This is a genomic window from Phenylobacterium sp. (genome assembly GCF_030645195.1).
Lineage (GTDB): Bacteria > Pseudomonadota > Alphaproteobacteria > Caulobacterales > Caulobacteraceae > Phenylobacterium.
This window is the reverse complement of record NZ_JAUSLW010000166.1, coordinates 1-54,744: the sequence shown is the minus strand read 5'-3', so window position 1 is coordinate 54,744 and position 54,744 is coordinate 1. Positions and strand designations below refer to the sequence as shown.

Sequence of the window (54,744 nt, the reverse complement as noted above, 5' to 3'; positions counted from 1 at the left end):
ATGGCCTCCAGGTGGCCGAGCGGCTGGCCGTTGACCGTGCCGTTGGCGATCACGCTGGCCAGGTCGTTGCGGGGATTGATCCGCCGGTCCTCGGTGATGGCGTTGAAATAGAGCATGAAGTCCATCACCACCGACTGGATGGTGTCGACGCCTTCGTCGGTGGTCTGAGCTGTGTCGCCCGTCCGGTTCAGCTCGGGGTCGGCGCTGCCGAACAGTTCCTGGGTCAGCTTCAGCATCCGCGGCTCGTCGGATTCCGGCACGCCGATCACCTCCATGATCACGTGCAGCGGATAGAGGAAGGCCACGTCGCGGGCGAAATCGCACTGGCTGCCGTGCGCCGCCATGCGGTCGACGAAGCCCCGGGCGATCTCGCGAATCCGCGCCTCCAGGGGGCGCAGGCTCTGCGGCACGAAGGAGCCCTGGGTCAGGCGCCGGTAGGCCATGTGGTCGGGGTTGTCCATCTGCACCAGGGAGCGGACCAGGTGCGGGCTGCCCCCCATCATCTCGCGGACCTTCTTGTCGGCGTCGATGGTGGTCAGGACGGTGGATCGGTCGCCATTGTGGAACAGCTCGTTCTGGCGCTCGACCTCCAGGATGTCGGCATGGCGCGTCACCACCCAGAAGGGATCGAACCCCTCGGGCTGGGCCTGCTCCAGGGGCGCCTCCTTGCGCAGCCAGGCGAAGGCGTCGTCCACCCGCTTGCCGTCCGCATAGGCGCGGGGGTCGATAATGGTCTGGGCGATGTCGGAGGGGATGGTCATGCGCGTTTCCGGCCTTGCTTGTCTTGGAGCGGCCACGATCAAGCGCGGCCCACTTGTTAGTTGTCCAACAACTTTCTAGAATTCGCAACATGGTCACGACATTGACGAAGGTCAAAACGCGTCGGAGTCAGGCGCAGCGGCGCGACGAATCCGAACGCCGGCTGCTGGCCGCCGCCGCCGAGCTGGTGGTGGAGCGCGGCATGGGCGCGGCCACCTTCGAGAACATCGGCGCCCGCGCCGGCTACAGCCGCGGCCTGGTCACCCAGAGGTTCGGCTCCAAACGAGGCCTGATCGAGGCCCTGATCGCCGATCTGCAAGGCCGCCTGGGGGGCCTGCTGGAGGACCGGCGCGTCGACGAGCTGAACGGCCTGGAGGCGGTGCTGGCCTATGTCGACGTCTTCCTGGCCGCCCTGGACCGCGACGGCGAACTTCGGGCCTATTTCGTGGTCCTGGCCGCCGCCGTGGCCGATGTCTCGGAGCTGCGCGCGCCCTTCGCCGCCGCTCACAAGCAGGTGGAGCAGGCCCTGGAGTCCTTCTTCCTGCGCGGCCAGGCCGAAGGCGCGGTGCGGGCCGGCATCGACGCCGACGCCGCGGCCCTGATCACCGGCGCCCTGCTGTTTGGCCTGTCCATGCAACTGCTGCTGGACCCCCTGATGGACCTGGCCCCGATCCGCGAGACCAGCCTGATGACCCTGCGCCTCAGCTTCGCGGCCTGATCCCGCTCGCCCGCGCCAGACGAGCCGCCGCTCGCCCCTGACGGGCTTGTGATTGAGCAGGCGACCCGGTCACCGCTAGGTTGCCCCGATGGATCGTCGCTGTTTTCTCGTCCTGCTCCTGGCCGGTTGCGCCGACCCGTCGGCCAATCTGGTGCCGACGGTCAGCCCCCTGCCGCCCGCCCCCACGCCGCAGCAGCCGGCGCCGGTGGCCCCGCCTACCCAATCGGGCGACATGACCTTCGACGAATGGGCCCGCGACTTCTACATGCGCGCGGTGAAGGCCGGCCTGCCGCCGGCCCTGCTGGACCGCGAGCTGGCGGGCCTGACGCCGGATCCGCGGGTCAACAGCCTCGACACCCGCCAGCCGGAATTCGCCAAGCCCTTCGGCGACTACATCAAGGGCGTGGTCAGCGAGGACCGGGTGGCCATCGCCGCCCGCCGCAAGCCCGCGCTGGCCCAAACCCTGGACGAGATCGAGACGCGCTACGGCGTGCCCGGCGACATCCTGATGGCCATCTGGGCCATGGAGACCGGGTTCGGGGCGGTGATGGGGGACTTCGACGTCGTCCGCTCCATGGCCACCCTGGCCGCCCAGGGCCGCCGCCGGACCTTCGCCGAGGATCAGTTGATGGCCGCCCTGCGGATCATCGGTTCGGGCGAGTTCCCCCGCGAGCGCCTGCGCGGCTCCTGGGCCGGCGCCATGGGCCAGACCCAGTTCATCCCCACCAGCTTCCTGGCCACCGCCGTGGACGGTGACGGCGACGGCCGCCGCGACGTCTGGGGCTCGGCCCCCGACGCCCTGGCCTCGGCCGCCAACCTGCTGGCCAGGGGCGGCTGGCAGCGCGGCCAGGGCTGGGCCCGCGAGGTGATCCTGCCCTCAGGCTTCGACTACAGCCTCACCGAGGGCCCGCGCGAGACGCCGGACTGGTGGGCCCAGCTCGGCGTGCGCCGCGCCGATGGCCTGCCCTGGACCACGGCCGACCTCACCGCCAAGGCCATGCTGATCGCGCCGACCGGCGCCCAGGGGCCCTGCTTCCTGCTGTTCCCGAACCACTTCGTGATCCGCAAGTACAACAACGCCACCACCTATGCGCTCGGGGTGGGCCTGCTGGCCGACCGCTTCGGCGGCATGGGGCCCCTGGTGAAGGCCTGGCCCTATGAGAGTGCGCTGTCGCTCGGCGACCGCATCGTCACCCAGCGGGCGCTGGCCCAACTCGGCTTCGATCCCGGCCAGCCCGACGGCGTGGTGGGGGTCAACACGCGCACGGCCCTGCGCAACTGGCAGAAGTCCCGCGGCCTGACAGCCGACGGCTACCTGTCCCTGGACATGGTCAGCCGCCTGAAGGCCGAGGCCAACATCCTCTAGGGGCTGAGCTTCAGAGCGAGCCCTCGTCGCTCTTCTCCAGGGTGGCCATGGCCGAGTCGGCCTGGGTCGCCGGCTTGGGGTCGGCGTTGGCCAGCTGGCTGTTGCGGAAGGCGTAGACCAGCATGGCCAGCATCATGACCATGTTGAGCACGAAGGGCGCGGCGTGGACCTTCTCGTAGAGCAGCACGAACAGCGGGGCCAGGACCACGTTCACCCCGTTCACCGCGGCGATGGCGCCGGCGGCGCGGGCCTGTTCGTGCATGCCCACGGCGAGGGACGAGCCGGCCGTGAACCCCGGCCGCGCCAGGCCGAACCCCAGGCTTGAGATGGCGTAGCCCGCCACCACGGCGGCATAGGTCGGCTGGAAGGCGACGATCAGATTGCCCAGGGCCGCCACCCCCACGCCCCAACGCAGGAGCTGGCGCGGGGTCATCTCGAACATGCGAATGATGCCCCATTGGGCCAGCAGCCCCGCCACCGCCCCGAACATCATGGCGATGGCGATGAACCCCTGCGCCTGCATGGGCGACATGCCGAGCTTGTCGATGATCAGGAAACCCAGGGTCTGGCCCTGGGCGGTCTGGCAGACCGCGACGACGAAGCCGTAGATCAGGAAGGGCGTCAGGCGCGGGTCGCGCCACATCGGCGTCTCCTTGCCCGCCGCGTCGGCCTTGGCGTCCATGGTCGGCGCCATCTTCACCGGCTGGACCGGCATGTGGCTGCTCTCCGGCAGCAGCTTCCAGACCACCACCAGCATGGAGAGCGCGATCAGCGAGAAGATCATCATCGGCCCGGCCAGACCGATGCCGAGGAAGGGGATGATGAACAGCGGCGCCAGGAAGGGCCCGATCACCGTCCCCAGGCCGAAGGCGCCGGCCAGGCTGGACATGGCTGTGGTGCGCTCCTCCACCGGGGTGTGCTCGGCCACATAGGCCTGGGTGGCGGGATTGGAGGCCGCGCCGAACAGCCCGAACAGGGCCCGCGCCAGCAGGAAGAAACCGAAGATCACCATGGGCGTCGCCAGGTGATGCAGGCCCGCGCCGACCACCACGGCGCAGGCGGCCATGGAGACGGCGAAGCCGGTCAGGCCCACCAGCATCAGCGGCTTGCGACCGTATCGGTCCGACGCACGCGCCCAATAGGGAGAGGAACCCGCCCACAGCAGGGCCGAAAGCGAGAAGACCCCGGCCACCAGATAGTCGGGAATGCCGATGGATCGGCCGATGGCCGGCAGCACCGAGATCATCCCGGTATTGCCCATGGCCGTCACCAGGGAGACCCCGAATATGATCGCGAACGATGACTTGGGCAGGCTCACGGGGGTCGGCGCTGACTGGAGCATGGTTGGCTGTTAAGCCGCGCCGACGGAGCGCGAAACCCCATAAATCCTCACCGGGCATTAAGCATTAACAGGGATGCTCCGGCCTATCGCGCCCTAGGACTCGCCTCGCATGTTTCAGATCATCGGCATCGTGCTGCTCTTCGGCCTGGTGTTCGGCAGCTACATCATGTCCGGCGGCAACATGGGCGTCATCCTGCACGCCGCGCCCCACGAGATGATGGCCATCGGCGGCGCGGGCGTCGCCAGCTTCCTCATCTCCAACTCCATGACGGTGGTGAAGGGCTCGGGCTCGGGCCTGGCCAAGGTGTTCAAGGGCCCCAAGTGGAAGGCCTCGGACTATCGCGACCTGTTGTCCCTGCTCTTCCTGCTGACCAAGACCATGAAGTCCAAGGGCGTCATCGCCCTGGAGAGCCACATCGAGAACCCCAAGGACTCCTCGATCTTCTCGCGCTTCCCGAGGGTGACCAAGGACCACTTCGCCGTCGACTTCATCTGCGACACCCTGCGGATGATGACCATGAACCTCGAGGACCCGCACCAGGTCGAGGACGCCATGGAAAAGCAGCTGGAGAAGCACCACCACGAATCCCTGGCGCCCGCCGGCGCCCTGCAGAGCCTGGCCGACGCCCTCCCGGCGCTGGGCATCGTCGCCGCCGTGCTCGGCGTCATCAAGACCATGGGCGCCATCACCGAGCCCCCGGAGATCCTGGGCGAGATGATCGGCGGCGCCCTGGTGGGCACCTTCCTGGGCGTGTTCCTGGCCTATGGCCTGGTGGGTCCCTTCGCGACCCGCCTGAAAGAGATCGTCGAGGAGGAAGCCTCCTACTACCGCATCATCCAGTCGGTCCTGGTGGCCCACCTGCACGGCAACGCCGCCCAGATCTCAGTGGAGATCGGCCGCGGCAGCGTCCCCTCAGGCGCCCAGCCCAGCTTCCTGGAACTGGAAGAGGCCCTGTCGGCGATTCCGAACGAGGCCTAACGTCTGGGGTCGGCCAGCGGGCTGACCCGGTTGACGTGGCCCATCTTGCGGCCCGGCTTGGCGTCGCGCTTGCCGTAGAGGTGCAGCCGGGTCTCCGGCTCGCCGGCCAGCTTGGCCCAGGCCTCGACCTCGTCCCCCAGCAGGTTCAGCATCTCCACCCGGGCGATCGCCGCCGTGGGGCCCAGCGGCCAGCCGGCGACGGCGCGGATGTGCTGCTCGAACTGGTCGACCTCGCAGCCGTCCATGGTCCAATGGCCGGTGTTGTGCACCCGCGGGGCGATCTCGTTGACCAGCAGCCGGCCGTCGGGAAGCTCGAACAGTTCGATCCCGATGACCCCCACATAGTCCAGGCCGGTGAGGACCTGGGCGGCGATCCGCTCGGCCTGCTCGGCCAAGGCCGGGGTGATGGCGGCCGGCGCGACGGAGCGGCGCAGGACGCCGTTCTCGTGGTGGTTCTCGGCCAGGGGATAGATGGCCAGCTCCCCGTCGCGGCCGCGGGCGGCGATCACCGACAGCTCGCGCACGAAGTCGGCGGGCGCCTCCAGGATCACCGGCCGGCCGCCCAGGGCCTCGAAGGCCGCCGCGGCGTCGGCGACGTGCTCGACCCAGCGCTGGCCCTTTCCGTCATACCCCTCGCGGCGGGTCTTCATCAGCACCGGCGCGCCGAGCTGGGCGACGGCGGCGCTGGCGGTCTCGTCACTGTCGGCCTGGGCGAAGGCCACGGTGGCCACCCCGATGGAATTGAGGAAGGTCTTCTCCTCCACCCGGTCCTGGGCCACGGCCAGGGCCCGGCCGTTGGGCGCCACCGCCACCCCCTGGGCGATCAGGTGGGACACCGCCGAGGCGGGCACGTTCTCGAACTCGTAGGTCACCAAGCCAGCCACCGCGGCCAGGGCCTCCAGGGCGCGAGGGTCGTCATAGGGGCCGCGGATGGCGTGGGCGGCGACCCGGCCGGCGGGCGAATCAGGCTCCGGCTCCAGGATGGCCACGTCGAAGCCCAGCCGGGCCGCGGCCAGGGCCAGCATCCGGCCCAGCTGCCCCCCGCCGAGGATCCCGATCATCGCGCCGGGCGCCAGGGGAAGATCCGACATGGAGACTAGTCCTCGACGCTTTCGGAGACGGCCTGGGAATGGCGGGCCCGGTGATCGGCCAGGCGCTGGGCCAGGGCCGAATCGGACAGGGCCAGGATCTGGGCGGCCATCAGGCCGGCGTTGCGGGCGCCCGCCTCGCCGATGGCCATGGTGCCCACCGCGATGCCGGCCGGCATTTGGACAATGGATAGCAGGCTGTCGAGGCCGCTGAGCGACTTGGACTGCACCGGCACGCCCAGCACCGGCAGCTCGGTCATGGAGGCGGTCATGCCCGGCAGGTGGGCCGCGCCCCCGGCCCCGGCGATGATCACCTTGAACCCGGCGGCCTTGGCCCCCTTGGCGAAGGCGTACATGCGGTCAGGCGTACGGTGGGCGGAGATCACCTTGGCCTCATAGGCCACCCCAAGGGCGTTGAGGCTCTCGGCCGCGCCCTTCAATGTCGGCCAGTCGGAACGGCTGCCCATGATGATGGCGACGGGCGCTGACGTGGCGCTCATGAAGGCGTGCCCCTGCGACGAGAAGGCGCGGAGTATAGGCGCCGCCTTTGCGCCCGCAACCAAGGACGTTTAGGATTCTTAACGTCGACAAGGCGTCGACGATTCGTGTTCGCCGAAAGCCCGCATATAGCCGCATGAAGGTCACTGGCGCCCGCAACGAACCCTTTTCGGCCATCCGCAAGCGCGCCTTGGCCCAGGCGGGGGCCTATGTCACCGCCGGAACGGCCGCGCCGGCCGATCGGACCGCCTTCCTGGGCCTGAGCGAGGCCGATCTGACCCCGGCGGTCCAGGGCGCGGTGAAGACCCTTCTCACCGAAATCGACGATCTTCGCGGCGAAGTGGCCCGCCTGAAGGCCAAGCTTTCCGAGGCCGAGACCCTCGCCGACCGCGACCCTTTGACGCCCCTGCTGAACCGCCGGGCCTTCATCCGCGAGCTTGGCCGCATCCGCACTTTCGCCCAGCGCTACGGTTCGCCCGCCAGCGTGGTCTATTTCGACCTGGACGGCTTCAAGGGGGTCAATGACCGCTTCGGCCACGCCGCCGGGGACGCGGCCCTGCAGGCGGTGGCCGAGCGTCTGGCGGCCAATGTCCGCGACAGCGACATCATCGGCCGCATGGGCGGCGACGAGTTCGGAGTGATCCTGGTCCAGGCCGACGAGGCCACGGCGCGGGCCAAGGCCGAGTCCCTCGCCCAGGCCATCGAGGCCTCCCCCATCCAGTTCGGCGACTGGTCGGCGCCCCTGCACATCTCCTACGGGGTGCGGGAGATCACGCCCGACACCGAGCCCGAGGCCCTGGTGGCCGAGGCCGACGCAGCCATGTTCGCCGCCAAGCGCCTGCGCGACCGCGAGCGGGCGGCCCAGCCGCCCCTCGCCGACCCAGGTCCGGAAAGCTAGGCGATAATGTCCGGGGTGAGCTGATCCTTCAGCCGCTCGATCTCGTCCTTCAGCAGCAGCTTCTTCCGCTTCAGACGGCTGATCACCATCATGTCGGGCAGGGGCGCCAGCATCAGGGCCTGGATCGCGGCGTCGAGGTCGGAGTGGTCGAGGCTGATGGCGGCCAGGCGGGCGCGGACGCCGGCGTCCTCCGCCTCCTCGGTTTCATCATCGTTCATACGCACGCCCCGAACCTGTGGCCTCGATGATGCGCATCGCCGCGCGCGCCGTAAAGCGCTCCAGAGCGTGACGGGCTGAAGCCGATACCGGTTCAGGCGCCCGTCACGCTCTAAACTGAAGACGACGAGCCTGTTTATCTAGCCGAGCGCGGCCGCGAGCGCCGCCAGGGCGTCGTCCGGCGCGGACTTGCCCCAGGCCGCCGAGGCCGCCTGCAGGGAGGCCAGGGCCCCACGGCCGCCGCTGGAGCCGCCCGCCAGTTCCTCAAGGGTCTCCATCAACACCCGCTCGGCCCGCAGTTCGCAGGCCTTCACGTCCTCGCGCAGCGCCTCGCGCGCGCCGTCGTCCACCGGCGGCTGGGGCGCCTTGAGCGTCCGGCGCACCTCGCGGATGGGAACCAGCACCGTGGCGTCCCAGGCCTTGGCCGCCGCCACGCCCTTGGCCAGGGCCTCGACGTCGGGCCCCTCGGCCCAGACCGCCCAGAGCAGCAGGGAGGTGTTCTGACCGTGGCTGTCCTGCAGGGTGAGGCAGGCCTCCGGCACACCCTCCAGCCCGTAGGCCTCAAGCGCCCATTCCCAAATCGCCATCAGTCTTCTCCCCGCAACGGACCGACATCCTGGCCCCAACGCTTCACTGGCCGCCAGGCCAGGCCGAACAGATCCAGCGCCCGGCCCACCGACTGGTCGACCATCTCCTCCAGGCTGGCGGGCCTGGCGTAGAAGGCCGGTAGCGGCGGGGCGATCACCGCCCCCATCTCCGCCAGCTTCACCATCGTGCGCAGATGGCCCAGGTGCAGGGGCGTCTCGCGCACCATCAGCACCAGGGGCCGGCGTTCCTTGAGGGTCACGTCGGCGGCCCGGGTCAGCAGGGAGGAGGTCACGCCTGTGGCCACCTCGCTCATGGTGCGCACCGAGCAGGGGGCGACGATCATGCCCAGCGTCGGATAGGAGCCCGAGGCGACGGAGGCGCCCACGTCGCCCACCTTGTGGACCACGTCGGCGCGGGCCTGGACGTCGGCCAGGGACAGGTCGGTTTCCTGGGCGATGGTGAGCGCCGCGGCCTTCGACAGGATCAGGTGGCTCTCCACGCCGAGCTCACGGCAGGCGTCCAGGGCCCGCAGGCCATAGGCCACCCCGCTGGCGCCCGAGACGCCCACAATCAGGCGCGCGCGATCCGTATTGGTCATTTCACCGGGTCTCCGCGCCTGATTTCAAGGCGCCCAAGCCGTCCGCCCACGCGCAAACATATGTGATCTGACAGACGAGAACAGCGGGTGTTCAGTGTTGGCATCGTTCCAACACAAGGAGACGACCCACCATGGCCGTTGAAGCCCGCATCCGTGAACTTGGATCCCGCCACCATTCTCTCGATCAGGCGATTCAGGACGAGCTCAACCGACCGGTCTCCGACGACACGCGACTGAAGGAACTCAAGCGAAAGAAGCTCAAGCTGAAGGAAGAAATGGAAGCCCTGCGCGCCAAGACGACGCACTAAGCCTTCCAGAGTTGGAGCGTGACGGGCGGCGGAACCGGTATCCACTTCCGCCTGACGCGCTCTAGAGGGGGACGCCCCTGAGCGGCGCGCGGTGCACCCGCTCAGGGCTCCGTCCGCCTAGGTCCCCGATCAATCTTCCGCGTCGTCGTCGTCGTAATGGGTGTCTTCGGCGACGTCTTCATGGGCCGCCTCCAGTTGGGCCGCCCCCGTGACCGAGGCCGGCTCCAGGGTCGCGCCGTCCGGCTCGACGATGCCGCGACGGGCGTCGTCCTTGGCCTTCTTATCGGCCGCCTTGCGAACCACCGCGTCCAGTTCGAGCTGGGTCGAGAGGCCCAGTGTCACCGGGTCCACCGGCTTGATGTTGGCGGCGTTCCAGTGCTGGCGGTTGCGCACCTGGTCGATGGTGGCCTTGGTGGTCCCCAGCAGGCGGGCGATCTGGCTGTCGGCCACCTCGGGGTGGTTGCGGATGAACCAGGCGATGGCGTCCGGGCGATCCTGGCGACGCGACACCGGGGTGTAGCGCGGGGCCTTCTTCACCGGTTTCAGCAGTTCGGCGTGGCGGCTCTTCTGGGCGACCATGCGATACTTGTCGCTGGCCTGGGCGGCGTCGAGCTGTTCGCGGGACAGCTGGCCATTGGCGATCGGGTCGGCGCCGCGAATGTCGCGCGCCACCTCGCCGTCGGCGATGCCCTTCACTTCCAGCGGGTGGAGGCCGCAGAAATCGGCGATCTGTTCGAAGGTGAGCGAGGTGTTGTCGACCAGCCAGACGGCGGTCGCCTTCGGCATCAGAATGTCGGTCATGACGGACTCCGAAAATGACGGCGCCCGGCCTTTCGGCCGGGCGGTGCATAAGTAGCCGGCGTCATATAGGCCCGTTCCGCGCCCAAGAAAACGACAATCGCGAGCTTGGGTGGCGGTGAGATCTTTCAAGATCGGGAAGTCTGGGAGGCGCGCGTTCCAGAGATGCTTGGCCAAGCCGGCATGATCATGGAGGCGCGCCGCCAATCCTCGGCGACGACGCGGCCGAGGGCTCAAATCCCGTCCCTGGGGAATTTAACCTCCCCACTCGTTCTGGCGGTGGAGGACGTCTTGGCCTCCCGCCCTCCGCTCGGCTCTAGAGAGGAACACACCCGGCCTTGTCCGCCTCGCTTTTGGCAGAAGATTCAAAGGGTTGATATTCGCTCAGGCCTCTGGGACACACACCTCGCCCGCGCAATGGACAAATATTGAGCCAAAAAATTAAGACACATTAACTATAAAAACCCCAAATCGGGTCGAAAAAGTACGCTTTCAGAAAGATTTCGGGGGCATAAAACGACATCTACCTGAGACGATCTGTCGCAAACCTTTCAACCAAGGCGCCGCGCCGCTAAGCCCCCCCGGGCGCGCCGAAAACAACCGATGAACGCTATCCGCAAACTGCTCTTGCAGCACCGGGCCGAAGTACAGGAACAGATGTTGGCCGCGCGCGCCAAGGCCGCCGCGCCCTTCGAGGAGGAGTTGCGCGCGGTCAATATCGCGCTGGCCGCCCTCGACGGCGCGCCGCTGCTGGCCGAGGAGGACGCCCCCGTCCCGGCGCCCAAGACCGAGCGGGCGCGCAAGACCGGCCTGCCCCGCGGCCGGATCAAGCGCAGCCTGAACGACATGGTCCTGGCGGCCCTGCGCGCCCACGACGAGGGCGCCGACACCGGCGAGATCATGGAGTCCCTGGAGCGGCGCTGGAACCGCAGCTTCCAGGAATCCCGCGTGGTCGAGGAACTGCGGAGCCTGGCCGAGAGCGGCGCCGTGGCCCTAGAGCGAGGCCACTGGCGGCTTCGCGCCCAGCCCGACGCCTGGACCGGCGAAAGCGCCGCCCAGGGCGTCGCCGCCTAGACCCTGACCGTTTCAGATGGACTCTTCTGAAACGGATAAACAGGCTCGGTCTTTGTATGTTTAGAGCGTGACGGGCGCCTGAACCGGCATCCACTTCAGGCTGTCACGCTCTAGCTCAGCGGCGTACGCCCCACGATGCGCAGGCCATAGCCCCCCGAACCCGGCAGGACGGTGGAGGAATTGGACAGCAGGGTCATGTCGCGCACCCCGAGATCCAGCAGGATCTGGGCGCCCACGCCATAGTCGCGCAGCACATTGGCCCCATGATCGGTCCCGGGCTCGGCGCCGTAGCGCTCCGACAGCCACGCCGGATTGGAGTCGCGGATGAACACCGCCACGCCGGCCCCGTCATAGTCGGCGATGGTCTGCAGGGCGCGGGGCACATAGTCCCGACGCGCCTCCGTGTGGCCCAGCATGTCGGCGGCGAAGTCCACGCGGTGCATGCGCACCAGGGTCGGCCTGTCCGGGTCGATCTTGCCCTTGGTCAGGACCACGTGCTCGGTGCCGTCCAGGATGTTGCGGTAGATCACCATCCGGAAGCGGCCGCCAAAGGCTGAGTCGAAGGGCGTCTCCAGAACCCGCTCCACCTGACGCTCGGTGCGCCGGCGATAGGCGATCAGGTCGGCGATGGTGCCGATCTTCAGGCCGTGCAGTTGAGCAAAGCCCACAAGATCGGGCAAACGCGCCATCGACCCGTCGTCCTTCATGATCTCGCAGATCACCCCGGCCGGGTTCAGGCCCGCCATGCGGGAGATGTCCACGGCCGCCTCGGTGTGACCGGCGCGGACCAGCACCCCGCCGTCGCGGGCCACCAGCGGGAAGACGTGGCCTGGCGACACGATGTCGTCGACGCCCTTGGTGGGATCGATGGCGACGGCCACGGTATGGGCGCGGTCATGGGCCGAGATGCCGGTGGTGACCCCCTCGCCAGCCTCGATGGAGACCGTGAAGGCGGTGCCCATGCCCTCGCGGTTCTCCGCCGCCATGGGGGGCAGGCGCAGCTGGCGGGCGCGTTCGGCGGTGATGGACAGGCAGATCAGGCCCCGCGCGTGCTTGGCCATGAAGTTGATCTGGTCGGGCGTGGCGAATTGGGCCGGGATGATGACGTCGCCCTCGTTCTCCCGGTCCTCGGCGTCCACCAGGATGTAGGGGCGGCCGTTGCGGGCGTCCTCGATGATGTCCTCGATCGGCGAGATCGCCGACTCGTGGGCTTGTTCGCCGCCGCCACCGTTGTCGGAGGCGGAGGATCCAGGTTGGACGAGATAGGGGCGTTTCATCGGGCGGCTCTCAGCTTGGCGAACTCCAGGACCTGATTTCCCACCATGGCGAGTTGCCAGGCGTCCTTCGGGTCCACACAGGCTCCTTCGGCGTCGAAGGAACCGGCGTTCGCGTTCAGGGCCGCGCCGAACGGCGTCGGCCAGCCCCTCAGGGCATGTATGATCGATCGCAGCGTGGTCAATGTCGTCCCGGCGGCCTGCCAGCCGTCGGCGGTGATGATGCAGCCCACGGCGCGGTCGGTGAAGTAGGGCCGGGCGTCATCGCGCAGGCCCTCCAGGGTGTCCAGGGCGTTCTTGATCACCCCGGAGATCGAGCCGTGATAGCCGGGGCTGGCCACGATCACCCCGTCGGCGACGCGAACCGCCTCGGTGAGCACCCTCTGTTCGTCCGTGGGGCCGCCCGGCTGGGGATTGTAGATCGGCAGGCTGGCCAAGAACTCCCCGCCCAGCAGGCGCGTCTCGCCCCCCGCCGCCTCCACCGCCCGCAGCGCCACGGCTAGCGCCTTCTCGGTGGAGGATCCGGTGCGGACGGTGCCGCCGATCCCGACGATCAGCGGCTTTCGCGCCAATGAACTCATGCCTACTCCTCGAACACCTTCTTCAGCTCGGTCTTGAGAATCTTGCCGTTGGCGTTGCGGGGCAGGGTTTCGGGCCAGAAGGCGACCTTGACCGGGACCTTGAACGCCGCCAGCCGTTCGCGCACCCAGGCCTGGAGGTCGGCTTGGGTCGCCGCGCCCCCGGGCTTCAGATGCACCACGGCCGCCGGTTCCTCACCGAGCGTCTTGTGCGGAACGCCGACCAGGGCCGCGTCCATGACGTCGGGATGGTCATACAAAACATTCTCGACTTCGACACAGAAGATGTTTTCACCGCCCCGGATCAGCATGTCCTTGGCCCGGTCGACGATGAACAGGAAGCCCTCCTCGTCCACCCGCGCCAGGTCGCCCGTGCGCAGCCAGCCGTCGACGAAGGTCTCGGCCGTGGCCTGCGGCTTGTTCCAGTAGAGCTTCACCACCTGCGGACCCTTGACCCAGAGCTCCCCCACCGCGCCGGGGGCCAGGATGCTCACTCCGTCGGCCGGGTCGCGAATCTGCATCTCGCCCACCGGGGCGGCGGGCCCGGCGGAGTCGGGGCGGGCCTCATAGTCCCTGCCCAGGTGGCTGGTGAAGGTGGCGGTGGTCTCGGTCATGCCCCAGCCGTTGCCGGGCTGGGAGGCCGGGAAGACCTCGACGATCTTGCGCACCAGTTCCGGCGCAGAGGGCGCCCCGCCGTAGGAGACCGCCACCAGGGACGACAGGTCGTACTTGGCCCGCGCCGGGTGCTCGATCAGCTGCCAGGCGATGGTGGGGACCCCGCCGGTGGAGCTGACCCGCTCGCGCTCGATCAGCCGCATGGCCGCCTCTGGCTCCCAGCGGCGCATCATCACGATCTTGCCGCCGGCGTTCATGCTGGGGCTGAGATTCGCCGACAGGCCCGTGGCGTGGAACATCGGCACCACCAGCAGCGTGCAGCGCTGGGGCAGCTTGTGGGGATCGCTCTCGGGCAGGGGCTGGCCGGCGCGCAGGAAGTTGCGCGAGGCCGAGATGCCGCTGGCCATGATGTTCGACGTCATGTTGCGGTGGGAGCCCAGCGCCCCCTTCGGCTTCCCGGTGGTGCCGGAGGTGTAGAGGATGGTGGCGTCGTCCTCGGGCCCGATCTCCACCTCCGGCAGCGGGCTGTCGGCGAGGGCCTGCCAGTCGTTGGGCTTGCCGATGACGTCCTCCAGCCGCTTGACCCGCCCGTCGCCGCGGGCCTCGTGCAGGCGGCTGACATAGACCCGCTCCAGGTCCGGCAGGGCCTTCAGATGGTCGGCCAGGCGCTCCAGCCGCTCGTCGTCGACGAAGGCCACCTTGGTCCCGGAATCGGCCAGGCCGTACTCCAGCTCGGCGCCCGTCCACCAGGCGTTCAGGGGGGTGACGATGGCGCCCACGAGGATCCCGGCCCAGAAGGTGACGGGCCATTCGGGCAGGTTGCGCATGATCACCGCCACCCGGTCGCCCTTCTTCACCCCGTCGGCCTGCAGCCGGTGGGCCAGGGTCAGGGTGGCGCGGGCGAAGGCCTCATAGCTCACCCGTTCATCGTCGTTGATCAGGAACTCCCGCTCGGGGAAGCCGCGGCCGTTGAGGAAGACGTCGCGCAGTGTCGGTGGGGCGTTCTTCCAGACCCGGGTCTCCACCCCGCGGATCGTCTTCTCCTCCATCTCGAACCGCTGGCCGGGCGCCGTCAGCCGCGCATGGGCCTGGCTGATGCTCATCACCGGCCACGTCGGGGCCGCGGAGCTCGCCTGGGAGGGGGTCTGGACGTCGGTCATGCAAATCTCGTCGAAATATGGAGACGCTGGAAATGTCGGGGCATGCAAAGGGCGGCTCCCGCAAAGGAGCCGCCCCCACATTGTCGCGCCTTTCCGGAACCGGAAAGGGCCTGGATCGAAGTCGGCTTAAGCCTTCTCGGTCTCCCGGGCGCCGCGCAGCTTCTCGTAGTCCTTCTTTAGGTCCGACAGCTCGTCGGCGTACTTCTCGTGGGCTTCCTCGCGCAGGCGCGGGATGTGGTACTTGGGGAACAGGTCGTTGTCGGGCTGGTAGTCCTTCATGACCTGCTTGGCCAAGGTCACCTTGTGCACCTCGGTGGGACCGTCGGCGATGCCCATGACCAGCGAGCTGGTGACCATGTGCATGAAGGGCATCTCGTTGGAGACCCCGAGCGCGCCGTGCAGGTGGGCGGCCTTGGTGGCGATGTCGTTATAGACCTTGGGCATCATGACCTTGATGGCCGCGATGTCCTTGCGCACCAGGTTGTAGTCCTTGTGCTTGTCGATCAGCCAGGCGGTGCGCAGCACCAGCAGGCGGAAGGACTCGAGCGCGATCCAGCTGTCGGCGATGTCGGCCTGCACCATCTGCAGATCGGCCAGCTTGCCGTCGCGGGTATTCCGCGAGGCCGCGCGCTGGCACATTAGGTCCAGGGCGTGCTTGCAGGAGCCGACCGTGCGCATGGCGTGGTGGACCCGGCCGCCGCCCAGGCGGACCTGGGCGATGACGAAGGCCGCGCCGCGGTCCCCCAGCAGGGCGTCATAGGGCACCCGCACATTGTTGTAGCGGACATAGCCCTCGGTCCCGCCGCCGATCTCGCCGCCGCCGCCGACCGCCACGTTGCGGATGATCTCCACGCCAGGCGTGTCGGTGGGCACCAGGAAGATCGAGGTGCGGCGGTAGGGGTCCTTGGCGTCCGGATCGGTGATCGCATAGAGCACCAGAACCTTGGAATAGCGGGCGTTGGTGGAGAACCACTTCTCACCGTTGATCACCCACTCATTGCCGTCGAGAACCGCGCGGGTCTTGAAGGTGAGCGGGTCGGAGCCGCCGGTGGGCTCGGACATCGAGAAGGCCGAGCGGATGTCGCCGTTGAGCAGCGGCCAGAGATACTGCTCCTTCTGCTTCTCGGTGCCGTAGTGGGCGATGATCTCGGCGTTGCCGGTGTCGGGCGCCTGGCAGCCGAAGACGGTGGGAGCCAGGCCGTTGCGGCCGAGCTTCTCGTTCATCAGGCCGAGCTTCAGCTGGCCAAAGCCCTGGCCGCCCAGTTCGGGACCCAGGTGGCAGGCCCACAGGCCCTGATCCTTCACCTTCTGTTGCAGCGGCTTGATGAACTTCTCGCGGCCGAGCGGACCATGGACGGCCATGCCCAGATGGCTCAAGGGCTCGACCTCCTCGCGCATGAAGTCCTCGATCCAGTCCAGCTTCTTCTGGAACTCCGGGTCGGTCTCAAAATCCCAAGCCATCTATGGCCTCCCATGTCGCCGCGGGTTGCGGCCAATTTTTCCTAAAACCGGTATGGCGTAGAGCGACGCCGACGTAAAATTCCGCGACCGGACAGGCCCTTAGGCCGCCGGTCATGTCGGCATTATCAAACGCCTGTTCGAGTTACGCAACGGCGCCTGTTGCGCATTTCCGGGAAATTCTTCGCCCCGCCCTCCTGGCCGGACGCCGGGCGGCCGAACTTGCTGTTGAAACCGACCGCCGGCTCCGGGCACGGTGGGCGGGCCCACCCTCACCAAGGATCCGCCCCATGACCCGGCCCGAGAAATTCGGCTTCTCCAGCGAGCGCCTCGGCAAGCTCGATCGCTTCCTGGCCGGCCGCTATGTCGAGCCGGGCCGCATCCCCTGCGCCCAGGTCCAGATCGTCCGCCGCGGCGAGCTGGTCCACGAGACCCTGCTGGGCCAGGCCGACCTGGAGCGCGGCAGGGCCGTCGCCACCGACACCCTCTTCCGCATCTATTCCATGACCAAGCCCATCACGAGCCTGGCCTTCATGATGCTGGTGGAGGAGGGGCTGGTGGCCCTGGACGATCCGGTGACCCGCTTCATCCCGGAGTGGAAGCACCTCGGGGTCTTCGCCGCCGGGACCGGTCCGTACATGACCACGCCGCCGTCCCGGCCGATGCAGATGATCGACCTGCTGCGCCACACCTCGGGCCTGACCTACGGCTTCCAGAACCGAGGCAATGTCGACGCCGCCTACCGCAAGCTCCAGATCGGCGGCCCCACCGGCCTGAACATGGACGGCTTCGTCGGCGAGTTGGCCAAGCTGCCCCTGGAGTTCTCACCGGGCGAGGCCTGGAACTACTCGGTCTCCACCGACGTCCTGGGGGTGCTGGTGGAGCGGATCTCCGGCATGCCGTTCCAGAGCTTCCTGCAGGGCCGCATCTTCGATCCGCTGAAGATGATCGACACCGGCTTCCAGGTCCGTGAGGATCAGCGTCCCCGCTTCGCCGCCTGCTACAACGCCACGCCCTCCGGCGGCCTCACCCTGCAGGACGATCCGGAGACCAGCCCCTACCTGCAGGCGCCCGACTTCCACTCCGGAGGCGGCGGCCTGGTCTCGACGGCCAAGGACTACATGGCCTTCTGCAAGATGCTGGCGAACGGCGGGGCGCTGGACGGCCAGAGGCTGATCGCCCCCAAGACCCTGAAACTGATGGCCTCGAACCACCTGCCCGGCGGCCAGGACCTGACGGACCTCTCGCGGTCCCTATTCTCGGAGGCCACCAACGCCGGGGTGGGCTTCGGCCTCGGCTTCGCCGTCACCTTCGACCCGGTGAAGGCCATGCTGACCTCCAGTCCGGGCGAGTACTATTGGGGCGGGGCGGCCTCGACCGCCTTCTGGGTCGATCCGGTGGAGGATATCCAGGTGGTGTTCATGACCCAGGTCCTGCCGTCCTCCACCTATCCTATTCGGCGGGAGCTTCGGACCTTGGTCTATTCGGCCCTGGTGGAGCCGTAACTTCCGGCTGGCCGGCCTCGGCCACCACCTCGGCGGCCTCGCTCTCCTCCAGGCCGCCGGGAGGGCTCATGCCGGTGTCCGGCGCGTCCCCGTGCGGGGTGAACTTCATCAGGCGGGCCTTGCGCCACGGGCCCCAGCGGAACCAGGCCGCGGCCAGGATGCAGGAGACGACGCTGCCGAGCGGGAAGCTCCACCAGATGGCGTCGGCGCCGATATAGGGCATCAGCAGCTTGGCGAAGGGCACCCGCACCACCCACAGCGAGATGATCATCGCAAACAGCGGCGGCCAGACCGAGCCGGTGGCCCGCACGATCCCCGACAGGATGAAGGACACCCCGAACGGGATGAAGCCCCACAGCGCATAGGCGTTGATGTGCATGGCGATGGCGTGGGACGGGCTGCCGGCCGGCAGGAAGAGATGCAGGATGATCGGCTCGACCAGATAGATCGCCGCCACGGGCCCCGCGCTGAGCAGGGCGGCGTAGAGCGAGCCGATCCCGGCGATCTTGTCGACCCGGTCCATCCGGCCCGCGCCGACGTTCTGGGCGGCCATCGAGGAGACCGCCGCGCCCAGCGCCATGGCCGGCATCTGCACATAGGTCCAGAGCTGGGTCGCCGCGCCATAGGCCGCCGCGGTGTGGGAGCCGTAGGTGTTGACCATGCTGATCATCAGCACCGCCGCCCCGGAGATCACCAGCATCTGGAAGGCCATGGGCATGCCCTTGACCGCGATGGTCTTGAGAATCTCCCACTCCGGTTTGAGCAGCCTCCACTCGTCGCGGCGCAGCACCAGGATCGACTTGGTCCGGTAGAGATAGACCAGCATGGCGGCGAGCGTGATGGTCTGGCTGGTGAGGGTGGCCATGGCTGAGCCGGCGATACCCATGCGCGGGGCGGGGCCGAAGCCGGTGATCAGCAGGGGGTTGAGGATGACGTCCATCCCCACCGCGAACAGCGAGAAGTAGAAGGGGGTCTTGGAATCCCCCGTCCCCCGCTGCGCCATCATGACGAAGGAGAAGAAGTACATGAACGGCATGGCCAGGAAGATCACCCGCAGATAGGTGATGGCGTCCCCCACGGCGTCCGGCGGCGTGCCCATGGCGCGCAGGATGGTGGGCGTCAGCAGCCAGCCCCCCGCCCCCACCGAGACCGAAAGGGCGATGAAGAAGGTGGTGGCGGTGCCGATCACCCGCTTGACCATGGCCCGGTCGCCCGCCCCGATCGACTGGCCGATCAGCAGGTTGGCCGACATGCTGACCCCGAAGGCGGCGCCCAGCATCAGGAACAGGATGATGTTGGCGTTGGAGGTGGCCGTCAGCGCCGCCTCCCCCAGGACGTGGCTCACCCAGATGGCGTTGGCCGAGCCGTTCAGGGACTGCAGGATGTTGGAGCCCATCACCGGCAGGGCGAACATGATCAGGGTCTTGCCGATAGGACCGGTGGTCAGGTCCTGGCCGCCGCCGGGTCCGAAGCGTCTGCCGCCTGGGGGAGGACCTGCGCCGCGCCCGCCGGTGGAGGCCCCAACAGGCCCGTCGCTTGAACTTGAAACCACAGCCATCCCCAAGGCGCGACAGGCGCCGCCCGCCTGCGACTGGTCCCCGAAAATGCGGGGGCGCGGCGACATCCCCGAAAATGCGAGGGGCGAGTAGGCAGACTGTAGGCGCCCCGTCCCATCGCCTCAAGCACGGCCCTTGCGAAAAAGCGTCACGCATCGCGCGATTTGAGCCGAAGGCGATCTCCTGTTAGAGGCACGTCCTGCGGGAATTGACGTGGCAAGACCGCCGCCATCGCTTACGAAAGACTCCATGAAAATCCTTGTTACGGGCGGCGCCGGGTTCATCGGGTCGGCGGTCGTGAGACGGGCCGTGGCGGACGGCCATGAGGTGGTGAACCTCGACGTCCTGGCCTACTCGGCCAATCTGGAGAATGTCGCCGAGGTCTCGGCCTCGCCGCTCTACGCCTTCGAGCAGGCCGACATCTGCGACGCCGCCGCCGTCCAGGCCATCTTCGCCAGGCGCCAGCCCGACGCGGTGATGCACCTGGCCGCCGAGAGCCACAACGACCGGGCCATCGACGGTCCCCTGGACTTCGTGCGCACCAATGTCCTGGGCACCGCGGTCCTGCTGGAGGCCGCGCGGGCCTACTGGAACAGCCTGGAGCCCGAGAGGAAGGCGACCTTCCGCTTCCACCACGTCTCCACCGACGAGGTGTTCGGAGCACTGGGCGAGGACGGAGCCTTCACCGAGGACACCCCCTACGATCCCAACTCGCCCTATTCGGCCAGCAAGGCCGGCGCCGACCATCTGGTGCGGGCCTGGAACCGGACCTTCGGCCTGCCGGTGGTGATCACCAACTGCGCCAACAACTACGGCCCCTTCCAGTTTCCCGAGAAGCTGATCCCCACCGTCGTGCTGCGCGCCATGGAGGGCAAGACCATCCCCGTCTATGGGGACGGCCGCCAGGTGCGCGACTGGCTGCACGTGGACGACCACGCCGACGCCCTGCTGACCGTCCTGCAGAAGGGCCGGCTGGGGGAGACCTATTGCGTGGGCGGCGACTCCAACCTGCGCAATATCGAGGTCATCAAGATCCTCTGCGCCCACCTGGACAAGCTGGCGCCGGCCAATGTGCCGCACGCCGAGCGGATCACCTTCGTGGCCGACCGTCCGGGTCACGACTTCCGCTACTCCATCGACGCCAGCAAGCTGGCCAACGAGCTGGGCTGGGCGCCCAAGACCGATCTGGCCGCCGGCCTGGAGGACACCGTCCGCTGGTACGTCGAGAATCGCGCCTGGTGGGAGGCCATCCGCGAGCGCGGCTTCCAGTCCGAGCGCCTGGGCCTCGCCCCGGCATGACCACGACGATCCTGCAGTTCGGCGCCACCGGGCAGCTCGCCCGGGAGATGATGCTCCGTTCAAGCGGCGGGGTGGCGATCAGGGCGCTGTCCCGCGCTGAGGTGGATGTCACCGACGCCGAGGCCGTGGCCCGCGCCATCGGCGAGGCGCCGGACGTCGACCTGGTGTTCAACGCCACGGCCTATGCGGCCGTCGACAAGGCGCAGAGCGAGCCGGACCTGGCCCATGCGGTGAACGCGCGGGCTCCCGAGGCCATGGCCCGGGCCTGCCAGGCCCGCGGCGTGCCCCTGATCCACATCTCCACCGACATGGTGTTCGACGGCGAGAAGGCCGGCGCCTATGTCGAGACCGACGCCACCAACCCCCTGCACGTCTACGGCGCCTCCAAGCTGGCCGGCGAGCGGGCGGTGCTGGAAAACTGCGACCGCGCCCTGGTGGCCCGGGTCTCCTGGCTGTTCTCGGCCTTCGGGCAGAACTTCCTGCAGATGATGCTGAAGCTGGGCGCCACCCAGCCCCTGCTGAGGGTGGTGGACGACCAGCGCGCCTGCCCCACCGCCAGCGGCGACGTGGCGGGCTTCATGCTCAGCCAGGCCCAACGCCTGTCGCGCCTGCCCGCCGACGCCCCCGAATGGGGGCTGCTGCACCTGGTCAATGACGGGGTCGCCACACGCTACCAGATGGCTCAGGCGATCTTCGAACTGGCCTGGCCCGACCGCGCCGCGCCCGGCATGCAACCGGTGCCCACCAGCGCCTTTCCGACGCCGGCCCGCCGCGCGCTCAATTGCGAACTGGACACGGCGAAGCTTCGCGGCGTCTTTGGTCTGACGCTGCGCCCGTGGCGCGAGGCGCTGGAGGACACCATCGAAGACCTGAACCTGGCCGCGGTGAACGCATGAGGCGCGGCATCATCCTGGCCGGCGGCTCGGGCACGCGCCTGCACCCCCTGACGCTCGCGGTCTCCAAGCAACTGCTGCCGGTCTACGACAAGCCAATGATCTATTATCCGCTGTCGGTCCTGCTGCTGGCCGGGGTGCGCGAGATCCTGATCATCACCACGCCGGAGGACCAGTCGGGCTTCAAGCGTCTGCTGGGGGACGGCTCGCAACTGGGGGTGCGGTTCGAATACATCGTCCAGCCGACGCCCGGCGGCCTGGCCGAGGCCTATATCCTGGGCGAGGACTTCGTGGGCGGCGAGCCCAGCGTGATGATCCTGGGCGACAACATCTTCTTCGGCCAGAACTTCAGCCAGATGCTGCGCTCGGCCGACGCCCGGACCCGCGGCGCCACGGTGTTCGGCTACACGGTGCAGGACCCGGAGCGCTACGGCGTGGTGGAGCTGGGCGCCGACGGCCGGGCCTTGGGCATCGAGGAGAAACCTGCCCATCCGAAGTCCAACTACGCGGTCACCGGCCTCTATTTCTATGACAGCCGCGCCTCGACCTTCGCCAAGACCCTGGAGCGCTCAGCCCGCGGGGAGCTGGAGATCACCGCCCTGAACCAGATCTACCTGGAGGAAGGCGACCTGCACGTCGAGCTGCTGGGCCGCGGCTTCGCCTGGGAGGACGCCGGCACCCACGACAGCCTGATCCAGGCGGGCGAACTGATCCGCACCTTCGAGCAACGGCAGGGGCTGCGGATCGGCTGCATCGAGGAGATCGCCTTCCGCCAAGGCTGGATCGACAACGCCCAGCTCGCCGAGCTGGGCCGCATCCAGGCCAAGAGCGAGTACGGCCGCTACCTGCGCGAGCTGGCCGAACGACCGCGGGGCTCCGAGGAACCGGCGGAATAGCTAGAGCGTGACAGCCTGAAGTGGATACCGGTTCAGGCGCCCGTCACGCTCCAAACATTAAGACGACGAGCCTGTTCATCCGTTTCGGATGAGTCCATCTGAAACGGACAGGCTCTAGGCCAGCCGGCTGCGGGCGCGGCCGTAGGCCAGGTAGACCGCCACACCGACGACGTTCCAGACGGCGAAGAAGATCATCGTCTTGGCCGACAGGCTGGTGAACAGATAGACGCAGCCCAGCACCCCGGCGGGGCCGATCACCCAGACCAGCGGCGTCTTGAAGGCGCGCGGCAGGTCGGGGGCCGAGCGCCGCAGGGCCAGGACCGCGAGGGTGGTGGCGATGAAGGCCGCGAGCGTCCCGGCATTGGCCAGGGCGGCGATCTCCGACAGGGGCATGGCGCCGGCGATCACTGCGGCGATCACTCCGGTCAGGATGGTGACGCGGCTGGGCACCCCGCGCGGAGTGACGGCCGCCAGCCAGCAGGGCAGCAGGCCGTCCCTGGCCATGGCGAAGAAGACCCGGCTCTGGCCAAACATGAAGACCATGATCACCGTCGGCATGGCGATCACCGCGGCGCCGGCCACCCAGGCGGCGGCCTGCGGCTGGCCCAGCTGCTTCAGCACGAAGGCGAGCGGGGCGGGATCCTTGGAGAAGACATCGTAGGGCGAGGCGCCCAGCGCGCAGGCGGCCACCACCATGTAGATCAGGGTGCAGATCAGCATCGAGCCGACGATGCCGATGGTCAGGTCGCGGCTGGGGTTCTTGGCCTCCTCCGCCGCCGTGGAGATGGCGTCGAAGCCATAGAAGGCGAAGAAGATGATCGCCGCGGCGCCCATCATCCCGTACTTGGCGCCGTCCGCCTCGTGGGCCCCGAAGCCGAAGGGGGCGAAGGGGGTGAAGTGGCTGGCGTCGAAGTGGGGCAGGGTCAGGGCCACGAAGCCGGCCAGGGCCACGAGCTTCACGCAGACCAGGATGAAATTCACCGTGGCGCTCTCGCGGGTGCCCACCAGCAGCATGCCGGTGACGGCCAACGCGATGAAGACCGCCGGCAGGTTGACCAGGCCGCCCGCCTCGGGTCCGGCCAGCAGGGCCTTGGGCACGGCCCAGTGGGCCTGTTCGATGAGGCCGGAGGCATAGCCCGACCAGCCCACCGACACCGCGCTGCAGACCAGGGTGTATTCGAGGATCAGGCTCCAGCCGATCACCCAGGCCACCAGCTCGCCCAGGGTGGCGTAGGTATAGGAATAGGCGCTGCCCGCGTGGGGCATCAGGCTGGCCATCTCGGCGTAGCAGAGGGCCGCGCAGGCGCAGACCGCGCCGGCCACGGCGAAGGACAGGATCACCGCCGGCCCCGCAAGGCCCGCCGCCACGCCGGTCAGGGTGTAGATCCCGGTGCCGATGATGGCGCCGATGCCCAGAGCCATCAGGTGGGGCCAGCTCAGGGTGGCCTTCAGCCGGTGCTCGCCCTCGGCGTGGACGTGCGGCTCGATCGCCTTGCGGCGTGTGATGAAGCTCATGAGCCGTCCCCCCTCGCGTCAGCAGCGGGGCGAGCATGGGGCGCCCCGGCGGCGGGCCGCAAGGGCTTGGCAGGGACCCGCCCCGGCGCCAGCTTGGCGCCTCGCTCGAAGGATGCCCCCCATGCGCCACGCCCTGTTCGCCCTGGTGGTCCTGCTGTTCGCGGGGCCGGCATTGGCCGATGACCGGCCGCTGGAGGCCCTGGTGGCCGACTACGAGGCCTATGCGCTGGCCGACGATCCCATCACCGCCGGCGGTCAGGGGGATCGCGCGGCCCTGTCGCGCCTGCCCGACGTGACCCCGGCCGCCGACGCGGCCCGGGCCAAGGCGCTGAAGGCCTTCCAGGCGCGGCTGGCGGGCATCGACGCCGCCGGCCTCTCGACCGAGGCGCGGCTGAATCGCGCCTTCCTGGCCTGGACCCTGGACCGGCAGCTGCAGGGTCTCGCCTTCGACGAGGCCCGCATGCCGTTCAATTCGGACGGCGGATTCCACCAGACCCTGGGCTATCTGGCGGCCACCACGCCGATCCGCTCAGGGGCCGACGCCAGGGCCTGGCTCGACCGGCTGAACGCCATTCCGGCCTACTACGCCGCGAGCATCGCCAACGCCCGGCGCGGGGTGAAGACCGGCTTCACCCAGCCGCGCGGGACCAATGACCAGGTCCTGGCCCGCGCCCGGGAGATGGTCGCCGCCCCGGTGGAGGGCGACGTCCTGCTGACCCCGTTCCGCGACCTGCCGCCGGCGATCCCCGCCGCCGAGCAGGCGGCCCTCCGGGCCCAGGCTCTGGCGGTGGTGCGCGACAAGGTCCGCCCCGCCCAGCGCGACTTCGTCGCCTTCCTAGAAAAAGAATACCTGCCCGCCAGCCGCAAATCCCTGGCGGCCCGCAGCCTGCCCGACGGGGAACGCTACTACCGCTGGCTGGCAGCCGACCACACCACGACCAAGATGACCCCCGACGAGATCCACGCAGCGGGACTGGCGGAGGTGGCGCGGATCCGGGCGGAGATGGGCGGGGTGATCGCGGAGACCGGCTTCAAGGGGGACTTCAAGGCCTTCCTGGCCATGCTGCGGTCCGATCCGCGGTTCTACGCTGCGTCGCGGGAGGACCTGCTGGAGAAGGCCTCGCGGATCGCCAAGCGAATCGACGACAAGCTGCCGGGCTGGTTCGCCACCCTGCCGCGCCTGACCTATGGCGTGCGGCCGGTGCCCGAGGACATCGAGGCCAACTACACCACCGGCCGCTACTTCACCGGCAGCCCGGCCCAGGGCAGGGCCGGCGGCTACATGGTCAACACCGCCAAGCTCGACCAGCGGCCGCTCTACGAGCTGCCGGCGCTCACCCTGCATGAGGCGGTCCCCGGCCATCACCTGCAGATCGCGCTGGGCCAGGAACTCCAGGGCACGCCCACCTTCCGGCGCGAGGCCGGCGTCACCGCCTTCACCGAGGGCTGGGGCCTCTATGCCGAGAAGCTGGGCGGGGAGATGGGAATCTATCGCGACCCCTATGAGCGGTTCGGCCGCCTGTCCTACGAGATGTGGCGCGCCTGCCGCCTGGTGGCCGACACCGGTCTCCACTGGAAGGGCTGGAGCCTGGACGAGGCCCGGGCCTGCTTCACCGACAACACCGCCCTGTCGCCGCTCAATATCGAGGTGGAGCTGGCCCGCTACGTGTCCTGGCCAGGACAGGCCCTGGCTTACAAGGTCGGGGAGATGAAGATCGTCCAGCTACGGGCCAAGGCCCAGGCCGCGCTGGGCGACCGCTTCGACATCCGCCGCTTCCACGACGCGGTCCTGCTGGCCGGCCCCCTGCCCCTGGATCTGCTGGAAACCCGAATCGACGGCTGGATCGCGGCGGAGCGGGCGCGATGAAACCATTTCTCGCGCTCCAACGTTCGATAGGCGACATTAGGTCGCCGGGACATTCACGATGAATCGGCGCACGACTTACGAAGCTTAGCTGCACCCCCCGAACCAAGCAGCAGCGGAGGAAACATCGATGGCGACTGCCTTCCCCGGCCACGCGTCCCGGCGTCCCAGTCTCTACAGGCTGGCCCTGGTGGCAGGCTTCCTCGGCCTGAACGCCGTCTTCTGGTATCTGGCCGTGAAAGCCATCGCCTTCGTGGGTCTGCTCGCGACCCTCTGAGCCTCTGGCCTAGAGCGTTTCCCGCCTGACTTGGATCAAGTCAGGCGATCAGGAAGAGCGACCAAGTCAGGACTCTAGAGCCCCGTTTCGATTCACTCGAAGCGGGAACAGTTCTAGTCGGGCCAGAGTTCCTGAACATCACCCTTGCGGTTCAACACGCGCACGGCCCGCTTGACCACCGTCAGCAGGCGCTCTTTGCGCGCCGGCTCGTCATAGGTCATGGCGCCCTTGGCGAGGCCCTCCAGCAGGAAGCGGCCAAGGTCGCGGCTGGTCTGGAAGCGGGGGTCCTCGCCGGCCTGGGCCAGGGCCAGGAACCGGTCGCCCACCTGGGCCCGGTCGAAAGCGCTCTGGGCGGCGGCCAGGCGCACCCGCAGCATGGGATCGGTGCGCGCGGCGGTCTCCAACTCGGCGAAGGCCACGAAGGGCGCCTCGTGCAGCAGGGCCCAATAGGCGTCGATGGCGTGTTCCGAGGCGTCGACGCCGGGGGCGGAAGGCGCAGAGGCGGCCTGCTCGAACAGCCGGGCCCGCTCCACCTCGATATAGGCCACGGCGGCCTCCACCAGTTCTTCGCGACTGGCGAAGTGATAGAGCATCGCGCCCCGAGTCAGGTTCGCGGCGTCCGCGATCATGGCGTTGGTGGCGGCGTGATAGCCGACCTCGGCGAACAGCCGCATGGCGGCGTCCAGGATGCGTGCGCGGGTACGCCGAGACTTCGGCGTCTCCTTCGCAGGATAGGTACGGGCGTCCATCGGGACCTGATTGGGGAGACCTGGGGAGGGTCGGCCTGACCAATCCCTTACCCTCAAAGGCCTCGCTTCGAAAGAGGCGCGATCGGTTTCATGAGAGTGACATGCAATCAGCCTAACCGGCAGGCGTTGGCTGCTCACCAGGGGGTCCTCGATGGCCGATTTCGGAATCCGGCGTTATCGCACCGTGTTCATTTCCGACGTCCATCTAGGGACCAGGGGATGCCAGGCCGAGCTGCTGCTCGACTTCATCCGGCACATCGAGTGCGATAACCTCTATCTGGTGGGGGACATCATCGACGGCTGGAAGCTCCGCACGGGCTGGCACTGGCCTCAGAGCCACAACGACGTGGTGCAGAAGATCCTGCGCCTGGCCCGCAAGGGGGTGAACGTCACCTATGTGCCAGGCAACCATGACGACCGGGTCCGGGAGTTCACCGGGGTCCATTTCGGTGGGGTGGTGGTGGCCCGCGACGCCATCCACGAAACCGCCGACGGCAAGCGCTTCCTGGTGACCCACGGGGACGAGTTCGACGGGGTGGTGCAGCACGCCCGCTGGCTAGCCATCCTGGGGGACTATTCCTACCGGGCCCTGCTGTCGGCCAACACCCTGTTCAATCGCGCCCGGCGGCGCCTCGGCTTCGGCTACTGGAGCCTGTCGGCCTATCTGAAGACCCGGGTGAAGAACGCCCTGCAGTTCGTGGAGAACTTCGAGGCCGCCGTGGCCGACGAGGCTCGCCGGCGCGGGGTGGACGGCGTGATCTGCGGCCACATCCACAAGGCCGAGATGCGCGACATCGACGGGATCGTCTATATCAATGACGGCGACTGGGTGGAGAGCTGTTCGGCCCTGGTCGAACACCCGGACGGACGGCTGGAAATCCTGGAGTGGGCGAAGATCCGGTCCTGGTCGGCCATCACGCGCACCGTCGATACGGTCGATGAAGCGATCCTCGAACCCGTTGCGGCGTAACACGGTTCTTGACAGTGAAGCCCGGCTGATGACAGTGCGACTGTCATGACGATGCCCCCAACTCGCTATGTCTCCAATTTGCGCGATCGCCAGAAGGCCGAGACTCACGACCAGATCCTGCGGGCGGTGGCCACGCGCCTGGAGTCCGGCGGACTGGAGGAGCTGAGCTTCGCCGAGATCGCCGCCGAGGCCAAGGTGGGCGAGCGCACCGTCTATCGCCACTTCCCCACCCGCGAAGCCCTGATGGGCGCCTTCTGGGCTTGGCTGCAGACCCAGGCGCTGACCCCGCCCCGGCCCTCGCGGGCCCGGGTGCGCGACGCCATCACCGCCCCGCGCGACAGCCTCAAGCCCATGCGCATCATGGTGGTGACCGACGCCTGGGAGCCGCAGGTGAACGGGGTGGTCCGCACGCTTACCCGGGTCATCAAGGAGATGCGGGAGATGGGCCATACGGTCGAGGTGATCAGCCCCGACCAGTTCAAGACCTTCCCCCTGCCCACCTATGCCGAGATCAAGGTGGCCGTCGGCACCTACGAACCGGTGCAGGAACGCTTCAAGGCCTTCGAGCCCGAGGCCATCCACATCGCCACCGAGGGGCCCCTGGGCCTGGCGGCGCGGCGTATCTGCGTGGAGTGGAAGCTGCCCTTCACCACCAGCTACCACACCCGTTTCCCGGAATATGTCTCGGCCCGCCTGCCGCTGCCCCTGGCCGCCGGCTACGCCTACATGAAGTGGTTCCACAAGCCGTCGGGCCGGCTGATGGTGGCCACGCCGACCATGCGCGACGAGCTGGAGCACCACGGCTTCCGCAATATCACCGCCTGGTCCCGCGGGGTCGACACCGAGGCCTTCCATCCGCGCGCGCCCGGGGAGCCCGACGTCTATGAGGGTCTGGCGCGGCCGATCTTCCTGTCGGTGGGCCGGGTGGCGGTGGAGAAGAACATCGAGGCCTTCCTGGGCCTGGACCTGCCCGGAACCAAGGTCGTGGTGGGCGACGGTCCCCAGACCGAGGAGCTGAAGGCCAAGTACCCGGAGGTGGTGTTCCGCGGCTTCAAGATGGGCGAGGAGTTGGCGGCCCACTTCGCCTGCGCCGACGTCTTCGTCTTCCCCTCGCTCACCGACACCTTCGGCCTAGTGATCCTGGAGGCCATGGCCACGGGCACGCCGGTGGCGGCCTATCCGGCGCCGGGCCCCATCGACATCATCCCGGGCAGCGACGCCGGAGTCCTGGCCGGCAGCGCCACCGAGGGCCTGCGCGAGGCCTGCCTGGAGGCGTTGAAGCTGGACCGCAGGAAGGTGCGCGCCTTCGCCGAGGGTTTCTCCTGGCGCGCCTGCGCCGAGGACTTCGTGCGCAACCTGCAGCCCTATCCCGAGCCGGAGAAGACGCGGTTCTGGCGGCGCCTGCGCCGCCTGGCCCGGGTGCGCCGCCGGCGACCGGAACCGGCCTAGGGCTTCCCGGCCGCCACCCGGCGCACCGCCGCACCGGCTTCGTACCAGCCCTTGCTGGCGTTCACGATAGCCACCACCGAGAGCATGACCGGCACCTCGATCAGCACCCCCACCACCGTGGCCAGGGCCGCGCCGGAGGTGAAGCCGAACAGGCTGATGGCCGCGGCCACCGCCAGCTCGAAGAAGTTGCTGGCGCCGATCAGGGCCGAGGGACCGGCCACGCTGTGGACCTCCCCTGTGGCCCGATTGAGCAGATAGGCCAGGCCGGAGTTGAAATAGACCTGGATGGTGATCGGGACCGCCAGCATGGCGATGATGGCGGGCTGGGCGATGATCTGCTCCCCCTGGAAGCCGAACAGCAGCACCAGGGTGGCCAGCAGGGCGGTGAGCGACACCGGCCCGACACGATCGAGCACCCGTTTGAGGCCGGCCTCGCCCCCTCGCCGCAGCAGGGCGGCGCGCAACGCCTGGGCCAGGATCACCGGCACGACGATATAGAGACCCACCGACAGCAGCAGGGTCTCCCAGGGCACGGCGATGGCCGAGAGGCCCAGCAGCAGGCCCACGATAGGGGCGAAGGCCACCACCATGATGGCGTCGTTCAGCGCCACCTGGCTGAGGGTGAAGTTGGGCTCGCCGCGGGTGAGGTTGCTCCAGACGAAGACCATGGCCGTGCACGGAGCGGCCGCCAGGATGATCAGACCGGCGATGTAGGAATTGATTTCGCTCGCCGGCAGGTAGGGGCGGAACAGGTAGCCGATGAAGAGGGCGCCCAGGGCGGCCATGGAGAAGGGCTTCACCGCCCAGTTGATGAACAGGGTGACGCCGATGCCCCGCCAGTGGCGGCCCACCTGGCGCATGGCGCCGAAGTCGACCTTCATCAGCATGGGGATGATCATCAGCCAGATCAGGCCGGCCACCGGCAGGTTGACGCGGGCCACCTCCGCGCCGCCGATCGCCTGGAAGACCTCGGGGAAGAAATGTCCCAGGGCCACGCCGGCGACGATGCACAGGGCCACCCAGACCGTCAGGAAGCGCTCGAAGGCGGACATGGGCGCAGGCGCTGGCGCGAGGGGTTGTGAGGTCAAGGGAAGGGTTCCTGTCGGGCGGGCGAGGCGGAAGCGTCAGGCCGGCTTGGGCTCGCCCTGGGTCTTGCCGATCTCGTTCAGGCGCTTCTGCAGCGACATGCTGTCGAGCGAGGCGAGCGGCAGGTTGACGAAGATGTTGATGCGGTTGTTCAGCATCCGATAGGCGTCGGCGAAGGCGATGGCCTTCTCTGCCTCCGTTCCCTCCACGGCCGCCGGGTCGGGCAGGCCCCAGTGGGCGCTCATCGGCTGGCCCGGCCAGATCGGGCAGACCTCGCCGGCGGCATTGTCACAGACGGTGAAGACGAAATCGAGTTCCGGGGCCTGGGGATTGGTGGCGCGCGAGAACTCATCCCAGGGTTTGGACCGCAGGTCGGCGGTTGGATAGTTGAGCTTCTCGAGCAGGGCCAGAGCGTGGGGATTGACCTGGCCCGCCGGCATGGAGCCAGCCGACCAAGCCTTGAACTTGCCGACGCCGACCCGGTTCATGATCGCTTCGGCGAGGATCGAGCGGGCCGAGTTTCCGGTGCAGAGAAACAGCACATTGAGCGGCTTGGCGGAGGTCATCAGACGGTCTCCAGGGTGGCGGCTTCCTCGGACGCGCAGCAGGCGGCCCGGTCGAGGATCACCGACAGCGGCGCGCAGACCTCGGGGGATCCCGCGCAGCAATCCTCCAGCAGGAAGCCGATCAGGCGGCTCATGGCGCCGTAGTCGGCGGTGTAGATGATCGAGCGGCCCTCGCGTCGCGACTGGACGAGGCCCGCGTGGCTCAAGAGGTTGAGATTGGCCGAGAGGCTGCTGGGGGGCACCTCGAGGCGGCGCGCGATCTCGCCGGCCGGCAGGCCGTCGGCGCCGGCCTTGATCAGCAGGCGAAAGACTTCCAGGCGGCCTTCGTGGGCCAGGGCGGAAAGGCTGGCGATGGCGGGCTTGGGTTTCATAGTTTGATAGTAGTCGAAATATGCGACAGTTGCGAGACGCGGCGAAAAAAGAAAACGCCGCGGACCCGAGGGACCGCGGCGCTCTTGGTTTGTCCGACTTGAGGGGGCTCAGGAAGCCGGGCGCGCCATCGGGGTAAGCTTCTCGGCGGCGGCCTGCTGGCCGGCGTGCTGGCCGGCGGGCAGCGGGATCAGACCGCGGCTCTGCAGATAGCCGCCCCGGCCGGTGGCCGCGTCGGAGACGAACTCGTTGAGGAAGTCCTGCAGGCCCTGCGTCACGCCGATGTGGGACTTCTTCACATAGATGTAGAGCGAACGGGACAGGGGATAGGAACCGTCGGAGATGGAGCCGGCCGAGGGCTTCACGCCGTTGATGCTGGCGCCCTTGATCCTGTCCATGTTCTCTTCGAGGTAGGACCAGCCGAACACGCCGAGCGCGCCCGGCGTCTTGGTCAGGGTGCCGACGATGGCGTTATCGTTCTCACCAGCGTCCACCCAGCCGTCCTTGCGGAGCGGGTCCACCAGTTCCTTGAACTTCTTCTCGTTGTTGGAGCGCAGTTCGTCGGCGGTGGGGAACTTGCGCGCGCCTTCCTCGATGGCCAGTTCGACGAAGGCGTCGCGGGTGCCGGAGGTGGGCGGCGGGCCAAAGACGTTGATGCGGTTGCCGGGCAGGCCGGCGCCGATCTCGTCCCAGGTCTGGTAGGGGTTCTTCACGAACTTGCCCTGGCGCAGCACGTTGGCCGAGAGGCCCAGATAGAGGTGCTCGCGCTTGAAGTTGTAGTCGGCGCCGTCCTTGTCGGTGGCCACGACGATGCCGTCGAAGCCGATCTTGATCTGGACGATGTCCTTCACGCCCTTGGCGGCGCAGGCGTCGAACTCGGACTTCTTCATCGGGCGCGAGGCGTTGGCGATGTCGGGGAAGGCGTCGCCGACGCCGCCGCAGAACAGCTTGATACCGCCGCCGGTGCCCAGGCTCTCGACCTTGGGGGACTTCTTGCCGGTCTTCTTGGCGTAGTTCTCGGCCACGCGGGTGGCGAAGGGGAAGACTGTGGAGGAACCGGCCGCCCAGACATAGTCGCGGGCGGCGTAGGCCGGCGCGCCGAAGGCCAGGGTCGCCGACGCCGCGGCGCAGGCCAGGAGGGCTTTCTTAGCCATTGAGATTTTCACGGGAGATGTCTCCGATTGGGGAGTCGGGGCGACCCGAGGGGCCGCCCCGACCAGGGGATGTCTTAGAAGTCGAACTGGGCGCGGACCTGGAAGGTGTTGACGTCGACGTCGGCGCCGACGGCCGGGTTGTCGTTTTGAGCCATGCTGTAATTGGCCATGAACCGGACGTAGGGGTGCGGGTACCAGTTGGCGCCCAGGGTCACCGCCGAGTACTCACCGGCCCCGGCCACATCGGTCAGATCGACATTGTCGTAGCGCACGGCGAGCTCAAGCGCGCCCATGCCGCCGCTGGTCACCGGATTGAGGACCTTGGTGCGGTTGAATTCGCCCTTGTTGGCCTCGTAGCGGCGCATCTCGCCGGTGGGGAACCAGCTGCCGTACACATAGAAGGCGCGCAGATCGGCATCGGCGTTGGCGGGCCGATCAACGGAGATGTTCGCGTACTCGCCCTGGAGCGAGAAGTTCTTGTGGACCAGAGCGCCTTCCAGCCCGATCTGGGTGTCGCGAACGCCAATGGCGCCGGTCGAGGCGTATTGAGCCCCGTAGGCGGTGTTGTTGCGGACCGCGTAGTTGAAGTTGGCTTGGTCTTCGCGATTCCGGTAACGCGCCCAGACCCCGAGGTGCAGCTTGGTCTCGTCCAGGTCGATCGGCGCGAAGGTGAAGCGACCGTTGACGCCGAACACTTCCTTCGAACCGGTGGCCGAATTGGTCGCCACATCGGCGGAGTTGATGCTGTCGCCGGAGGCGGCGATCGCGGCCGTCCAGTTCTGGCCATTCGTCTTCGCCTGGATGTTCATGACCCGGCCGACGTTCAGGACGTCGTTGTAGGGGCCGCGCTCCATGAAGGTCGTGTAGCGCGAGGACGTGATGTTCTCGAGCGAGACGGTCTTGAAGTTGCCAACCAGGATCGAGGTGGTGTCGGTCGGCTTGTACTCGAGGATGAGGTCCTCCCACTCGGCGGCGCCGCGGGCCAGCTGCACTTCGGCCTTGTAGGCCCAGTTGGCGTTCCACGTGCCTTCAACCCCGATCCGCGCGGTGCGGATACGCGAATTGCTGGCGGCGAAGTCGACGCCCGTCTGGCGATCCACATCCTGATAGATGTAGTCGAAATAGGTGCGACCGCGGACCTTGAAGGTCAGGGTGTCGTTGGTCCATTGCGGGGCGCCCTTCCAGGCGACCGTGGTGTCCTGGGCGTTGGCGGCGCCAGCGGCAAGCATGGCGACGCTGAGCGCCACCCCGGCGCAGAGCGAGGTCTTGAACGTCATTTCTTCAGATCCTTGTGGAGCTTATCCCCGTGCCCTTGTCAGGCTAGGGGCGGCTTACCGAGGACCTATGACGCTCCGACGAAGCTTGCGTGACGCTCAGGCGTCAGCGTGATGACAATCAGGTTCAAGAATTGTGACAATCGATCCGTAGGCGGACCGATCTACAGCAAGCGAGCGCGGATCGTCTGGCTGAGCATGTCGATCAGGGTCACCGCCACGACGATGACGATGGCGATGGCCGAAACCTGGGGATAGTTGAATCCATTCAAGGATTCGAACAGGGTCTGGCCGATCCCGCCGGCGCCGATCAGGCCGAGAACCGTCGCCGAGCGCGAATTCGATTCGAACCGGTAGAGGGCGTAGGAGCTCCACAGGGGGGCGACCTGGGGGATGACCCCCCAGATGACTTCCTGCAGGGGTGTGGCGCCTGTGGCACGCACCCCCTCGACCGGGCCCCGGTCGATGGACTCCACAGCCTCGGAGAACAGCTTGGCCAGCACGCCGCCGGTGTTCAGCGCCAGGGCCATGACGCCCGCGAAGGGGCCCAGGCCCACGGCGACGATGAACAGCAGGCCGATCACCAGGTCCGGAATCGAGCGCAGCAGATTCATCAAGAGGCGCATGGGCTGCTGCAGCCAGGGCGGGGAGATGTTGCGGGCGCAGACCAGGCCGAAGGGGATGGCCAGGAACACCGCCAGGCAGGTGCCCCAGAGCGCGATCTGCACCGTCAGCCACATCTGGGAGACATAGAGCTTCCAGTCGGTGAAGTCGGGGCGCAGCAGGTCGCGGCCGAACTGCTGCATGTTCTCCGAATTGCTGAACAGCAGCGGCAGGCGGCTGATCTCCACCGGGCCGAAGCTGATCACCAGGAAGGCGATGACCCCGCCCCAGACCAGGATGTCAGGGGCGCGCTGGGCCAGGGAGCGGGTCGGCGGCCGCAGGGCGGCGCTTTGCGGGGCGGTGGCGGTCATCAGACGTCCGGATTGACGGCGCGGCGCTGGGCGGCCTTGGCGCGGATGTCGTCGAAGGCGGCCTGGGCCTTGGCGATCTTGGCGGCGTCGCCGCCGCGCTTGGCGTCGGCCAGGGCCTCGGAGGCCTCCATCTCGCGGATCGGGTCGAGATAGGTGTCGTCGGCCGGACGGAAGCCGCCATAGGCCAAGCCCTTGAGCACCTCGCGCTGCTTGTCGGCGCGCGGACCGGTTCCGGTCCCGTAGGTCAGGAAGAACTGCCGCATCTTCTCGCGGATGGCCGGGTCGAGGTCCTTGCGGGCGACGATGGAGGATTCCGGCAGGGGCGGCGAGTTCCAGATCACCTCGATCTTGGCGGCAACCTCGGGGTTCTCGCGGCCGGCGAAGACCAGGCCGACGGAATTGTTGGTGGCCACGTCCAGCACGCCGTTGGCGACGGAGAAGACATTGGTCTGATGGCTGGCCGAGCGCACGCCCTTGAAGCAGGTGGCCGGCTCGATGCCGCGCGGCGTGAACAGATAGGTCATGGGGGCCAGGGTGCCGGAGGTCGACTTGGCGTCCCCCAGGCCGAAGGAGTAGCGCTTGCCGCACTTGAGCACGTCATCGAGGGTGATGCCGCTGCCCTTCTTCACGATCAGCACCGAGGTGTAGGAATCGGCGCCGCCGGAATCCACCACCCGGCCCAGCACCTCGCCGTTAGCCCGCCGCACGGCCTCCAGGGCCGGCAGGGCGGAGAACCAGCCGACCTGGACCTGGTTGAAGCGCATGGCCTCGATCAGGGAGGTGTAGTTGGTGGCGAAATAGGGCTTCACCTTGACCCCGATCTGCTCGGACATGTCGTCCAGCAGGGGTTGCCACAGGGGCTGCATCGAGGCCTGGTTCTCGGCCGAGAGGATCGAGAAGGTGATCTCGGTCGGCGGCCCCTTCTTCTCCGGCGGCTTCTGGCCGCAGGCGGCGAGCGCCACGGCGACGGCGAGGCCGGTCAGAATGTGGCGACGGATCATTTCGGCGCTCCTTCCCAGAAGGCGTCTTCGAATTCGGGGCCGTAGATGTCGATCAGTCGCGCGCGGTCCAGACCGTCGATCGGACCGTCATAGACCACCTTGCCCGCCTTCAGGGCCACGACCCGCTTGCAGTAGCGCAGGGCGTAGTCGACCTGGTGCAGGGTGACGACCACGGTCAGGCCGTCCACGGCGTTCAGGTCCGTCAGCAGTTCCATGACCTTGCGGGCGGAGACGGGGTCGAGGGAGGCCACCGGCTCGTCGGCCAGGATGATCTTGGCCTTCTGCACCAGCGCGCGGGCGATGGCGCCGCGCTGCTGCTGGCCGCCAGAGAGCGTGTTGGCGCGCTGGCCGGCATAGTCGGCGACCCCCACGCGGGAGAGGGCGGCCATGACCGCGTCCTGGGTCTCCCGGGGCCACAGGCCCAGGGTCCCGCGCAGCATGGGGATGCGACCCAGCGATCCCAGGGCGACATTGGTGAACAGCGAGAGCCGGCCCACCAAGTTGAACTGCTGGAAGATGAAGCCGACGCGGATGCGGGTGTCGCGGACCTTGCGGCTGATCTTGCCGCCGGCCTGGACCGGGCCGCCGAAGGCCTCGATGACGCCGGCGCCCGGATCGATGGTCTGCAGGCCGCTGATGGAGCGCAGCAGGGTCGACTTGCCCGAGCCGGACGGGCCGATCAGGGCGATCATCTCGCCCCGGGCCACACTGAGGGACACGCCGTCGAGCGCCTTGCGAGGGCCAAAGCTCTTTGAGGCGTTCCGTACGGACAGAACGGCGGCGTCAGTCATGAATGCAGAAGTTCCAAGGTCGGCGCACGCAGGGGCGGAGACGCGTCATCGCCGACCGCTGCGACGACTTCATGACACGCCGGCCCGCGTCCGGTCTAGCGTCCGTTAACGCCGTCACGCGCGGCGGGAGCGGGCGGGGCAGGAATGACCCCAAGGCGGGCGATTCAGGTCCTGCGGGACTGTCACAAAACCCTGCGGGGCGGCCCCTCACCAAGCCTTGGCCCCGTCAGGGTTTGCGCGCGATTCACCGCAGCGGAATCAAACCGCTTTACACAGGGGTGATATGCCCCTATTTCACCGCGCTCCGGCGGACCCGAAGTCCTCAAAAGCGCTGCTAACGCCGGCTAGGTTCAACAATCCGTTGGGGGTTACGTGAATTGCACACGTATCATACGCCCCTGGACCTGGTCCGTCAGCGGTCCCCGGAACGTCCTGTCGCAATAGCGCGACCTGACGCGGTGGCTGTGGCGGCGCGCTGGTTCCAGGAAAATTTCCGAGGCGACGTCTTCTACGCTGTCAAAGCGAATCCCTCGCCGTGGGTCATCGAGACCCTGGCGGCCAATGGGGTGACCTCGTTCGATGTGGCCTCGATCCCGGAGATCGAACTGGTGAGCCAGTTCGCCCCCGGTTCGCGCATGGCCTTCATGCATCCGGTCAAGAGCCGCTCGGCCATCTCCCAGGCCTATTTCGATCATGGGGTCCGCACCTTCGCGCTGGATACGCACGAAGAGCTGGCCAAGATCCTGGACGCCACCGGCGGCGCCAAGGACCTGAACCTGATCGTGCGCCTGGCGGTCGCCGCCGAGGGCGCGGCCTATTCCCTGTCGGGAAAGTTCGGGGTCGACGCCTTCGAGGCCCCGGCCCTGCTGCTGGCCGCCCGTCGGGCGACCCAGGACCTGATGGGCGTCTCCTTCCACGTCGGCAGCCAGTGCATGCGTCCCACCGCCTACCAGGCGGCCATGACCCAGGCCTCGCGCGCCCTGGTCCGCGCCGGCGTCTTCGCCGACGTGGTGGACGTGGGCGGTGGCTTCCCCTCGGTCTATCCGGGCATGGTTCCGCCGGCGCTGGCCGACTACGTGGACTCCATCGACCGCGGCTTCGCCGAGATGATGGTCCACGAGACCACCGAGCTGTGGTGCGAACCTGGCCGGGCCCTGGTGGCCGAAGGCTCCTCGATCCTCACCAAGGTCGAGCTGCGCAAGGGCGACGCGCTCTATCTGAACGACGGGTCCTACGGCTCGCTGTTCGACGCGGCGCACACCAAGTGGCCCTTTCCGGTCAAGCTGATCCGCAACGTGGACGGCGAGGCCCAGGAGGTCGAAGGCGCCCTGAAGCCCTACCGCTTCTGGGGTCCCACCTGCGATTCCCTGGACCACATGCCCGGCCCCTTCTGGCTGCCCGAGGACATCCGCGAGGGTGACTATGTCGAGATCGGCATGCTGGGCGCCTATGGCGTGGCGATGAACACCCGCTTCAATGGCTTCGGCGACGCCGAGACCATCGAGTGCGAGGACGCGCCCATGGCCTCCATGTACGGCCTGGCCCGGCGTTCGATCCCGATGCCGAAGTCCGACACCGCCAACGTCGTCAAGCTGTCACGGGCGCGCGGGAAGAAGCGTCGGCGGAAATAACCCCGCCGCCCAGGTGTTGTTGGTCCAGACGGTCGCTCCGTCCCGGCTGGGCTCCTTTTCCATGGACGGGCGCTCAAACTCTAAAGGATCAAGAGAATGAACGCTGACGTTCAGAACACCAACCGCAAGGCCGAATTGCTCTCGACCACCGTCGAGCACGTGGCCATCGACCAGTACGACGCCCGGCCGATCATCGATTCGATGCGGCAGATGAGCTTCACCAGCCGCGACACCGCGCGCGCCGCCGACATCCTGACCATGGCCCTGGAAGACAAGGGCTGCTCCACTTGGCTGACGCTCGCCGGCTCCACCAGCGCCGGCGGCTGCATGCACATCTACCGCGACATGCTGAAGTTCGGCCTGATCGACTGCGTGGTCTCCACCGGCGCCTCGATCGTGGACATGGATTTCTTCGAGGCCCTGGGCTTCAAGCACTATCAGTCCAAGCCCCAGGATCCGGTCGACGACCGCGATCTGCGCGCCCTCTATATCGACCGGATCTACGACACCTATATCGACGAGGAAGAGCTCCAGAACTGCGACGAGACCATCTTCCAGCTCTGCAACGCCCTGGAGCCGCGCCCCTATTCGAGCCGCGAGTTCATCTGGGAGATGGGCAAGTGGCTGGCCGAGGGCGGCGCCAAGAAGAAGGGCTCGCTGATCGAGACGGCCTATGAGCTGGACATTCCGATCTTCTGCCCGGCCTTCACCGACTCTTCGGCCGGCTTCGGCCTGGTGAAGCACCAGGTGGAGAACATGAAGGCGGGCAAGCCCTACCTCACCATCGACTCGGTGGCCGACTTCCGTGAGCTGACCGACATCAAGATCGCGGCCGGCACGACGGGCCTGTTCATGGTGGGCGGCGGGGTTCCCAAGAACTTCGCCCAGGACACCGTGGTCTGCGCCGAGATTCTCGGCCACGAGGTGGACATGCACAAGTACGCCATCCAGATCACCGTGGCCGACGTGCGCGACGGCGCCTGCTCGTCCTCGACGCTGAAGGAGGCCTGCTCCTGGGGCAAGGTCGACGTCACCTGGGAACAGATGGTGTTCGCCGAGGCCAGCACCGTGGTCCCGCTGATCGCCTCGGACGCCTGGCACCGCGGCGCCTGGAAGACCCGCGAGAAGCCCCGCTGGGCCAAGCTGTTCCAGAAGATCGCCAAATAGGCTGACCTAAAGAAGCGGCCGTCACGCCCCAGGGCGTGACGGCCGAGTTCAGCGTGTGGGGAGGATACCCGCTCGCTATTCCGTGGGGTCGCGCCGCCGCGCGGCGCCTACTCGCAATAGATCCGCACCTTGGTCCGGTCCTGGTCGACGTCGACCGTCAGGTCGTTGAGCTGCTCCACCAGCTGTTCCAGGTTTTCCGGCTTCAGAGCATTGATGTCGAAGGGCACGCCGTGCTGGCGCATGGCCTCGTTGACCTTGTCCCGGGCCTGGGGCGGGATGATGCTGGAGAGCCGCACCCCGGCGCGCAGCAGGTTCATCGGCACCCGGACATTGACCTTGGTGGGACCGCCGTGGCCCTCGTCGGTGTCGACGGCCACCCGCAGGTATTTCGGCGCGGCCTTGGCCGCCGGAGCGCCCTCGGGCGCCCGCGGCGCGGCGCCCCGTTCCAGGGCGGCGATCAGGCGTTCGGCCTCGTCGGGCGTGACCTTGCCTTCCGACAGCATCTGCAGGATCGAGCGGCGATCTTCGCTCATGGCGGTCTCTCCTAGAGGATCTTTAGGTGGACGTTGGCCCCGTCGGTATCGACGTCGACCTGTGTGCCGCTGAGCGCCATCAGCACCCGGCCGACCCCGAGCATGGCCATGGCCGGATTGACCCCGAAGGGCCGGGGCAGCAGGACGGCGATCCCCATGATCAGCATCAGCAGGGGCGCCAGCAGGATCAGCAGCGGGGTCACGGGCAGCCACAGATTGATCTCGCGCCGGGGGCCCGGCTTGCGCACCCGCGGCACGGTGCGCCAGCGCAGCCGCTCGGCGCGCTCGCGCATGACGGTGAGGCCGCGGGGCGCCTTGCGGCGCTCCGGATTGGCCACCTCGGTGGGCTGGACGGAGGTGGGAACCGGACTCACGTGACGGCCTCCAGTTCGGCGATAGCGTCCTGGGCGCTGATCTCGCCGCGGCTCAGCCGCTCCAGGACCTCGGTCCGGGAGGGCCGGGGGGCGACATCGAAGACATCCAGGCTGGCGGCGATGCGGTTCAGCCGGGCCTTCACGGTCGGGTAGCTGACCCCGAACACCTGCTCCATCTCCTTGATGGAGCCGTGGCTGCGCAGGAAGGCGGCGACGAAGATTTGATCCTCCGCCGAGAGCCTGGCCAGTTGCGGCGGCTCGAAGGCCCCCTCAATGGCGATGTCGCGGTCGGCCAGCCGAACCCGCTCCACCACCAGCGGCGCGCCGCCGGTGAGCTGGGTCAAGGCCTGCCAATCCTGGACTTTCGCTTGGCTCACGGGGTCCTCGCCTCGGGTTTCAAAAACGGTATCTCAAGAAAATTGATTTTTCAACTGCGATATCTTGAGAAAATCAATTTCATGATCGGGCGTTGCGTCCGCCGGCCGCCCGCGCATGATGGGGCAACGACCTAGGGAGTGAGACGGATGAGCCGTGTACTGATCGCCTTGAGCCTGACGGGCGCCCTGACCGTCGCCGGATGCGCCATGATCCGGCCCGCGCCCGCCCCGGCCCCGCGCCCCCTGCCCACCGGCTATCTCACCGCCCAGACCTGGCCCGACGCGGCGGTCATCCTGCCCCCCGCTCCGGCCACCGGCTCGCCGCGGGAGGCCCAGGACCAGGCGGTCTACAAGGCCAGCCGCGCCCTGGAGGGCTCGCCGCGCTGGTCGCTGGCTCAGAACGACGTCCCCTCCCTGCCGGCCAACATGCTCACCGACTTCAGCTGCGCGATGGACGCCCCGCTCTCCCCCCAGACCACGCCCAGGCTGATGGCCATGCTGAGCCGGATGGGGATCGACGCCAGCCGTCAGGTCTCCAGCGTCAAGGACGTCTTCAAGCGCAAGCGGCCCTATCTGATCGCCGGCGAGGGAAACATCTGCGCGCCCAAAAGCGACTCCCTGGCCGCCAGCCCCGACTATCCCTCCGGCCACGCCACCTGGGGCTGGGGCGTGGCCCTGATCCTGGCCGAGATCGCGCCGGACCGGGCGACCCCGATCCTGACCCGCGGTCGGTCCTTCGGCGAGAGCCGGGTGGTCTGCGGCGTGCACAGCGTCAGCGCCATCGAGGCCGGGCGCACCAATGGGGCGGCCCTGGTGGCCGCCTGGCACGGCGATCCCGCCTTCCGCGCCGACCTGGAAGCCGTCCGAACCGAGATCGCGACGGTGCGCAAGGCCAGCGCCAAGCCTGAGGCCAGCGCCTGCAAGGTGGAGGCGGAGCTGACCGCCAAGACTCTCTGGTAGGCTAGATTCCGGCGTACCACTCGTAGCCGCGATCTTCCCAGTAGCCGCCCTTGCCGCGCCCGATCTGGGCGAAGTCGGAAACGGCCTCGATCCGCATGACGTACTTGGCGTGCTTGTAGCCGAGTTGGCGCTCGACCCGCAGGCGCAGGGGCGCGCCGTGGGCGACGGGCAGAACCTTGCCGTTCATTTCGTAGGCCAGGATGGTCTGGGGGTGGTAGGCGTCGATCAGGTCGATGCTCTCATAGTACTGGCCCGAGCCGTCCAGGGTCATTTCCAGGCTGTCGGCGCAGTGGAAGACGATGTAGCGGGCCGTGTCCTTCAAGCCGGCCAAGTCCAGCAACGGCCCCAGCCGCGCGCCCTTCCATTTACCGATGCTCGACCAGCCCTCGACGCAGTCGTGGCGGGTGATCTGGGTGCGGGAGGTGAGCGCCCGGACCTCGGCCAGGGTCAGGGACAGGGGCTTGTCCACCAGGCCGTCCACCACCAGGCGGTAGTCCTTGAAACCGGTCTCCAGCAGGGCCCGGTAGGCGTCGTCCGAGGGGCTGATGGACCCGTTGGCGCGGAAGTCGCGGGCGATGTCGGCCTCGGTGAACTCCTGGGCCAGGGCCTTGCGGCTGATCAACAGCCGGTGGGCGCGGCGGGTCAGGCCCTCGGCGCTCTGCAGGGCAGCCTGGACGCGGGGGTTGTCGTTGACCTTGTTGCAGCCGGTGAGCCAGAGGCCCGCGGCGGCGGCGGCCGCGCCCTTCAGCCAGCCGCGGCGGGTGTCGGCGGCGCTCATCGGACCCCTCCCTCGACTTCGATGGCGTAGCGGCCGGTGATCATCGACCGCAGATTGTTCCAGACGCCCGAGAGCAGGACCATGGCCAGATGGACCAGGACGAAGGCCACGATCAGGCCCGCGCACAGGAAGTGGATCGTCCGCGCCGACTGACGACCGCCGAACACCGCCGGCAGCCAGGGCTGGCCCGCGTCCACCGCCGGCGACATCGTCAGGCCCGTCAGCACCATCAGCGGCAGGACGATCAGCACGATCCCGCCATAGGACAGTTTCTGCAGGGCGTTATAGCCCCGGGCCTCCTCGCCCTTGGCGAAGCGCAGCCGGGCGTGGTCGGTCACCTCCCGCCAGAGCTGGCGCGGGGCCAGCTGGTCGCGGGTGGGCAGCAGGTCGCGCAAGATGTGGCCGTTGAGGATGTTGGCGGACAGATAGACCAGACCATTGAGGACGAAGAGCCAGGCGAAGAAGAAGTGCCAATGGCGGCCGTCCGCCAGGCTGCGATAGCCCGGCGCCGTGGCCCAGGCCGGGAAGCCGCGAGGCTCGCGCATCCCAGGCTTGCCGGAATAGCCCAGCAGGCCGGTGGTCTCGATCCTGAGGGACCCGATCTGGGTGACCCCGATCATGTCGCCGCCCTTCTCCACCGCCGTCATCGAGACCCAGGGCTCAGCGAAGGTGGATGTCTGGCCCCAGTAGAGGGCCGGATGGGCGTTGAAGATCTGCAGGCCGCTCATCAGCAGCAGGGTCAGAGCCACCACGTTTATCCAGTGGGTGATCCGCGTGACCGCCGCGTGGCGATAGACCAGCACCTTCATCGGCGGCGGTTCGGACATGATCGCGTTCCCTCCCAGGCGCCCTTGAGCTTGGCACACCGCCGACAGGTCGGCGACGCCCATCGTCGGCCCGAGCTTGAGCGTGAAGACGAATTCGCCCGCCGCCCCCTGTTGGTTACACCGCCGCTCCCATAAGTTCGCGCCAACAACGGGGGATGGGTGCGTGAGCGAAGGCGTCGAGGTCTGGGGCGGAGGGGTCAACACCTGGGAATGCGACGAGATGGGGCACCTGAACGTCCGGTTCTGGGTGGCCAAGTCCCTCGAGGGATTGGCGGGCCTGACCGCCCAGCTGGGCATGCCGCGCGCCTTCACGCAGGGCGCCGTCTCCACCCTGGTGGTGCGCGAGCAGCACATCCGCTTCCTGCGGGAGGCGCGGCCCGGCGCCTGCCTGATCATGACCGGCGGGGTGGTGGAGATGGGCGAGACCGACGCCCGCCTGCTGCTGGTGATCCGTCACCTCTCCGGCGAGCCCGCCGCCACCTTCCAGGTCGTGGTGGCCCACGCCACCGGCGATGACCTGCGGCCCTTCCCCTGGCCGGCCCGCATCCGGGCCAGGGCGCAGGCCCTGAAGGTGGAGATCCCGACCTTCGCCGCCGCCCGCAGCATCGACCTGTCGCCGGTGACGCCCATGGCGTCCCTCGACAAGGCGCTGACCCTGGACCTGAAACGTATTGGCATGGGGGTGATCCAACCTACCGAGTGCGACGTGTTCGGCCGCATGCGGGGCGAGATGTTCATAGGCCGGGTGTCGGACGGGGTCAGCCGGCTGTTCGGCGAGACCCGTCCCGGACCCGCGCCGGTCGAGGGTGAGGCGCCGAAACGCATCGGCGGAGCCGTGTTGGAATACCGCGTGCTGCACCTGGACTGGCCACGGGCGGGCGATTCGATCGAGCTGCGCTCAGGCTTCGCCGGCTGCGACAGCCGCACCCGGCGGGTCATGCACTGGATGGTCGATCCGGTCAGCGGCCGCGCCTGGGCCAGCGCGGAGGCTGTCGTGATCAGCTTCGACCTCGACGCCCGCAAGGTGGTGGACATCACGCCGGAGGCCCAGGCGGCCTTCATGGCCCAGGTGACGCCGGGCCTAGGTCTCTAGGACCGCCGCGCGCAGGGCGCTCGCCACGACATCGGGCCGCTCCATGGGCAGGAAGTGGCTGGTCCCCGGCACGGTCTCCAGGGTGATGCGGCCCGAGGCCGTCAGCTCGGCCTCATGACCCTCCACCCGGCAGGTGGAGCCGTGCTCGGCGCGGAAGATGGTGATGGGGGCGGTGGAGCGGGCGAAGGCGTCCCAGGTGTCGTGGGCCTGGGAGGTGAAGTTCGAGGCCTCCCATTCCGGGGCGCAGGTCAGCTCCACCTCGCCGTCCGGGCGGTCGCGGAAGCCATCGGCTACGTAGTCGGCCAGCATGACCGGCGTCCAGCTCTTGAAGGCGCCGCGGCCGGTATAGGCCTCGATCACCGCGGCCCGGCTCGGGAAGACCGAGCGGCGACGCAGGGCCCCCTGCACCAAGGGCGATTCGATCGGCTCCCCGGCGCGGCGGGCGGCGATCATCTCCGGCGCCAGGACCACCGGATCGAACATCACCAGGCGTTTGACCCGGTCCGGGGCCTCGGCGCTGGCCAGGATGCTGGCGGTTCCGCCCATGGAGTGTCCGGCCATGACCAGGTTCTTCAGGTCCAGGGCGGCCATGAAGGCCAGCAGGTCGTCACGCAGATTGTACCAGGAGTTGCGCCCCTCGATGTCCGGCGGAAGTCCAGACCGGCCATGGCCCCGCTGGTCCACCGCCAGGATGCGGAACTCCGCGGCCAGTGGCGCCAGGATGCTTGCGTAGGTGCGGGCGTTGAAGCCGTTGGCATGGGTGAAGAGGATGTCCACCGGCCGCCCGGAGGGCCCGAACTCCAGCGCCGACATCGCTCCGCCCCGCTCAGGCAGATCGATCCGCACCGGGCGAGGCTCGCCCGCGACCGCAGCATTCATGGGAACTCTCCTCCGACCGGCTCCATATAGCCGCTGTTACGCCCTCGGCCAGAGCTAAGCCTTCACGCGAGGCGTGATCGCCAAACCGGGGAATCTCAAGGGCTTGCGGGGCCTGCGGCGAAAAGTGATCACGAGAGCGTGAATTAAAGCCTTGCCCTCGCCGCGAACCACGGCATATTCCTCTCTCGCGCTTGCGGCGTTTCCCATTCGGGGGGCGAGTCGGGCGCTTCATTACTCCGTTTCCTAGGGGACCAGCCACATGACCTCCGAACTGCTTCGCAAGCTCCTCGTCGCCGGCGCCGCCGTCGCCGCCATTTCCGTCGCCGCCTGCGGCAAGCCCGCTGAAAAGGCCGCCGACGCCGCCGCTGAAGCGACCGACGCCGCCGCGACCGCGACCGACGCCGCCGCCACCGCGACCGACGCCGCCGCCACCGCCACTGCCGACGCCGCCGCCGCTGCTGCTCCGGCCGACGCCGCCGCCGCTGCCGCCGCTGCTGCTCCGGCCGCCGCCGAAGCCGCTGCTCCGGCCGCTGCCGCCGCCGAAGCCGCCAAGAAGTAAGCTTCGAGCGCACAAGCGTTCTACGAAGGGCCGTCCTCCGGGGCGGCCCTTTTGTTTTCGCCTGATCAAATTGAGGTGAAGCTCAGCCTTGCCCTCGACGCGAACCCAGGCATATTCCCCCTGTTGGGGCCCTCCCGAAGGGGCGCGCCTCGTTGGGTGCTTTTAACTATCAAAATCTAAGGATCTGGGACATGACCTCCGCCATTCTCCGCAAGCTGCTCGTCGCCGGCGCCGCCGTCGCCGCTCTCTCGGCCGCCGCCTGCTCCAAGCCCGCTGAAAAGACCGAAGCCCCGGCCGCTGAATCGGCCGCTGTCGCCGCCGACGCCGCCGCCACCGCGACCGACGCCGCCGCCACCGCCGCCGACGCCGCCGCCGACGCCGCTGCTGCTCCGGCCGCCGCTGACGCCGCCGCGATGGCCGCTGCTCCGGCCGCCGCCGAAGCCGCCGCTCCGGCCGCCGCCGCCGCCGAAGCCGCGAAGCACTAAGCTTCTCGACGCATCTGCGTCTAGGAAGGGCCGTCCCCTCCGGGGGGCGGCCCTTTTCCGTTTCAGGTCCCATGAGCGACGCAGCCCCCCCTTCCCCTCTGGTCTGGGCCGATGACGGCCAGCCACGCTCGCGCCTCTACGGGGACGTCTATTTCTCCACCGAGGACGGCTTAGCGGAATCCCGCGCCGTCTTCCTGGCCGGCTGCGGCCTGCCGCAAGCCTGGCGAGGGCGGAGCCGATTCGTGGTGGGCGAGCTGGGCTTCGGCACCGGCCTGAACATCCTGGCCCTGCTGGACCTGTGGCGAAACACCGCAGAGGCGGGCGCCCACCTGCACATCTTCAGCCTCGAGGCCCACCCGCTGTCGGCCGACGAGGCCCGCCGGGCGCTGGCCGCCTGGCCCGAGCTCACCGACATCGCCCGGCTGCTGACCGACCGCTGGCCCGGCCGGGCGCGAGGGTTCCATCGAGTGGACCTGCCCGAGGTCTCCGCCACCTTGGACCTGGCGGTGATGGACGCCCACCAGGCCCTGGAGGGCTGGGGTGGCCAGGCCGACGCCTGGTTCCTCGACGGCTTCTCCCCTGCCCTAAATCCCGGCATGTGGGACGAGGCCCTGCTGGCCCTGGTGGCGGCCCGCTCCGCCCCCGGCGCCCGGGCGGCCACCTTCACCGTGGCCGGGGCGGTGCGGCGGGGGCTGCGGGCGGCGGGGTTCTCGGTGGAGAAACGCCCCGGCCACGGCCGCAAGCGCGAGCGCCTGGAGGCCCGGCTGCCCGGCGAGGCCGTGGAGATCCCGCGACAGAGGGTCGCGGTGGTGGGCGCCGGCATCGCCGGGGCCAGCGCCGCCCACGCCCTGCGCGCCCTGGGTTGCGAGCCCCTGCTGATCGAGGCGCAGGCCCCCGGCGCCGGCGCCTCCGGCAACCCGGCCGCCCTGGTGACGCCCCGCCTCGACGCGGGACTCGGCCCCCTGGCCGCCCTCTTCGCCCAGGCCCTGGACCGGGCCCGGCGGCTCTACGCCGAGACGCCGGACGCCATCCTCTCCCAGGGGGTCCTGCAGTTGGCCGAGGGCCCCAGGGACCTGGAGCGGTTCGGCAAGATCGCCGCCAGCGACCTCTTCGAGGCCGGCGCCCTGGCGGTGCGCCCAGCCCTCGCCGCCGCCGACCTGCTGGGGGAGCCGGTTCCCGCCGCCCTGGATCTCACCGGCGCCCTGGTGGTCGAGCCCGCGGCCATCCTGGCCGCCTGGTGCGGCGAGGTCCTGAGGGCCCGCGTTGCGGTCCTCAGCCGGGGAGACGGGGTCTGGATCCTGACCGACGCGCAGGGGCGGACCCTGGCCGAGGCCGAGACGGTGATCCTAGCCACCGGGCATCAGGCCCTGTGGCCGCAGCCGGACCTGCGTCCAGTGCGCGGCCAGGCCAGCTGGACGCAGGACGGGCAGACGATCCACGCCGCGGCCTGGGGCGGCTATGTCCTGCCCACCCGCGACGGCCTGCTGTTCGGCGCCACCCACGACCGCGATGAGGTGACCGCCGAGGTCCGGACAGCCGACCACGACCGCAACCGAGCCACCCTGGCCGCCGCCCTGCCCGAACTGGCGGCTCGCATCGCCCAGGCGCCCCTGGCGGGCCGCGCGGCGGTGCGCGCCACCACCGCCGACCACCTGCCCCTGGCCGGTGTGGCGCCGGGAGCGGAACCGGGCCTCTTCCTGCTGGGCGGCTTCGGGTCGCGGGGATTTTGCGCCGCCCCCCTGCTGGCCGAGCACGTGGCGGCCCTGGCCCTGGGCGCGCCCTCGCCCCTGCCGGCCGACCTGGCCGAACTGGTGGATCCGAGCCGCTTCGCCCGTCGCGCCGCCCGCCGGGGCCGCAGCATGATCGGCTAAGCAAACCTTGGCAGGTTTGCTTACAATTCGAGTTCTTAGCAGCATTGATTTTGTTTCCAAAAAAGCAAAATCAATCGTGGCTCCGGACACGCCGGGCTGCTTGGGGACGGTCGATGCCGAGATCCAGGTCATGAAGATCATTTCCCTATCCGTCGCCGCGTCGATCCTGGCCCTAGCGGGCGCTCAGGCCACGGCGGAGCCCAAGCCGGCAAGGCCGGCCAAGAGCTGCTTCTCGGCCCACAACGTCTCCAACTTCGCGGTGGCGGACGACCGGACGGTGAACATCCGGGTCGGGCTCAAGGACGTCTATCGCCTTGACCTGCTGGGGGTCTGCCCCGACATCGACTGGCAGAACAAGATCGCCATCAAGTCCCGCGGCTCGTCCTTCATCTGTTCGCCCCTCGACGCCACCATCCTCGCCGCTGGCCCCTTCGGCCGGCTGCAGCGGTGCGAGGTGAAGCAGGTGCGCAAGCTGACGCCGGAGGAGATTCTGGCGCTGCCCTCCCGCGAGCGGCCCTGACCCAAAAAAGAGGGCGCCGTCCGACGGACGACGCCCCTTTGAGGTGCGTTGGAAGGCCGACGGGGAGAGCCCGCCGGTTAGAATTTCTTCTTCACCCCCACCTTGAAGGAGCGGCCATAGGGGTTGCCGAGGAACGGGTCGTAGCTGATCTCCAGCCGGGCTGCGGACGGATCGCGGTCGAGGAGGTTGAAGACCGACGCCGTGAGCGTGGTGTCCCAGGGCAGTTGGAGGCGATAGTTGAGGTCGACGGAGTAGAAGTCCTCGACCCTCAGTGCGAAGAGCACCGGACGCACGGCGCCGGTGGTGTCCTGGACGTTGATCGGAGCACGGTTGTCCACCGCGCCGTCCACGAAGGTGACGTCGGTCCTGAGATTGTGCGGCCCGAAGCTGTATTCGGCATAGGCATTGGCCCGCCACCGGGACACCGTTCCCGGGAACCGATCGTAGTTGGTGAAGCCGAGCGCCGTATAGGCGGTGGACACCAGAGTGCCGGCCACCCGGAACTCGGCGATGTCGTACTTCAGCAGGTAGCTGACCGAGGCGCCCGCGCCGAAGCCGCCTCCAGCGAAGTCGTTCGACTTGAAGTCGATCGAGGCGTCGATGCCGGACATCTTGATTTCCGGACCATTCACGGTGTCGGAGCGGACCCGCTGAATGTCGTTGCCGACCGTCACGCCTTGGGCGCAGGCGTTGTTGTTGTTGAAGGTGATCAGCGGACGCAGCGGGCTGGAGCAGTTGACGAACTGGCTGCCGTTGCCGGTCCCCCCGACCGCCGTGGCGACGATCTGCGCCGGGACCGTCGTGATCTGGTCCTCGATCTTGTAGCTCCAGTAGTCGATGATCGCGCGGAAGCCGTGCGCCTCGACGATGGCGCCCAGATTGTAGGTGAAGGCCTGCTCCGGCCCGACGGCGGGGTTACCGGTGAAGTCGACCGACTTGAAGTTGTTGCCGGCCGCCAGGATGCCCGAAAGCCCCGTGACGCTGTTGGAGGACCTGTTGGCCGGGGTGGGTCCGCGGAACGTCGTGCTGACGGACCCGCGCAGGGCCAGCACATCATTCAATTGCCACTTCAGCGCCAGCTTGGGATTGGTGGTCGATCCCGTCTGCCCGCCATAGTCCTCGAAGCGAACCGCCAGCTGGGCGTTTATGTTGTCGGTGAAGGGGATGTTGGTCTCGGCGAACACCGCATAGACCGAGTCGTCCAGTTCCTGAGGCGTGCCCTGGCCGAGGAAGATATAGGGACCGGTGGGGAAGGCGCAGTTGGTCTGACCGATGGTCGGACAGGGGGTGACCCGCGAGTCCTGCAGGGGACTCCGAAGCCGGGAGTCGAAGTTCGTCGCGCGATACTGGGCGCCGGCCGCCCAGCCGATCGCCCCGCCGGGAAGCTGGAACGGCAGTTCACCGTTCAAGACGGCGTCAAGCACCAACAGGCTCTGGGTCTGGGTGGAGGCCGGGAAGTCAAAGAGCCAACGAACCAGTTCCGTGTCGTTGGCGTTGGCCGACACGTAGCCGGGATTGGTCAGGCCCAGCGCCGGGTTGCCTGAATAGCCGTTCGAGAAGGGGTTGAAGTACTTGCAGCCGCCCGCGCCGGGGCTGGTCCCCGTGCAGCCCGCGCCGCCAAGGCCGTTGAGGGCGCGTTGCAGCCGTTCGATCACGATGTCGGGCGTGCTTTGCACGTTCTTGGTCCGGGAATAGGTGACCGCGGTGTCCCAGCCGATGCCGTTCCCGAACTCGCCGGTCAGGCTCGCCGAGACGCGGTAGATGTCATAGTTGCGGAAGCCGATCTGGCCGCCATTCCCGAACGCCGGGTTGCCCCCCGCGCCAAGCGCGCGGAACAGGGTCAGGGAGATGTTGTTGGTCGCCGCGATCGTGGCGGGCGACAGCCCCGCCTGCTGCAGGGCCGTGATCGCGCCGGGATTGGTGGTGGGGACCGTGAAGACCCCGACGCTGCCCGGACCATTCGGCCCCTGGATCGGCGGGAAGGCCGGCGAGAACCGCATGTGGGGCAGGTCGGTCTTGGCGTAGTGCGCCTCGACGTGGAACCGAGTGGTGTCGCCAAGGTCGAAGTTCGCCTCGCCGAAGACTTGGTAGCGATTCTCGTCCTCGATCAGGTTGTCGTACGGAATGTAGGTGAAGTAGCAGGCCGGGGTCGCGCCGCTGAAGCCGGCGAAGCCGCCCACGGCCGCGCAGTTGGCGTCGCGCTGCACTCCGGCAGTTGGGATGGCGCCGTTGCGCGGCAGGAACGAGGGGGGCTGGCCCAGGACCGAATAGCCCGAGGGGTTGGTGAGGTAGGACTGGTTGGCCCAATCCCGCTCCATGGAGGTCAGTTCCGAGCGATGCTGGTAGCCCGCCGTCAGCAGGATATTGCCGTTGTCGCCCACCCAGCCGTAGGCCAGGCTGGCCGAATAGTCGCCCTCCGACCCGTCGACGAAGCGGTAGTCCGCCGCCGCCTCCAGGCCGCTGAAGTTCTTGCGGGTGATGAAGTTCACCACGCCGGCGATCGCGTCGGAGCCGTAGGTCGCCGCCGCGCCGTCCTTCAGAACCTCGACGCGCCCTATGGCCGCCCCCGGCAGGAGATTGGTGTCGACGCCGCCGCTGCCGGCCCCCGCCGAGGCCACGGATCGCCGCCCGTTCAGCAGGACCAGGGTCCTGAGGCTGCCCAGGCCGCGGAGATTGATCGTACCGGCGCCCACCTGCCCCTGCGCGGCGGTCGAGAACTGGTTGCTGTCGCCGAGCACCGGCCCGCTGACGGGCAGGGACTTGATCAGGTCGATCGTCGTCGGCGAGCCCCGCTTCTCAAGTTCATCGGATCCAATCACGTCAACCGGCAGGGCTGCGTCTTCTGGCGTGCCACGGATGAAGGAACCGGTGACCACGACCTCCGTGACCTCGGTCCCCTGCTCCTGGGCCGAGGCGGCCCCCGAGAGCCCGAGCGTCAGGCCAAGAGCCAAGACGGATACGCCGCACAGATACCTGGTGCTCGACATTTGATTTTCTTCCCCTTCTGGAGCCGTCCCCGTCTGACGCGGAGCCCTGAACGGAAGGATCATCCGCCCCAGTTTTTGACGCTGCCAGTAATTTTTCCAATTCTGAAACATAACTTCGTTATCTCGCCACGATCTCGCCACGACTTGGGGTGGCGGCTGGCCCTCGTGGGCGGGAGAATCGCCCACCACGGCGCTGTCGCAAGAAAAGAGGGGCGCCGTCCAATGGACGACGCCCCTCAGTTGCGTTGGACGACCCGACGGCGGAAGTCCGCCGGCGGTCTGGCGTCGCCGCCTAGAAGCTCTTCTTCAGACCGACCTTGAACACGCGCCCAAGCGGGTTCCCGTTGGTGACGTCGTAGTTGTAGAAGCTCTGGGCGAACGGCGGATCCGTATCGAGCAGGTTCTGCACGCTGAGCGTCACAGTGGACTCCCAGGGCAAGTCGACCCGCAGGTTCAGATCATGCTGCCAGAAGTCGTCCAGCTTGCCGACGCTTTGATAGGTGCCAGTGGCGTAGTTGTAGCGGCAGTCCGCCGTGACGGCAGCGCTCGCGTCACCCGCGCAGACCGGGGAGGCGATGGTCGTGCCTTCACGATAGAGCAGCTGGTAGCGCAGGTTCCACTTGTCGCCGGCGACATTGACGAAGGCCGAGGCGCGGGTCTTCGGGAACGAGTAGAACTCGCCCGTCAGGTCGTGCTTGCCGGCCCGGTCGATCGCCGGGGCGATGGTGACGGAAGGGTCCTCCAGCAGGGTCGTGGCGCCGCGCTTGTATTCCTTCGTCAGAGTGGCTTCGGCGCCCACGGTCACCTGAGTGTCGTAGAAGTCGATCCCGAAGAAGTTGTTGAAGTCATACTGCGCGCGAAGGTCGAAGCCGGACGTCTTGGTATCCTGACCGTTGACGATCTTGATCGTCGCCTGCAGCACATTGGTTTGGGTGGTGCAGACGGCGGCGCCGCCGACATTCACGAAGCGCGCCGCGAAGGCGGGCTTGGCGCAGTTGGTGGCGTTGAGGGCGGCGAGGAGCTGGCCCGCGTCCTCCACGATCAGTTCCTTCTTGAAGTCGAAGGTCCAGTAGTCGACGGAGGCGCTGAAGCCGCCTGACGTGATCAGGACGCCGAGATTGCCGGTCGTCGCGGTCTCGGGTTCGAGGTTGGGGTTGTTCTCCGTCACGACGGCGCGATAGGAGCCCGCGATGTTGCGCACACCCTTGCTGCTTCCAGGCGTGAGGGCTGTTTGGCCGGGCGCGCGGAAGGTCGTCCCCGCAGAGCCGCGGAATGCCAGCCATTCCATCGGCTGCCAGCGGGCCGAAATCCGCGGGTTGGTGGTGGAGCCGACATTGCCGCCGAAATCTTCGTGACGCACGGCGCCACTGATCTCGAGGGTGTCAAACACCGGAATCTTGACCTCGGCGAAGGCCGCACCGACCCTGCGGTCGACATCGTTGTCCTTCTGGGCGCCGAAGAAGACGAACGGACCGGTGGGGTTCGCGCATTGGCCCTGCTGGCCATCGATGGAGTCGACGCAAGGCGTGGCTTGCACGTCGCCCAGGTCGGACCAGTCATCCTGGTTACGATCGAAGCGATATTGCACCCCGGCCGCCCAGGCGATGTTGCCGCCCGGCAGGGCGATGCTGGTTTCCTTGTTGATCACCGCATCGGCCACCAGGATTTGGTTGGTCGCCACATTGGTGTAGCTGCCATAGAGCCAGGCCTTCATCTGCGGATCGTTGGCAACCGAAGCCACATAGAGGGGGTTGGCGGCGCCGTTGACGGCGCTGACGGCGATACCGTTGGAGAAGGGGTTGAGATACTTGCAGTTTCCAACGCCTGGCGTGCCGGTAGTGTAGTTGCAGTTCGGGCCACCAAGGCCGTTGAAGGCCCGCTGGATGCGGTTCACCAACAGGTCGTTGGTGGTGACGGTGCCCTTATTTTCCATGAAGGTCAGGGCCGTGTCCCAGCCGAGGCCATCCAGGAAACCGCCGTCGAACCTGCCGTTCAGCCCGGCGGAAATCCGGTACTGGGTCTGCTCGATCTGCTGATAGTCGGCGCCATCCGCATTGAGCGGATGACCTTCCACGCCGATCAGGCGCCAAGCCGTCTGACTGGTGGTGACGCCCGCCGCCATACCAGCGCACTGGGCCGCGGTGAGCGGCGCCACGCAGTTGGTGCGCAGGGCGATCAGGCCGGGATTGCTGGCCGGAATGAAGTAGCGGGTCTGGTTGTTGTAACCCGGCGCCGCCGTGGACCCGGAGGTGTTGGCAGTCGGGAACTGGGTGGTGAGGTTGGCCGGAGACAGCCGCTGGTCGGGCACCGCGTTTCGGTTCCAGGCGATTTCACCATGGAACCGGATGTCATCACTCAGGTCGAAATTGACCTCACCATAGAGCTGATAGTGATGCTCTTCGTTCACCAGGTCATTGAAATTGCTGAACTGGTAGCGGCAGAGGGCGCCGCCGCTGGTCACCGGCTTGAGGGCGCCGGAAAGTTCCTGGGAGCCGAGAACGTTACAGCCGTTGTCGCGGAACAGCCCGCCGCCGGAGGGGGTGCCATAGGAGCCGGGGCTCGCCGAGCCTGACCAGCCACCGTAATAGACCGACTCAAACGGCCGGACCGCGTAGTCGCGATCCTGGGCGTCGAGCCGGCCGCGGCCGCGGTAGCCCGCCGTCAACAGGATGTTGCCGTTCTCGAAGACCTTGCCGTAGGCGAGGCTGGCGTCGTAGTCACCCCCGTCAGAGTCCTTGATGAAGGCGTAGTTGCCGTTGAACTCGAAGCCGTCGAGATCCTTGCGGGTGATGAAGTTGACCACCCCGGCCACGGCGTCGGAGCCGTAGGTGGCGGCCGCGCCGTCCTTCAGAATCTCAATCCGGCCGATAGCGGCCGTCGGCATGAAGTTCAGGTCCTGGCCGCCCCCCTGATAAGCCGCCGCGGTGGTGTCGGCCAGGCGTCGGCCGTTCATCAGCACAAGGGTTCGCGAGGAGCCGAGGCCGCGGAGATTGATCGAGGCCGTGCCCGCGCCACCGTTGTAGCGGTTGCTTTCCCCGAGCGAGGACTGGGCCGCGGTCAGGGTCTTGACCAGCTGGACGACGCTGGGCGCCCCCTGCTTGGCCAGTTCCTGGACGCCGATGACGTCAACCGGCTGGGCGGCCTTTTCCGAGGTCCCGGCGATGAAGGATCCGGTGACCACGACCTCCTCGACCACGGTC

General features: G+C 68.1%; 53 protein-coding genes and 1 pseudogene (1 of these 54 only partly in view). 23 read left to right on the top strand and 31 right to left on the bottom strand.

Annotated elements, in window-relative coordinates; all coding sequences use genetic code 11:
• Positions 1–761 carry the 5' portion of a cytochrome P450 gene (locus tag Q7T09_RS13850; protein ID WP_304700470.1) on the bottom strand. It extends 514 nt beyond the left edge of the window, so the window shows 761 of its 1,275 coding nt (coding positions 1–761); the start codon lies at positions 759–761; its stop codon lies off the left edge, out of view.
• A gap of 101 nt (positions 762–862) precedes the next feature.
• Between Q7T09_RS13850 and Q7T09_RS13845 the strand changes: the two genes are divergently transcribed.
• Both Q7T09_RS13845 and Q7T09_RS13840 read left to right on the top strand, forming a co-directional pair.
• Positions 863–1,477: a TetR/AcrR family transcriptional regulator gene (locus Q7T09_RS13845; RefSeq protein WP_370689250.1), complete on the top strand. Its 615-nt coding sequence runs from the start codon at positions 863–865 to the stop codon at positions 1,475–1,477.
• A gap of 88 nt (positions 1,478–1,565) precedes the next feature.
• On the top strand, positions 1,566–2,843 hold the full coding sequence (locus Q7T09_RS13840; protein WP_304700468.1) for a lytic murein transglycosylase: 1,278 nt from the start codon (positions 1,566–1,568) through the stop codon (positions 2,841–2,843).
• A gap of 10 nt (positions 2,844–2,853) precedes the next feature.
• On the opposite strand, the gene Q7T09_RS13835 is transcribed toward Q7T09_RS13840, so the two are convergent.
• Positions 2,854–4,185 carry an MFS transporter gene (locus Q7T09_RS13835; RefSeq protein ID WP_304700467.1) on the bottom strand — a complete coding sequence of 444 codons (1,332 nt, stop codon included), beginning with the start codon at positions 4,183–4,185 and terminating at the stop codon, positions 2,854–2,856.
• Positions 4,186–4,294: 109 nt separating this feature from the next.
• Here Q7T09_RS13835 and motA point away from each other — a divergent pair, with 109 nt between their 5' ends.
• Positions 4,295–5,164 (top strand): flagellar motor stator protein MotA, encoded by an 870-nt coding sequence (motA, locus tag Q7T09_RS13830; RefSeq protein ID WP_304700466.1) that lies wholly within the window; start codon positions 4,295–4,297, stop codon positions 5,162–5,164.
• Here the strand turns inward: motA and Q7T09_RS13825 are convergent.
• Both Q7T09_RS13825 and purE read right to left on the bottom strand, forming a co-directional pair.
• Complete coding sequence (locus Q7T09_RS13825) at positions 5,161–6,255, bottom strand: 5-(carboxyamino)imidazole ribonucleotide synthase (RefSeq protein ID WP_304700465.1); 1,095 nt, start codon at positions 6,253–6,255, stop codon at positions 5,161–5,163. The two genes, motA and Q7T09_RS13825, sit on opposite strands and share 4 nt — an antisense overlap.
• Positions 6,256–6,260: 5 nt before the next feature.
• On the bottom strand, positions 6,261–6,752 hold the full coding sequence (gene purE / locus Q7T09_RS13820) for a 5-(carboxyamino)imidazole ribonucleotide mutase (protein ID WP_304700464.1): 492 nt from the start codon (positions 6,750–6,752) through the stop codon (positions 6,261–6,263).
• A gap of 134 nt (positions 6,753–6,886) precedes the next feature.
• On the opposite strand from purE, the gene Q7T09_RS13815 reads away from it, so the two are divergent.
• Positions 6,887–7,648: a GGDEF domain-containing protein gene (locus tag Q7T09_RS13815; protein WP_304700463.1), complete on the top strand. Its 762-nt coding sequence runs from the start codon at positions 6,887–6,889 to the stop codon at positions 7,646–7,648.
• Here the strand turns inward: Q7T09_RS13815 and Q7T09_RS13810 are convergent.
• From Q7T09_RS13810 to Q7T09_RS13800, 3 genes are all read right to left on the bottom strand, one after another.
• On the bottom strand, positions 7,645–7,866 hold the full coding sequence (locus tag Q7T09_RS13810; protein ID WP_304700462.1) for a YdcH family protein: 222 nt from the start codon (positions 7,864–7,866) through the stop codon (positions 7,645–7,647). The two genes, Q7T09_RS13815 and Q7T09_RS13810, sit on opposite strands and share 4 nt — an antisense overlap.
• 138 nt (positions 7,867–8,004) lie before the next feature.
• Positions 8,005–8,451, bottom strand: coding sequence for a TIGR02444 family protein (locus Q7T09_RS13805; RefSeq protein ID WP_304700461.1), 447 nt, complete (start codon positions 8,449–8,451; stop codon positions 8,005–8,007).
• Positions 8,451–9,050, bottom strand: a complete 600-nt coding sequence (locus Q7T09_RS13800) for a UbiX family flavin prenyltransferase (RefSeq protein ID WP_304700460.1) — start codon at positions 9,048–9,050, stop codon at positions 8,451–8,453. Before Q7T09_RS13800 ends, Q7T09_RS13805 begins: the two co-directional genes overlap by 1 nt.
• A 131-nt stretch (positions 9,051–9,181) precedes the next feature.
• Between Q7T09_RS13800 and Q7T09_RS13795 the strand changes: the two genes are divergently transcribed.
• On the top strand, positions 9,182–9,358 hold the full coding sequence (locus tag Q7T09_RS13795) for a DUF465 domain-containing protein (RefSeq protein ID WP_304700459.1): 177 nt from the start codon (positions 9,182–9,184) through the stop codon (positions 9,356–9,358).
• A gap of 129 nt (positions 9,359–9,487) precedes the next feature.
• Here the strand turns inward: Q7T09_RS13795 and Q7T09_RS13790 are convergent, their stop codons facing one another.
• Positions 9,488–10,159 (bottom strand): DUF1013 domain-containing protein, encoded by a 672-nt coding sequence (locus Q7T09_RS13790; protein ID WP_304700458.1) that lies wholly within the window; start codon positions 10,157–10,159, stop codon positions 9,488–9,490.
• 600 nt (positions 10,160–10,759) lie between these two features.
• Here Q7T09_RS13790 and Q7T09_RS13785 point away from each other — a divergent pair.
• A complete protein-coding gene (locus Q7T09_RS13785) occupies positions 10,760–11,230 on the top strand; it encodes a hypothetical protein (RefSeq protein ID WP_304700457.1) in 471 nt (156 codons plus the stop codon).
• 110 nt (positions 11,231–11,340) lie between these two features.
• Here the strand turns inward: Q7T09_RS13785 and ribB are convergent, their stop codons facing one another.
• The 4 genes from ribB to Q7T09_RS13765 all read right to left on the bottom strand — a co-directional run bounded on the left by ribB (position 11,341) and on the right by Q7T09_RS13765 (position 16,318).
• Positions 11,341–12,507, bottom strand: a complete 1,167-nt coding sequence (ribB, locus tag Q7T09_RS13780; RefSeq protein ID WP_304700456.1) for a 3,4-dihydroxy-2-butanone-4-phosphate synthase — start codon at positions 12,505–12,507, stop codon at positions 11,341–11,343.
• The gene (locus tag Q7T09_RS13775) at positions 12,504–13,085 is read right to left on the bottom strand and encodes an NADPH-dependent FMN reductase (RefSeq protein ID WP_304700455.1); all 582 of its coding nucleotides are present in this window, start codon (positions 13,083–13,085) and stop codon (positions 12,504–12,506) included. The genes ribB and Q7T09_RS13775 overlap by 4 nt, the downstream gene beginning before the upstream one ends.
• Positions 13,086–13,087: 2 nt before the next feature.
• Entirely contained in the window at positions 13,088–14,857 is a 1,770-nt protein-coding gene (locus Q7T09_RS13770; RefSeq protein WP_304700454.1) for a class I adenylate-forming enzyme family protein, read from the bottom strand.
• Between the two features lie 126 nt (positions 14,858–14,983).
• A complete protein-coding gene (locus tag Q7T09_RS13765) occupies positions 14,984–16,318 on the bottom strand; it encodes an acyl-CoA dehydrogenase family protein (RefSeq protein ID WP_304700453.1) in 1,335 nt (444 codons plus the stop codon).
• Positions 16,319–16,605: 287 nt separating this feature from the next.
• Here Q7T09_RS13765 and Q7T09_RS13760 point away from each other — a divergent pair, with 287 nt between their 5' ends.
• Positions 16,606–17,820 (top strand): serine hydrolase, encoded by a 1,215-nt coding sequence (locus tag Q7T09_RS13760; RefSeq protein ID WP_304700452.1) that lies wholly within the window; start codon positions 16,606–16,608, stop codon positions 17,818–17,820.
• Here Q7T09_RS13760 and Q7T09_RS13755 read toward each other — a convergent pair.
• On the bottom strand, positions 17,768–19,234 hold the full coding sequence (locus Q7T09_RS13755; protein ID WP_304700451.1) for an MATE family efflux transporter: 1,467 nt from the start codon (positions 19,232–19,234) through the stop codon (positions 17,768–17,770). The genes Q7T09_RS13760 and Q7T09_RS13755 overlap by 53 nt on opposite strands.
• A gap of 391 nt (positions 19,235–19,625) precedes the next feature.
• On the opposite strand from Q7T09_RS13755, the gene rfbB reads away from it, so the two are divergent.
• The 3 genes from rfbB to rfbA are packed head-to-tail and all read left to right on the top strand — an operon-like array spanning position 19,626 to position 22,464.
• Complete coding sequence (rfbB, locus tag Q7T09_RS13750; RefSeq protein WP_304700450.1) at positions 19,626–20,675, top strand: dTDP-glucose 4,6-dehydratase; 1,050 nt, start codon at positions 19,626–19,628, stop codon at positions 20,673–20,675.
• A complete protein-coding gene (gene rfbD / locus Q7T09_RS13745) occupies positions 20,672–21,571 on the top strand; it encodes a dTDP-4-dehydrorhamnose reductase (protein ID WP_304700449.1) in 900 nt (299 codons plus the stop codon). Before rfbB ends, rfbD begins: the two co-directional genes overlap by 4 nt.
• Entirely contained in the window at positions 21,568–22,464 is an 897-nt protein-coding gene (gene rfbA, locus Q7T09_RS13740) for a glucose-1-phosphate thymidylyltransferase RfbA (protein ID WP_304700448.1), read from the top strand. Before rfbD ends, rfbA begins: the two co-directional genes overlap by 4 nt.
• Positions 22,465–22,578: 114 nt before the next feature.
• Here the strand turns inward: rfbA and Q7T09_RS13735 are convergent, their stop codons facing one another.
• On the bottom strand, positions 22,579–23,979 hold the full coding sequence (locus Q7T09_RS13735) for an amino acid permease (RefSeq protein ID WP_304700447.1): 1,401 nt from the start codon (positions 23,977–23,979) through the stop codon (positions 22,579–22,581).
• A 121-nt stretch (positions 23,980–24,100) separates the two neighbouring features.
• On the opposite strand from Q7T09_RS13735, the gene Q7T09_RS13730 reads away from it, so the two are divergent.
• Together Q7T09_RS13730 and Q7T09_RS13725 are read left to right on the top strand one after the other, a co-directional pair.
• Complete coding sequence (locus Q7T09_RS13730; RefSeq protein WP_304700446.1) at positions 24,101–25,846, top strand: DUF885 family protein; 1,746 nt, start codon at positions 24,101–24,103, stop codon at positions 25,844–25,846.
• Positions 25,847–25,973: 127 nt separating this feature from the next.
• A complete protein-coding gene (locus tag Q7T09_RS13725) occupies positions 25,974–26,120 on the top strand; it encodes a hypothetical protein (protein WP_304700445.1) in 147 nt (48 codons plus the stop codon).
• A gap of 113 nt (positions 26,121–26,233) precedes the next feature.
• On the opposite strand, the gene Q7T09_RS13720 is transcribed toward Q7T09_RS13725, so the two are convergent.
• A complete protein-coding gene (locus tag Q7T09_RS13720; protein ID WP_304700444.1) occupies positions 26,234–26,869 on the bottom strand; it encodes a TetR/AcrR family transcriptional regulator in 636 nt (211 codons plus the stop codon).
• A gap of 151 nt (positions 26,870–27,020) precedes the next feature.
• On the opposite strand from Q7T09_RS13720, the gene Q7T09_RS13715 reads away from it, so the two are divergent.
• The 3 genes and pseudogenes from Q7T09_RS13715 (at position 27,021) to Q7T09_RS13705 (ending at position 29,288) form a co-directional block, all read left to right on the top strand.
• Positions 27,021–27,839 (top strand): UDP-2,3-diacylglucosamine diphosphatase, encoded by an 819-nt coding sequence (locus Q7T09_RS13715; RefSeq protein ID WP_304700443.1) that lies wholly within the window; start codon positions 27,021–27,023, stop codon positions 27,837–27,839.
• A gap of 45 nt (positions 27,840–27,884) precedes the next feature.
• Positions 27,885–28,079, top strand: a pseudogene (locus Q7T09_RS13710) (TetR/AcrR family transcriptional regulator); the annotation flags it as partial.
• A 111-nt stretch (positions 28,080–28,190) separates the two neighbouring features.
• Positions 28,191–29,288 (top strand): glycosyltransferase family 1 protein, encoded by a 1,098-nt coding sequence (locus Q7T09_RS13705; protein WP_304700473.1) that lies wholly within the window; start codon positions 28,191–28,193, stop codon positions 29,286–29,288.
• Here Q7T09_RS13705 and arsB read toward each other — a convergent pair.
• The 8 genes from arsB to phnC all read right to left on the bottom strand — a co-directional run bounded on the left by arsB (position 29,285) and on the right by phnC (position 36,503).
• Positions 29,285–30,340 (bottom strand): ACR3 family arsenite efflux transporter, encoded by a 1,056-nt coding sequence (gene arsB, locus Q7T09_RS13700; protein WP_304700442.1) that lies wholly within the window; start codon positions 30,338–30,340, stop codon positions 29,285–29,287. The genes Q7T09_RS13705 and arsB overlap by 4 nt on opposite strands.
• A 72-nt stretch (positions 30,341–30,412) precedes the next feature.
• Entirely contained in the window at positions 30,413–30,940 is a 528-nt protein-coding gene (locus Q7T09_RS13695; RefSeq protein ID WP_304700441.1) for an arsenate reductase ArsC, read from the bottom strand.
• Complete coding sequence (locus Q7T09_RS13690; RefSeq protein WP_304700440.1) at positions 30,940–31,311, bottom strand: helix-turn-helix transcriptional regulator; 372 nt, start codon at positions 31,309–31,311, stop codon at positions 30,940–30,942. The genes Q7T09_RS13695 and Q7T09_RS13690 overlap by 1 nt, the downstream gene beginning before the upstream one ends.
• A gap of 108 nt (positions 31,312–31,419) precedes the next feature.
• A complete protein-coding gene (locus Q7T09_RS13685; protein WP_304700439.1) occupies positions 31,420–32,463 on the bottom strand; it encodes a substrate-binding domain-containing protein in 1,044 nt (347 codons plus the stop codon).
• Positions 32,464–32,537: 74 nt separating this feature from the next.
• Positions 32,538–33,740 (bottom strand): OprO/OprP family phosphate-selective porin, encoded by a 1,203-nt coding sequence (locus Q7T09_RS13680; protein ID WP_304700438.1) that lies wholly within the window; start codon positions 33,738–33,740, stop codon positions 32,538–32,540.
• 161 nt (positions 33,741–33,901) lie between these two features.
• Positions 33,902–34,711: a phosphonate ABC transporter, permease protein PhnE gene (gene phnE / locus Q7T09_RS13675; RefSeq protein WP_304700437.1), complete on the bottom strand. Its 810-nt coding sequence runs from the start codon at positions 34,709–34,711 to the stop codon at positions 33,902–33,904.
• Positions 34,711–35,712, bottom strand: a complete 1,002-nt coding sequence (phnD, locus tag Q7T09_RS13670) for a phosphate/phosphite/phosphonate ABC transporter substrate-binding protein (protein WP_304700436.1) — start codon at positions 35,710–35,712, stop codon at positions 34,711–34,713. The genes phnE and phnD overlap by 1 nt, the downstream gene beginning before the upstream one ends.
• Complete coding sequence (phnC, locus tag Q7T09_RS13665; protein WP_304700435.1) at positions 35,709–36,503, bottom strand: phosphonate ABC transporter ATP-binding protein; 795 nt, start codon at positions 36,501–36,503, stop codon at positions 35,709–35,711. Before phnC ends, phnD begins: the two co-directional genes overlap by 4 nt.
• A 377-nt stretch (positions 36,504–36,880) precedes the next feature.
• Between phnC and Q7T09_RS13660 the strand changes: the two genes are divergently transcribed.
• The gene (locus Q7T09_RS13660) at positions 36,881–38,134 is read left to right on the top strand and encodes a type III PLP-dependent enzyme (protein WP_304700434.1); all 1,254 of its coding nucleotides are present in this window, start codon (positions 36,881–36,883) and stop codon (positions 38,132–38,134) included.
• A 96-nt stretch (positions 38,135–38,230) separates the two neighbouring features.
• The gene (locus tag Q7T09_RS13655; protein ID WP_304700433.1) at positions 38,231–39,301 is read left to right on the top strand and encodes a deoxyhypusine synthase; all 1,071 of its coding nucleotides are present in this window, start codon (positions 38,231–38,233) and stop codon (positions 39,299–39,301) included.
• Positions 39,302–39,408: 107 nt separating this feature from the next.
• On the opposite strand, the gene Q7T09_RS13650 is transcribed toward Q7T09_RS13655, so the two are convergent.
• The 3 genes from Q7T09_RS13650 to Q7T09_RS13640 are packed head-to-tail and all read right to left on the bottom strand — an operon-like array spanning position 39,409 to position 40,585.
• The gene (locus tag Q7T09_RS13650) at positions 39,409–39,834 is read right to left on the bottom strand and encodes a hypothetical protein (protein WP_304700432.1); all 426 of its coding nucleotides are present in this window, start codon (positions 39,832–39,834) and stop codon (positions 39,409–39,411) included.
• An 11-nt stretch (positions 39,835–39,845) separates the two neighbouring features.
• Complete coding sequence (locus tag Q7T09_RS13645) at positions 39,846–40,208, bottom strand: hypothetical protein (RefSeq protein WP_304700431.1); 363 nt, start codon at positions 40,206–40,208, stop codon at positions 39,846–39,848.
• Positions 40,205–40,585 carry a DUF2089 domain-containing protein gene (locus tag Q7T09_RS13640; protein WP_304700430.1) on the bottom strand — a complete coding sequence of 127 codons (381 nt, stop codon included), beginning with the start codon at positions 40,583–40,585 and terminating at the stop codon, positions 40,205–40,207. The genes Q7T09_RS13645 and Q7T09_RS13640 overlap by 4 nt, the downstream gene beginning before the upstream one ends.
• Positions 40,586–40,732: 147 nt before the next feature.
• On the opposite strand from Q7T09_RS13640, the gene Q7T09_RS13635 reads away from it, so the two are divergent.
• Entirely contained in the window at positions 40,733–41,545 is an 813-nt protein-coding gene (locus Q7T09_RS13635) for a phosphatase PAP2 family protein (protein ID WP_304700429.1), read from the top strand.
• Between the two features lies 1 nt (position 41,546).
• Here Q7T09_RS13635 and Q7T09_RS13630 read toward each other — a convergent pair whose 3' ends face one another.
• The gene (locus Q7T09_RS13630) at positions 41,547–42,323 is read right to left on the bottom strand and encodes a molybdopterin-binding protein (RefSeq protein WP_304700428.1); all 777 of its coding nucleotides are present in this window, start codon (positions 42,321–42,323) and stop codon (positions 41,547–41,549) included.
• Complete coding sequence (locus Q7T09_RS13625) at positions 42,320–43,150, bottom strand: cytochrome b/b6 domain-containing protein (protein ID WP_304700427.1); 831 nt, start codon at positions 43,148–43,150, stop codon at positions 42,320–42,322. Before Q7T09_RS13625 ends, Q7T09_RS13630 begins: the two co-directional genes overlap by 4 nt.
• 163 nt (positions 43,151–43,313) lie before the next feature.
• Between Q7T09_RS13625 and Q7T09_RS13620 the strand changes: the two genes are divergently transcribed.
• Entirely contained in the window at positions 43,314–44,243 is a 930-nt protein-coding gene (locus Q7T09_RS13620) for a thioesterase family protein (protein ID WP_370689249.1), read from the top strand.
• On the opposite strand, the gene Q7T09_RS13615 is transcribed toward Q7T09_RS13620, so the two are convergent.
• Positions 44,232–45,122, bottom strand: a complete 891-nt coding sequence (locus Q7T09_RS13615; RefSeq protein ID WP_304700426.1) for an alpha/beta fold hydrolase — start codon at positions 45,120–45,122, stop codon at positions 44,232–44,234. The genes Q7T09_RS13620 and Q7T09_RS13615 overlap by 12 nt on opposite strands.
• Before the next feature lie 259 nt (positions 45,123–45,381).
• On the opposite strand from Q7T09_RS13615, the gene Q7T09_RS13610 reads away from it, so the two are divergent.
• The 4 genes from Q7T09_RS13610 to Q7T09_RS13595 all read left to right on the top strand — a co-directional run bounded on the left by Q7T09_RS13610 (position 45,382) and on the right by Q7T09_RS13595 (position 48,557).
• Positions 45,382–45,681, top strand: a complete 300-nt coding sequence (locus Q7T09_RS13610; RefSeq protein WP_304700425.1) for a hypothetical protein — start codon at positions 45,382–45,384, stop codon at positions 45,679–45,681.
• Positions 45,682–45,872: 191 nt separating this feature from the next.
• Positions 45,873–46,166, top strand: coding sequence for a hypothetical protein (locus Q7T09_RS13605; RefSeq protein WP_304700424.1), 294 nt, complete (start codon positions 45,873–45,875; stop codon positions 46,164–46,166).
• Positions 46,167–46,237: 71 nt separating this feature from the next.
• Positions 46,238–48,037, top strand: coding sequence for a tRNA (5-methylaminomethyl-2-thiouridine)(34)-methyltransferase MnmD (gene mnmD, locus Q7T09_RS13600; RefSeq protein ID WP_304700423.1), 1,800 nt, complete (start codon positions 46,238–46,240; stop codon positions 48,035–48,037).
• A gap of 130 nt (positions 48,038–48,167) precedes the next feature.
• Positions 48,168–48,557, top strand: coding sequence for a DUF6491 family protein (locus Q7T09_RS13595; protein ID WP_304700422.1), 390 nt, complete (start codon positions 48,168–48,170; stop codon positions 48,555–48,557).
• A gap of 77 nt (positions 48,558–48,634) precedes the next feature.
• On the opposite strand, the gene Q7T09_RS13590 is transcribed toward Q7T09_RS13595, so the two are convergent.
• Together Q7T09_RS13590 and Q7T09_RS13585 are read right to left on the bottom strand one after the other, a co-directional pair.
• Positions 48,635–51,544 carry a TonB-dependent receptor domain-containing protein gene (locus Q7T09_RS13590; protein WP_304700421.1) on the bottom strand — a complete coding sequence of 970 codons (2,910 nt, stop codon included), beginning with the start codon at positions 51,542–51,544 and terminating at the stop codon, positions 48,635–48,637.
• A gap of 292 nt (positions 51,545–51,836) precedes the next feature.
• A partial coding sequence (locus Q7T09_RS13585) for a TonB-dependent receptor domain-containing protein (protein WP_304700420.1) occupies positions 51,837–54,744 on the bottom strand: 2,908 nt, incomplete at its 5' end.

What these genes read in the sequence shown, in the direction of transcription:
- Q7T09_RS13840 (WP_304700468.1), top strand. Translation starts at nt 1,566, where the DNA reads ATGGATCGTCGCTGTTTTCTCGTCCTGCTCCTGGCCGGTTGCGCCGAC.
- Q7T09_RS13835 (WP_304700467.1), bottom strand. Translation starts at nt 4,185, where the DNA reads ATGCTCCAGTCAGCGCCGACCCCCGTGAGCCTGCCCAAGTCATCGTTC.
- motA (WP_304700466.1), top strand. Translation starts at nt 4,295, where the DNA reads ATGTTTCAGATCATCGGCATCGTGCTGCTCTTCGGCCTGGTGTTCGGC.
- Q7T09_RS13825 (WP_304700465.1), bottom strand. Translation starts at nt 6,255, where the DNA reads ATGTCGGATCTTCCCCTGGCGCCCGGCGCGATGATCGGGATCCTCGGC.
- purE (WP_304700464.1), bottom strand. Translation starts at nt 6,752, where the DNA reads ATGAGCGCCACGTCAGCGCCCGTCGCCATCATCATGGGCAGCCGTTCC.
- Q7T09_RS13815 (WP_304700463.1), top strand. Translation starts at nt 6,887, where the DNA reads ATGAAGGTCACTGGCGCCCGCAACGAACCCTTTTCGGCCATCCGCAAG.
- Q7T09_RS13810 (WP_304700462.1), bottom strand. Translation starts at nt 7,866, where the DNA reads ATGAACGATGATGAAACCGAGGAGGCGGAGGACGCCGGCGTCCGCGCC.
- Q7T09_RS13805 (WP_304700461.1), bottom strand. Translation starts at nt 8,451, where the DNA reads ATGGCGATTTGGGAATGGGCGCTTGAGGCCTACGGGCTGGAGGGTGTG.
- Q7T09_RS13800 (WP_304700460.1), bottom strand. Translation starts at nt 9,050, where the DNA reads ATGACCAATACGGATCGCGCGCGCCTGATTGTGGGCGTCTCGGGCGCC.
- Q7T09_RS13795 (WP_304700459.1), top strand. Translation starts at nt 9,182, where the DNA reads ATGGCCGTTGAAGCCCGCATCCGTGAACTTGGATCCCGCCACCATTCT.
- Q7T09_RS13790 (WP_304700458.1), bottom strand. Translation starts at nt 10,159, where the DNA reads ATGACCGACATTCTGATGCCGAAGGCGACCGCCGTCTGGCTGGTCGAC.
- Q7T09_RS13785 (WP_304700457.1), top strand. Translation starts at nt 10,760, where the DNA reads ATGAACGCTATCCGCAAACTGCTCTTGCAGCACCGGGCCGAAGTACAG.
- ribB (WP_304700456.1), bottom strand. Translation starts at nt 12,507, where the DNA reads ATGAAACGCCCCTATCTCGTCCAACCTGGATCCTCCGCCTCCGACAAC.
- Q7T09_RS13775 (WP_304700455.1), bottom strand. Translation starts at nt 13,085, where the DNA reads ATGAGTTCATTGGCGCGAAAGCCGCTGATCGTCGGGATCGGCGGCACC.
- Q7T09_RS13770 (WP_304700454.1), bottom strand. Translation starts at nt 14,857, where the DNA reads ATGACCGACGTCCAGACCCCCTCCCAGGCGAGCTCCGCGGCCCCGACG.
- Q7T09_RS13765 (WP_304700453.1), bottom strand. Translation starts at nt 16,318, where the DNA reads ATGGCTTGGGATTTTGAGACCGACCCGGAGTTCCAGAAGAAGCTGGAC.
- Q7T09_RS13760 (WP_304700452.1), top strand. Translation starts at nt 16,606, where the DNA reads ATGACCCGGCCCGAGAAATTCGGCTTCTCCAGCGAGCGCCTCGGCAAG.
- Q7T09_RS13755 (WP_304700451.1), bottom strand. Translation starts at nt 19,234, where the DNA reads ATGTTCGCCCTGCCGGTGATGGGCTCCAACATCCTGCAGTCCCTGAAC.
- rfbB (WP_304700450.1), top strand. Translation starts at nt 19,626, where the DNA reads ATGAAAATCCTTGTTACGGGCGGCGCCGGGTTCATCGGGTCGGCGGTC.
- rfbD (WP_304700449.1), top strand. Translation starts at nt 20,672, where the DNA reads ATGACCACGACGATCCTGCAGTTCGGCGCCACCGGGCAGCTCGCCCGG.
- rfbA (WP_304700448.1), top strand. Translation starts at nt 21,568, where the DNA reads ATGAGGCGCGGCATCATCCTGGCCGGCGGCTCGGGCACGCGCCTGCAC.
- Q7T09_RS13735 (WP_304700447.1), bottom strand. Translation starts at nt 23,979, where the DNA reads ATGAGCTTCATCACACGCCGCAAGGCGATCGAGCCGCACGTCCACGCC.
- Q7T09_RS13730 (WP_304700446.1), top strand. Translation starts at nt 24,101, where the DNA reads ATGCGCCACGCCCTGTTCGCCCTGGTGGTCCTGCTGTTCGCGGGGCCG.
- Q7T09_RS13725 (WP_304700445.1), top strand. Translation starts at nt 25,974, where the DNA reads ATGGCGACTGCCTTCCCCGGCCACGCGTCCCGGCGTCCCAGTCTCTAC.
- Q7T09_RS13720 (WP_304700444.1), bottom strand. Translation starts at nt 26,869, where the DNA reads ATGGACGCCCGTACCTATCCTGCGAAGGAGACGCCGAAGTCTCGGCGT.
- Q7T09_RS13715 (WP_304700443.1), top strand. Translation starts at nt 27,021, where the DNA reads ATGGCCGATTTCGGAATCCGGCGTTATCGCACCGTGTTCATTTCCGAC.
- Q7T09_RS13705 (WP_304700473.1), top strand. Translation starts at nt 28,191, where the DNA reads ATGCGCATCATGGTGGTGACCGACGCCTGGGAGCCGCAGGTGAACGGG.
- arsB (WP_304700442.1), bottom strand. Translation starts at nt 30,340, where the DNA reads ATGTCCGCCTTCGAGCGCTTCCTGACGGTCTGGGTGGCCCTGTGCATC.
- Q7T09_RS13695 (WP_304700441.1), bottom strand. Translation starts at nt 30,940, where the DNA reads ATGACCTCCGCCAAGCCGCTCAATGTGCTGTTTCTCTGCACCGGAAAC.
- Q7T09_RS13690 (WP_304700440.1), bottom strand. Translation starts at nt 31,311, where the DNA reads ATGAAACCCAAGCCCGCCATCGCCAGCCTTTCCGCCCTGGCCCACGAA.
- Q7T09_RS13685 (WP_304700439.1), bottom strand. Translation starts at nt 32,463, where the DNA reads ATGGCTAAGAAAGCCCTCCTGGCCTGCGCCGCGGCGTCGGCGACCCTG.
- Q7T09_RS13680 (WP_304700438.1), bottom strand. Translation starts at nt 33,740, where the DNA reads ATGACGTTCAAGACCTCGCTCTGCGCCGGGGTGGCGCTCAGCGTCGCC.
- phnE (WP_304700437.1), bottom strand. Translation starts at nt 34,711, where the DNA reads ATGACCGCCACCGCCCCGCAAAGCGCCGCCCTGCGGCCGCCGACCCGC.
- phnD (WP_304700436.1), bottom strand. Translation starts at nt 35,712, where the DNA reads ATGATCCGTCGCCACATTCTGACCGGCCTCGCCGTCGCCGTGGCGCTC.
- phnC (WP_304700435.1), bottom strand. Translation starts at nt 36,503, where the DNA reads ATGACTGACGCCGCCGTTCTGTCCGTACGGAACGCCTCAAAGAGCTTT.
- Q7T09_RS13655 (WP_304700433.1), top strand. Translation starts at nt 38,231, where the DNA reads ATGAACGCTGACGTTCAGAACACCAACCGCAAGGCCGAATTGCTCTCG.
- Q7T09_RS13650 (WP_304700432.1), bottom strand. Translation starts at nt 39,834, where the DNA reads ATGAGCGAAGATCGCCGCTCGATCCTGCAGATGCTGTCGGAAGGCAAG.
- Q7T09_RS13635 (WP_304700429.1), top strand. Translation starts at nt 40,733, where the DNA reads ATGAGCCGTGTACTGATCGCCTTGAGCCTGACGGGCGCCCTGACCGTC.
- Q7T09_RS13630 (WP_304700428.1), bottom strand. Translation starts at nt 42,323, where the DNA reads ATGAGCGCCGCCGACACCCGCCGCGGCTGGCTGAAGGGCGCGGCCGCC.
- Q7T09_RS13625 (WP_304700427.1), bottom strand. Translation starts at nt 43,150, where the DNA reads ATGTCCGAACCGCCGCCGATGAAGGTGCTGGTCTATCGCCACGCGGCG.
- Q7T09_RS13615 (WP_304700426.1), bottom strand. Translation starts at nt 45,122, where the DNA reads ATGAATGCTGCGGTCGCGGGCGAGCCTCGCCCGGTGCGGATCGATCTG.
- Q7T09_RS13610 (WP_304700425.1), top strand. Translation starts at nt 45,382, where the DNA reads ATGACCTCCGAACTGCTTCGCAAGCTCCTCGTCGCCGGCGCCGCCGTC.
- Q7T09_RS13605 (WP_304700424.1), top strand. Translation starts at nt 45,873, where the DNA reads ATGACCTCCGCCATTCTCCGCAAGCTGCTCGTCGCCGGCGCCGCCGTC.
- mnmD (WP_304700423.1), top strand. Translation starts at nt 46,238, where the DNA reads ATGAGCGACGCAGCCCCCCCTTCCCCTCTGGTCTGGGCCGATGACGGC.
- Q7T09_RS13595 (WP_304700422.1), top strand. Translation starts at nt 48,168, where the DNA reads ATGAAGATCATTTCCCTATCCGTCGCCGCGTCGATCCTGGCCCTAGCG.
- Q7T09_RS13590 (WP_304700421.1), bottom strand. Translation starts at nt 51,544, where the DNA reads ATGTCGAGCACCAGGTATCTGTGCGGCGTATCCGTCTTGGCTCTTGGC.